Source organism: Streptomyces sp. NPDC003943, assembly GCF_053605265.1.
In genome coordinates this window covers 1-56167 of the sequence record NZ_JBSGIW010000006.1, presented here as the reverse complement: position 1 = coordinate 56167, position 56167 = coordinate 1, and the positions used below count along the sequence as shown (strand labels likewise).

The window sequence follows — 56167 nt, the reverse complement described above, 5'->3', positions numbered from 1 at the left end:
TGTCCGGAATCGTCGTCGCGGACTTCGGCCGGGTGCTGGCCGGCCCGTACATGACGATGCTGCTCGCGGACCTCGGCGCCGAGGTGGTGAAGATCGAGCGCCCGGGCACGGGCGACGACACCCGCGCGTGGGGACCGCCGTTCGCCGACGGCCAGGCCACGTACTTCCTCGGCGTGAACCGCAACAAGCGGTCCGTGGCACTCGATCTGACCGACCCGGCCGACCTGGAGACGGCCAGGGCGATCGTGGACCGCGCCGACGTACTCGTGGAGAACTTCCGTCCCGGCACCATGGACAAGCTCGGCCTCGGATACGAGCAGCTGCGGGCGTCCAACCCCGGTCTCGTCTACTGCTCCGTGACCGGTTTCGGCTCGGCCGAGGGCGCCCACCTGCCCGGCTACGACCTGCTGGTGCAGGCCATGGGCGGGCTGATGAGCGTCACGGGGGAGCCCGGCGGGACCGGCACGAAGGCGGGTGTGGCGCTCGTGGACGTGATCACCGGACTGCACGCCGGGATGGGTGTCCTCGCCGCACTCCGCCACCGCGAACGCACCGGTGAGGGCCAGCGGCTGGAGGTCTCACTGCTGGGCTCGCTGCTCTCCGCGCTCACCAACCAGGCCGCCGCGCATCTCGCCGCCGGGGTCGTGCCGCGTGCCCTGGGCAACCGGCACCCCAGCATCACGCCGTACGAGGTGTTCGAGGCGAGCGACCGTCCGCTCGTCCTGGCCGTGGGCAACGACCGCCAGTTCCGGACGCTGTGCGCCCGGATCGGCAGCCCGGGACTGGCCGACGACCCCCGGTTCGCCACCAACACGGCCCGGGTCGCGCACCGCGAGGAGCTGGCGGCGGCGCTGTCCGAGCGGCTCGCCGAGCGCACCGCCGACGCCTGGTTCGAGGAGCTGACGGCGGCCGGAGTGCCCTGCGGCCCCATCAACGACCTGGCCGGCGCCTTCGCGCTCGCCGACCGGCTCGGCCTCGGGCCGCGGGTACCCGACGCGGCGGCCGGACCGGGCCAGGTCGCGCACCCGGTCTCCTTCGGCACCACCCCCGCCGCCTACCGCTCCGCTCCCCCTCGCCTGGGCGAGCACACCGCCGAGATCCTCGCGGAGCTGGGCGGGCGCACCGGCGCCTGACGCCCCGGAGACGGTTGTCCACAGGCCCGGCGAGGAGTCGGCGGCAGGTTGTCCACAGGCCGCGACGGTCTGTCGGCAGGCCGTAGCAAGATGTACGCCACGCAGTCGAGGGAAGGGGCACGACCGATGAGCAGCATGGTGGAGAGGAGGCGGCCGCCGACCGCCCAGCAGTTCGTCCTGGAGGAGCTGCGCCGGGCCATCACCAGCGGCGAGTTGCGGCCCGGCGACCCGATAAGGCAGGACACGCTCGCGGCGCGGCTGGACGTGAGCCGGGTGCCGCTGCGCGAGGCACTGAAGACGCTGGAGGCCGAGGGCCTGGTGGTGCATCACGTCCACCGCGGTTACTTCGTCGCCGAGTTGTCGCTCGCGGACCTGGAGGAGATCTACCGGATCCGCGCGCTCCTGGAGACCGAGGCGGTCACCGCCGCCTTCGCGCGCATGCCGGAAGACGTTCTGGAAGCCCTGGAGCGCATCCAGCTGAGGGTGGAGCGGGCGGCGGACGCGGGTGACGTGTCGGCGATGGCCGAGGCGAACCGGCGCTTCCATTTCACCCTCATAGAGGCTTCGGGCATGCCGCGCCTGGTCCGCCTGATCACCACCTTGTGGGACGCGACCGACGCGTACCGCTCGCTGTACTACGCCGACGACTCGCACCGCGTGCTCGCCGTCCACGAGCACCGGGCGGTCATCTCGGCCGTGCTGGAGCACGACCGGGCCGCGGCACTCCACTGGCTCGACGAGCACCGCCGCCACGCCGTCGCCGCGCTGCGCGAGGTCCTCGGCCGCGAGTGACCGGTGCGCGGCCGGGCTCGTGACCGGGTGCGTGGCCGGAGAGCGCGGCCGACCATGGAGGAGGAGGGGTCGTCCGTCGACCGGGAGGCACCGACGATGCGCAACGACCACGACACGCTCCGTGGCACGCTCCGTGGCACGACCGGTCCGGTCCTGGACGTCCTCGTCGTCGGCGCGGGCCCTGTCGGGCTCACCGCGGCGGCCGAGCTGCGCCGGCACGGCACCGCGGTGCGGATCGTCGACCGGTTGCCGGCGCGCCTGCCCTACGCCAAGGCGGTGGGCATCCAGCCGCGCACGCTGGAGATCTGGGACCGGATGGGCTGTGTGCGGGCGGCGCTGGAGGCCGCCGTGCCGCTGCGCGGGCAGCTCGCCTACGTGGACGGTGTCGAACAGCGCCGGCTGGAACTGACGCTGCCGGACGACGTGCCGTACCGCTTCGCGGCGCTGCCGCAGTACGAGACGGAGCGGATCCTGGAGGAGTTCCTGGCGCGGTTCGGCACGCGGATCGAGCGTGACACGGAGCTGGTGGGGTTCGAGCAGGACGAGGACGGGGTGACGGCCCGGCTCGTCAGGACGGCGGAGGGCGCTGCGGCGGACGGCGGGCGGCCGGCCGAGGAGGAGGTGCGCTGCCGGTATCTGGTGGGCTGCGACGGCGCGCACAGCGCGGTGCGCAAGGGACTCGGACTGTCCTTCGAAGGCGGGGCGTTCCCCGAGGAGTTCATGCTGGGCGACGTGGAGGTGGACTGGGAGCTGCCGCCGGGATACGGCGTGCGTTCCACGCACCGCGGCGCGGCCGGCCGCCCCGACGAGGTCCTGGTGGGCATTCCGCTGCCGGGCCGCCGCCGGTACCGGATGTCGATGACGGTGCCGCCCGAACTCTCCGCGGCCCGGCGGGCCGAGCTCACCACGGCCGGAGGGACCGGGGCCATGGCGGACGCCGTGGCCGACGAGGTGACGCACGGCCTGGACGGCGGCGGCCGGTCGCCGTCGCTCGCGGACATCCAGGCGGTGCTCGACCGCCTCTCGCCGCGCCGGGTCACCGCCTCCGCGCTGCGCTGGTCGTCGGTCTTCCGGATCAGTCACCGGCTGGTCGACCGGTACGGCGTGGGGCGGGTGTTCGTCGCCGGGGACGCCGCGCACATCCATCCGCCGACCGGCGCGCAGGGCATGAACACCGGTATACAAGACGCCTACAACCTGGCCTGGAAGCTGTCCCTGGCGGTCGCGGGCTCGGCGGGGCCGGGCCTGCTGGCGAGTTACGACGCCGAGCGCCGCCCGGTCGGCGCGGAGGTCGTCGGCCGCACCGTGCGGCACTCGAAGGAAGGCGTGCAGGCCGACCCGGAGGCCCCGGCCACGCTGCTGCTGCGCGAGGCACAGCTGCTCGTCGGCTACCGGGGCAGCCCGATCGTCGCCGCCCCCGAACCGGGCGGGGACCCGGACCGGGAACCGGGCCCGGACCCGGCTCAGGCCGGCGACGGCGACGCGGGACCGCGGCCCGGCGACCGGGTACCGGACTGCACAGGTCTCGCCGAGCCGCTCGCCTCCTATCCCCTGCGCCTGTACGACCTGTTGCGGGACCGTGGTCATGTGCTGCTGCTCTACGATGTCGGCGACCCCGACTGGGCCGACCGGCTCGCCGAACTCGTCAAGCGGGCATCCGAGTTGTCCGGCGGGGCGGTGCGGGCGTGCGCGGTGGTGCCCGGTGACGCGGCGACGGACGACGGGTTCGGCGTGCCGGCGGTACCCGTGTACCGGGACGCGCGGGGCGAGTTCGCGCGCCAGTACGCCGTACACGCGCCAACCGCCTTTCTCGTACGGCCCGACGGGTATCTCGGCGCCCGGCTGCGGCCGCCCGACACGGCCTCCCTGGAGGCGTACCTCGCCCGCGTCTTCCGCGTCTGAGCGGCCACGGGCTCGCCGTGCGGCGCCACGACGGCGGGCCTAGCCTGGGAGAGGTGTATTGCCCTCGGCCGGCAGGAGGCTGCCGTGAGGAACTCACAGGCGCGTTGGCGCAGGCTCTGCATCGGGGTGGCCCTGACGGGGACGTTGTCGGTACCGGCGCTCGCGGGAGCGGCGTACGGCGCAGTGGCATCCGGCCCGTTCGGCCCACCCGGCAGCGCCGCCACGGCGAGCCAGGAGAGCCCGGCGGGCACGACCCCGGCCCCCTCCCCCTCCGACGACGAGTTCGCACAGCTCTCCCCCGCCGTCGACGCTCACCTCGACGAGGCGATACGGCAGGTGATGCAGGAGGCGAACGTCCCGGGCGTCATGGTGGCACTGTCCGCCCCGGGCAAGGGCCAGTACATCCGCTCCTTCGGCGTCGCCGACAAGGTGACCGAGCAGCAGATGACCCCGAACCTCTACATGCGGATCGGCAGCGAGACCAAGACCTTCACCGTGACCGCGCTGCTCGAACTGGTCGACCAGGGCAAGCTGGGCCTGGACGACCCGATCGGGAAGTACGTGAGCGACGTGCCCAACGGGGACCGCATCACCCTGCGCGAGCTGGCCGGGATGCGCAGCGGTCTCTTCAACTACTCGGCGGACCCGGACTTCTACAAGGCGTTCACCTCGAACCCCGACCGCCCCTTCACGCCGCAGGAGTTGCTGGACTACTCGTTCAGGCACCCGGTGAACTTCCAGCCGAACGCGCAGTTCGAGTACTGCAACACCAATCTGATCCTGCTCGGTCTGGTCGTGGAGAAGGTCGGCGGCATGCCGCTGCACGACTTCATCACCAGGAACGTGTCGCGACCGGCCGGCCTGCGGCACACGATCTTCCCGACGGACGCGGCCTTCCCCGAGCCGCACGCCCACGGCTACACCAACCAGACGGCCACGGGTCAGATCGAGGACTCCACCGACTGGAACCCCTCCTGGGGCTGGGCGGCCGGCGCGATGATCTCCGACCTCCAGGACCTGCGGACCTGGGCCAAGGTGGTCGCCACCGGCACCCTGCTCACCGCCGACACCCAGGCGCAGCGTCTGAAGACCGGGCCGTCCGGCATCCCGGGCACCGGCTACGGCCTCGGCATCTTCAACGTCCAGGGCTGGATCGGCCACAACGGCTCGCTGCCCGGCTACGAGTCCCTGACCATCTATCTGCCGGAGCACCAGGCGACCCTGGTCGTGCTGCTGAACACCGACATCCTGCACAACGGCGTCGAGCCGAGCACGCTGTTCGGACAGGCGATCACGCAGATCGTCAGCCCGCAGCACGTGTTCAACCTGCCGCAGTCGACCGAGCCGCACGCCTCGTCCTCGTCATCGGCCCCGTCCTCGTCCTCCGCGTCCTCCCCGGGTTCCTGAGGGAGTTCGCGGGCCCCGTCCCCCTGGCTCACGCCTGTGAGGGATCATGGACAAAGGAGTCGAGAAGGGACGGGACGAACGATGAGGCACCGCAGTGTCGCCGACCTCATGACACCGGCCGCGGTCACGGTGCAGCCGGGCACTCCGTTCAAGGAGATCGCCCGGCTGCTCGACGAGTACGGCATCACGGCCGTGCCGGTGGTCGACGAGGCGAACCGGCCGGTGGGCGTGGTCTCCGAGGCGGATCTGCTGCGACGGCACACCGCCAAGGACGGTCCGAGCACCGCCGAGGCGATGATGTCCAGCCCCGTGGTCGTCGCCCGGCCGTCCTGGACGGCGGTGGAGGCGGCCCGGGTCATGGAGCGGCACCGGGTGAAGCGGCTGCCGGTGGTGGACGCGGACGGGCAGCTGATCGGCGTGCTGAGCCGCAGTGATCTGCTCCAGCTGTTCCTGCGGCGGGACCGGGCCATCCAGGAGGAGATCGTGGAGGACGTGGTCACCCGCATCCTGGGCCTCTCCGCCGCCTCCCTCCACATCGACGTCGCCGAGGGCCGGGTCACGCTGACCGGCACGCTGCCGCGCCGGAGCCTCGCGCCGATCTTCGTACGGCTCTGCGAGGACGTGGACGGCGTGGTGGAGGTCGTGGACCGGCTGGCGTACGAGGACGAGGCGGACGAGGCAGCGGACGAAGCGGACGACTGAGCCCGGTACGCGCGGGCCGGACGCGCGGGCCGGCGCCGCACGGGCCGGACGCGCGGGCTTCCGGACCCGCCGGCTGGCACCACACGGGCCGGACGCGCGGGCCTGACGCACGGGCCGGCGCCGTACGGGCCCCGCACACGCGTCACGCCGGGAGACGGACCCGGCGTGACGCGTCCCGGGCGCGCCGCCATGGGCGGGCCCGGGACGCGGGGCGGTCGGTTACTGGACCGCCTCCGGCCAGCCGTATCCGGGTCCGGTGCGCTGGGGCACGGTGTCCGCGCCCACGGCCTCCATCTCCCGGTTGGCCTCCCTCATCAGCTTGCCGGCCAGATCCGTCATGGCCCGGCTCGCGGCGAGGTCGTCGCCGATCGCCGGTACGTCCACGTCCGTCGGGTTGCACCGAGCGGAGCCGTGGCCGGTGAGTTTCGACGTGCCGGTGTCCAGACGGGCCTCCGCCTTGGTCCTGCCGTTGTCCTCGACCAGATCCAGGCCGACCTTCCACTCCAGGTGTCGTGTCATGGCCTGCCTCCTCGTGCTCTGCGACCACGCGAGACCGCCGCGCGGCCGTCTCCTTCCAGGATCCCGCCACCGCCCCGTATCCCGCCACCGGCCGCAGCGCATCCGCCCCCACTGCGCCACCGCCACGCCGCCAAACGGGCTGCCGGCGCCGCGCCGGTGGCGCGGGCGAGGGCGGTCGCGGCCGCCCTGGGGACGGTGTCGCTCCGTCGCGCATGACGGGCCTCCCGGTGGGACGGCCCTCGCCGGGCCCGCACGGACTCAGCGCGGTGTGACGGCATCGCCCCCGCAGGGTGGATCGGGAATCCGACGGGGTTTCATACGGTGGATTCCGTCTCGCCGGATTCCCCGGCGCGGGTCACGGGAACGGTGCGGGAGCGCGTCTCCTGAGGCTGCCGGAAGGGGACGCTGACGGTGAGGATGCCGTCGGCGTACTCTGCCTTCACGTCCTCGGGGTCAATCGTCTCCGGCAGGCGCACCGCGCGCTCGAAGGAGCCGTAGCGGAACTCGGAGTGGTCCTTCGTCTCGCTGCTCTCCTCGTGCTCGGCGCTGACCGTCAGCACGTCGCCGTCCACCGTGATGGTGATGTCCTTGTCCGGGTCCACACCGGGCAGCTCCGCCCTGAGCACATACCGTCCCTCCCCACTCATCACCTCGATCGGGATGGCGTGGCGGCCGAAAGCCGTACGCCACATCGGCCGGCGAAAGTCTCCGAACAAGTCCCTGACGTCGGGGAAATCGGAGAGGAAGCTGCGACGCCGTTCCATGTCGCTTGCCATGGCCGTTCGCTCCTCGCGTCGTGGATCGACCTGTCAGCCCCAGCCTCCCCGCCTGGCGGCGTGGTCTCCGAGTGCCGGACGGGCCTCGGAAGGGGCCGAACGGGCACGGCTCGCGGGGACCGACCGGCCCCTCCGGAGCACGGCTGCGACGGTTCCCGCTCGCGCGTCATGAGAGGTGGGCGAGGTCGGGCCCGCACCGCTCCCGAGCCGGGCCACGTCGCCGCCCGCATGCGCGGCCGGACGATCTGGGGTACTCCTCGAATGAAAGGAAGGGGGCGTGCTTCGGCCCTCGGTCGCCGGCACCCGCGCACCCCTGCTTCCGGCGTCGTTCGAGAGGGAGGCAGTCGCCATGGAGCCCGTCGTCACGGTCGGCCTCGACGGCTCGCCCGAGAGCATGGCAGCCGCTCACTGGGCCGCCTACGAGGCCGAGCGGCGCAAGGTCACGCTGCGCCTGATGCATGCCTGGCCCATGCTCGCGCCCGAGCCGGTCCGCGCCGCACCGGAGATCGATCAGAACTACTGGGCGAAGCAGCTCGTGCACAAGGCGCAGGCGGAACTCCAGGCCCGCCACCCGGGCCTCCTGGTCGTCGGCAACCTGGTCGCCGACGACGCGCAGAACGCTCTGGTGAAGGCGGCATCGGAGTCCGAGCTGACCGTGCTGGGTTCGCGCGGCCTGACGTCCGCCGAGAGCTACTTCCTCGGCTCCGTCAGCATGGCCGTCGTGGCACGGGCCACGCGGCCCGTGGTCCTGGTCCGCACAAAGGCCCACGAACCGGGCCCGTCGCCCGCCCCTCGTGGCGTCGTGGTCGCGCTGAAGCTGCACGGTCCCTGCGACGGCCTGCTCGCCTTCGCGTTCGAGGCTGCCGCGGCCCGCGGCGTGCCCCTCCAGGTCGTCCACGGCCGAAGTCTGCCGCTCCACGCACACACGCCTTGGGGAGTGGACCACGAGGTCACCCAGGAGATCACGGAGGATGCGCGGAAGCAGCTGGGTGAGGTTCTTCGTCCCTGGCGCCAGAAGTTCCCCGACGTGGAGCCGGTCGACGCCGTCCGACTCGAAAGCCCGGCCGAGGCTGTCGTGCGCGCCGCCGAAGGCGCCGAACTGCTGGTCGTCGGCCGGCGCGAGCACCGTCCCGCCCTCGCACCACGCCTCGGCCCCGTAGCCCACGCCGCCCTGCACCACGCCCGCTGCCCTGTCGCCGTCGTCCCCCATGACTGAGCCGACCCCATTGAACGAACTGACCGCGAAGGTGCGCCAGGAGCACACTGCCGCGCTCCGGCCGGGCGCCGCCCTTGACACCGGCGCGCTCCCGCGGGCGGAGGTGCGCGAGACCCATACCGCGGTCGTGCTCTTCGTCGGCGAGCGCGCCTACAAGCTCAAGAAGCCCGTCGACCTGAAGTTCCTGGACTACACCACCACGGAGGCACGGCGGGCCGCATGCGAGCGGGAGGTCACGCTCAACCGGCGCTTCGCCCCGGACGTCTACCTGGGTGTGGGCGAGATCCGGGTCCCTGACACGCAGGCGCCCGAGCCCCTCGTGGCGATGCGCCGCATGCCGGCGGACCGCTGCCTGTCCCGGCTCGTACGGGAAGGAGCCGTCGTCGACGACGCCCTGCGAGCCGTCGCACGGCTCCTCGCCACCTGTCACGCGAGCGCACCCCGCACACCGGAGGTGGACGCGCAGGGCAGCCGGGACGCCCTGTCGTCGCGCTGGGAGACGAGCTTCATTCAGGTTCGTGAGATGTGCGGAGAAGGCCCTCTGCCCGAGGGAGTGGAGGACGTGGAGCGGCTGGCCCGCCGCTATCTCGCCGGGCGTGAGCTGTTGTTCGACACCCGCGTCGAGCAGGGCCGGATCGTCGACGGCCACGGCGACCTGCTCGCCGATGACATCTTCTGCCTCGACGACGGCCCCCGCGTCCTGGACTGTCTGGAGTTCGACGACCACCTGCGCTACGTCGACGGCCTGGACGACGCGGCCTTCCTCGCCATGGACCTGGAACAGCTCCACGCCCCGGATCTGGCGGAGTTCTTCCTGGCCCGGTACAGCGAGTACTCCGGCGACCCCGCGCCACCCTCGCTGCGTCACCACTACGTCGCCTACCGCGCCTTCGTCCGCGCCAAGGTCTCCCTGATCCAGGCCCGTCAAGGCGCGCCGGACGCCGGCCCCGCCGCACGGCGACTGATCACGACGACCCTGCGTCACCTGCGTACCTCCGCCGTCCGCCTGATCCTCGTGGGAGGGCTTCCCGGGAGCGGAAAGTCCACCCTCTCCGGCGCGCTGGCCGACCGTCTGGGCGTCACCCTGCTCAGCACCGACCGCCTGCGCAAGGAACTCGCGGGCATCCCCGCGGAACAGCCCGCTTCCGCCCCGTACGGCGAGGGCCTGTACACGCCCGAGCGGACCGCCACGACCTACGCGGCCCTGCTGGAACACGCAGCCGGCCTGCTGTCCCGCGGCGAGTCCGTCGTCCTCGACGCGACCTGGTCGAACGCCGCGCAGCGCGAAGCCGCACACCGCACGGCCGAGCGCGCCGGCGCCGACCTCGTGGCTCTGCACTGCCGGATCCCGGACGAGATGACGGCGGCCCGTCTGAAGGGCCGCGCCACCGGACCGTCCGACGCCGACCTCGACGTGGCGCTCGCCATGGCAGCGCGGGAGCCGCCGTGGGCGGAAGCCGTCCCGATCGACACCAGCGGCTCCCTGGAAGCCGCGGTCTCCCAGGCGCTGACAGCCGTACGCCCGCACGACACCGGCCCCCTGCTCTTCCGCCGTCCCGCCATGGAGCCGGACTGACAGCGAACGCCGATGCGACCGCCCCCCGACAACCCCACGGCACGACTCGCCCCGACATCCGGGAGCGTCCCGCTCCCTTCTCCTCCGGCAGAAAGGCGACCCGTGATGACCGAGAACATCGCCCCGAACGGCCACGAGAGGCTGCGCATCCTGGAGAACCAGGTGCCGGTCCTGGCCCAGGCCGTCACAGCACCGGCCGAAGGGCTGGAGGAGATCCAGGGACTGTAGGAACCAGGACTGATGAAGGTCTACGACGCGATGAGCCGTCCGGCGGTGACCGTGCCCGCAGGGACACCGGTGCGACAAGTCGCCCAACAGATGGCCGAGTACGGGGTCGGTTCCGTGATCGTCACCGAGGGAGGGGCCCTGCGCGGCATCGTCACCGACCGCGACCTCGCGCTGGCCGCACTCGCACGGGGCCTCGACGCGAACGAGGTGATCGATTCGGTCATGACCTCGCCCGTGATCACGGTAGACGTCACCGACGACATCCACGTGGCCTACCGGACCTTCCGCACGGCCGAGGTCCGTCGCCTGCCCGTCCTGGAGGATCACCGAGTCGTGGGCGTCCTCACCGTGGACGACATGCTCATCGACGTCTTCCAGCGGTTGGCCGACCTCCTGGGCCCGATCGCCTGGAGCGTGCTCGAGGAACCACCCGGGCCGCCCTCCACGGGCACGCGTTCACGCGGAACCTGACCATGCGCCCCTGATGAATCATCCTTTGACGATCCCGAGCGGCACTGGGACCTGTCCAAGCGATCACGTCCGCGGTCGGACGACCAGAGCTGTCGCCGGCCGGGTAGCCGTCGCCGTCCACTGCCGACGCATCTTCGACTCGGGACACTAGAGTCCTGGTCATGGACATGGGGGCGGTACTGATCGCGGTGGTCGGCGTTGCAGGAACTCTCGGGGCCGCGCTGCTGACTCAGCGTGGCGCTGACCGAACCAAGCAGCGCGAGCTGGCGTTGAGCCGGTCCATTCAGGAGGCGCGCGAGGATCGCGAGCTGCGCCGCAAGAGCTACACCGATCTGCACCGAGACGCCCGGCAGTTCGCCACGGCTCTCAGTCGGCACCTCTACGTCATGCGGGATCGTGAGGTCGGGGACGAGGACGTGCGGGTGCTGGAGGAAGCCAAGGACGCTCAGCGCAATCGCTGGTCGGAGGCGATCATGATCGCCCCTGGTGCGGTGCTCGTGGCGGCCCAGGAGGTCAACGACGAACTGACCCGCGTGTACGGGCAGGTGAAGCGTCAGGAGCAGGGCAACCCACGCCCCGGCGAGACGCTCCAAACGGCGGCGGAGGCGCAGCAGGCACTCTGGCCACGAATCCAGGCCATGGGGGATGCCATGCGTCGTGACCTCGGAGTCGTCGACGGGATCAGCGCGCCGCCACGGCCGGCGGGAACCGGCCACGTAGGGGTGCGGGCCGACATGCCCAGTCCCGCCAGAAGAGACATCGGCCCCGAATCCCGGGCATGACCGGTCTCCCCTCGATCCGGTTGTTCACCCCCGCGCCGCACTCGTACAGCGCGGGGCTGACCACCGGACAGCTCCTGGGACTTGTCCGGCCGATCATGCAAATGTCTCGTTCCCGGCTCGTCGTCCTGGGCCTTCCCCGGGCAGCTTGCACCGGAACCACGCCAGATGTCCGGTCGGTCTCACATCGCCATGTGCTCACACGCTTGACCTCAACCACGCTTGAGGTGTGACGGTGATCCACATGACCACGGAATCCACATCCCACGCGGCGGACATCGAAGCGATCGACCAGCTCGTCGCGACCGTCGAGCACTCCCAGCAGAACAAGGACCCCGAAGAGTTCCTCAGCCTCTTCCACCCGGACGCGATCTGGACGACGGCCCACGGCAAGGTCCTCATCGGCCTCGACGCGATCGCGGAGTTCACCCGCAAGGTCCTCCCCGCGGCAAGCTGGGACGGCAAGGTCACCTACGAGGTGGTCCACGTGCTCTTCATCCGCCCCGACGTCGCGGCGGTCAAGGTCCGTCCGCTACCTGGCCCCGGGCGAGGAGAGCGAGGGCGCCCCGCTGTACGTGATCTCGAAGCAAGCCGACGGCCGCTGGCTGCTGACCGCCTGTCAGAACACGGGGGTCGTCGCCGACTAGCCTGCCTGTCGATCACGTTCGGAGCCAGATCGCGAGGGCTGCCACGGTGGCGGTGCCGAGGTAGACGTAACGGCGCTTGTCGTAGCGGGTGTCCACCGCCCTGTGCTGCTTCAACCGATTGACAGCCCGTTCGACGGTGTTGGGTGTCTTGTACCGCTCCTCGTCGATGCAGGGCGGCCGCCGCCCGCCGCGGAGCCTTTGCGCAGGCGGGCGGTCAGGCTGTCGGTCTTCTCCGGGATCGCGTACCGGATGCCCCGGCGCCGCAGGTACTCGCGACACGGACCGTTACTTTTGCGGTGTGGTGCGCGACTGAGGCCGGGGCGTGCGGCCTGGCGGCGAAGCTGGAAACGCAGGATCACCAGGGCCGCGATCACCCGGTCAATGAAGACCAGTTGATGGCTGGGCACGCCGCCCCTCGCCATCCACGGAACGGCCAACTCGGCTACGCGCGCCCCGACCCGACGCCTTGATGCGCCCGTGCAGACACGGTGCGAGAGAGCCGTACGGGCCGAGGAAGACGTACGATCTCCCCAACCCGTACGGCTCTCCTCACGTTCCCCATCAGCCGAAGCCGCTGCTGTCCTGTGCCATTGATCCCCTGAAGGGACGTCGGACCCGGTCAGCCGCGTTGCCGCCATCGCTGTACACGGCGACGCAGCCCCATGCTTCCTCTGCGGGGCCCGGATACGGAAGGTCCACGGCTCCGCCCACCCGGCCTCGTTTCGTGCCGGCTGTTCGGCCAGTAGCGGTCAGGCGACAACACCGGGGCCTGACGCTCCGCCTGCGCCTTGATCTCCCAGTGGGACTCGTGAGCAGTCACACGCCACGCTTCCTCCCACGAGGCCAACGCCGCGCCGACTGCCGCGCCCGCTGTGCCCCGGCGCCGAACGTGGCGCGCCAGCCACACGAGGGCAGCGAGCACCGTGGCCAAACCACCGAAGATCGCGAGTAGCGGAAGAACGTCACCCATGGCGTCGAGGGTACGTGCACCCCGGCCGCGTCACTCAAGGAGTCGAGGGCATCAGCTCAACCTCGAAGGGGTTGGCCGAACGCAGACTGCCACCTGTCGGAGTTCCCGGTCCACCGCCCGCCGGCCGAGCTGCGACGGGTCCACCCTCGCCAGGGTCCCTCGGCGACACCGTCCCGCGCGGTCCGGGGCCCGGTGGGCGACGTCCATCAGGCCCCGACTCCGGGGGAACCCGTGCGTCGGGGGAGGCGCTGGAACGGAGGGTGATGGACACCGCGGCCTTCGCGCCGGCCGAGGAGCAGGGCCTCGTCACCCTGTCCCTGCGGTCGGGAAGCCCGGCAATACGCTCCGAAGTGCCGGCTCACTGCGGGCTTCCGCCAACCGCTGTTCACTGGCCATGAACGGTGACCGGTCGAGGCACGCGCTGTCGGGGCCCGACCGAGCGGTGGTGCGTGCCCATGGCCGACCGGGCTCGCTACGGAGGCACCACGGCCGCCGGCCGTCCCGGCCGGCCGGCGCGCGGCGGCAGGCGTGTACGCGCCTGCGTGTACACGCCTGCCCCTCGGACCGACCCGCACCTCATACCGTGGCGGCCGCCTCGGAGCACTCGCCTGCGACTCGGCTCTGCTCAGCCCACGGGCGTGGTCAGCCGCCCGCGCACACCCTCGTGCCGGAGGAGACGGCCATGACGCCCAAAGAAGGACGTCCCCCGATCGTGGTCGGCCTCTGAACGGCCCGACGCTCCCGAGGTCGCACGCGCGCGCTTTCCCCACCTTTCCCACGCGGTCATCCACCACAGTCACGCGCCGCTCACGGTCGTGCCCCCGGCGTGAACCGGCCACACCACGCATCGGCCCCGGCGCGGGCCCGCTACCTCCGGATGCAGCCGCAGCGTGCGCGCCGGACGGATGCGCGACGGAAGGAAGGGCCCATCCGCTTCTCGCGGATCCTGATTGCGCGGTGCGCGGCTTGACGCCGTTGCTCCGCGTCCTCACGCGGGGTCCTTCCTCACTCTCAGCGAACCATGCCGGCACGGCCGGCACCAGGGCTGGCCGGGCAACGACCGGACCCCGTTCGGCCCTTGCGGGGCCGAGTCCGGACGACGCAGATTCGTGGTGACGCGCGGCCGGGGCAGGCGAGGCCGTGAGGACGTGACCGTCGGAGGCTGTCATGAAGCACCTGCGTACCGTCGACGACGTGATGACCCACGCCGTGGTGTCCGTGAAGCTCGACACCCCGGTGAGGGAGCTCGTCCGCACTCTGCGGCGCTGGGGCGTGAGCGCGGTTCCGGTGCTGTCGCCCGAGGGCCGGGTCGTCGGCGTGGTGTCGGAGGCGGATGTACTCGCCAAGGTCCCGGGCGACGAAGCGGACGGCGGCGCCGGCGAACCGACGGCGGCCCGCCTCATGTCGGCTCCGGCCGTCACGGTCCCCCGCGGCGCCACGATCGCGGGCGCGGCCCGCCTGATGGGGCGCGGACGTCTCAAGCGGCTCCCCGTGGTGGACGGCGACGGCTGCCCGGTCGGCGTCGTCAGCCGCGGCGACCTGCTCAAGGTCTATCTCCGCTCCGACGCCGAACTCGCCGAGGACGTACGCCACGAGATCCTCACCCACCTGATACCCGAGGGCGATGCCACGCTCACCGTCCGGGTCGTGGACGGCGCGGTGACACTCACCGGACGGCTGCCGGCGTCCGTACCCGCGGACCTGGCGGTGCGTCTGGCCCGCGCGGTGCCCGGAGTGGTGGACGCCTCGGCGGAGTTCACGGCCGCGGCGTAGCCGCCTTCGCGGCTGAGTGCGTGAAGTGCCGGACACGCGCGCGTCAGGGCCCCGGGGAAGACCGGAGTGACCCGGTCCTTGTCCGACCGGCGGACGTCGTAGGACGGGTCGCCCTGCGGGCCGGCCGGCCGGAGCCGCATAGGGGCCAACGGTCCCGGAAGGGGACCGTTCGGCACTCCTGCCGGGAAGGTCCGCGCATGAGGCTGGGGTCCACGGGGCTCGCCCGTCCGGTGAAGGAGGAGCGTCATGCAGCACCGCACCGTCTTCGAAGTGATGACGCACAACGTGGTCACCGCCGCTCCCACCACCCCGTTCAAGGAGATCGCCCGTCTCTTCGCCGACCACGACATCTCGGCGGTCCCGGTCGTCGACGAGGAGCGACGCCTGCTCGGCGTGGTGTCGGAGGCCGATCTGCTGCGGGCCACCGCCGAACTCCCCGACCCGGAGGGCCGGGGGCCCGGAGTCCGGCTGCTTGCCCAGGAGCGCGATCTGCCGGACGCGGAGACGGCGGCCGGCCTGATGACCACGCCGGCCGTCGCGGCGCAGGCGGCCTGGAACCTCGTCGAGACCGCCCGCACCATGCATCGCAAGGGCGTGAAACGGCTCCCCGTGACGGACGAGACCGGTCGGCTCGTCGGCATCGTCAGCCGCAGCGATCTGCTGCGGCCCTTCCTGCGCAGCGACTCCGCCATCCAGGACGAGATCGAGCACGACGTGCTGGCCGACACCTTGCGGCTCGCGCCCGACGCGGTTCGCGTGACGGTCGCGGACGGGGTGGTGACCCTGACCGGGCGCGTCGACGAGCGAGCCGACGTCCCGGTGATCGTACGTCTGTGCCGTTCGGTCGACGGGGTGGTCGCCCTGCACGAGTCGATCGAGTACGCCTACGACAATCTCGCCCTCGACGTGGAGCCACCGCGATGAACATGCTGTGGGTGGCCCCGGTGATGGCCGACTACGAGAGCGCCCGAGCCACGTTCTCCTGGCGGCGCGAGCGCGCACGGCTCGCCGGGCTGCCGGACGGCGGCGTCAACATCGGGTACGAGGCGGTCGACCGTCATCTCGTGGAGGGCAACGGCGAACGGGTCGCGCTGCGCTGTGTCGCCCGCGACGGATCCGTGCGGCCGGTCAGCTATGCCCGGCTGGCCGGCGACAGCTCCCGGTTCGCCCACGTCCTCCAGACGCTCGGCGTGGGCCGCGGCGAGGTCGTGTTCACCCTGCTCGGCCGCCGTTACGAGCTGTACGCCGCCGTCCTCGGCACCCTGCGTGCCGGCCGTGTCGTGTGCCCGCTCTTCACCGCCTTCGGCCCCGAACCCGTCGCGCTGCGCATGGAGCTGGGCGACGCGCGGGTTCTCGTCACGACGCGGGAGCTGTACGAGCGCAAGGTGGCACCGGTGCGCTCCCGGCTTCGGCTGCTGCGGCACGTCCTGCTCCTCGATCCCGGTGACGATCCTCCCCCGGGCACCCTCTCCCTCCCCGCTCTGACGGCCGCCGCGCCGGACGCGTACACGGTGGCACCGACCGGCCCCGAGGACCTGGCACTGCTGCATTTCACCAGCGGCACCACGGGCACTCCCAAGGGCGCCATGCATGTGCACGGCGCGGTCCTCGCCCATCACGTCACCGCCGCCTACGCCCTCGACCTGCACGAAGGAGACGTCTTCTGGTGCACCGCGGATCCCGGCTGGGTGACCGGAATGTCGTACGGCGTGATCGCTCCGCTCACCCACGGCGTGACGACCGTCGTCGACGAGGGCGACTTCGCCCCCGGCCGCTGGTACGGCATCCTCGCCGACGAGCACGTGACCGTCTGGTACACCGCGCCCACCGCGCTCCACATGCTCATGCGGGCCGCTCCCCGCGCCGGCGGCCCGCCGACCGCGGGTCACGACCTCTCGTCGCTCCGGTTCGTCGCGAGCGTCGGCGAGCCGCTCAATCCCGAGGCGGTGCACTGGGGCCGCGAGGCGCTCGGCGTGGCGGTCCACGACACCTGGTGGCAGACCGAGACCGGCGCCATCATGATCGCCAACTTCGCGGCCGACCCCGTACGGCCGGGCTCGATGGGTCGTCCGGTGCCCGGCGTCGAGGCCGCGGTGCTCGCGTGCGGCGAGAACGGCCGGGCCGCGGTGGACGGCGGGCACGTCCAGATCCTGCGGGACCCGGGCGTGCAGGGCGAGCTGGCTCTGCGGGCGGGCTGGCCCTCGATGTTCCGCGGCTACCTGCACGAGCCGCAGCGATACGAGGCGTGCTTCGCCGACGGCTGGTACCTGACGGGCGACCTGGTCAGCCGTGACGCCGAGGGCTGGTTCTGGTTCGTCGGCCGCGCGGACGACGTCATCAAGTCCGCCGGGCATCTCATCGGACCGTTCGAGGTGGAGAGCGCCCTCATGGAGCATCCGGCGGTGGCGGAGGCCGGCGTCATCGGGCGCCCGGACCCGCTGGCGGGCGCGATCGTCAAGGCGTTCGTCCTGCTGCGCACCGAGTACCAGGCCGGCGCCGAGCTGCGGCGTGACCTCGTCGCGTTCGCCCGCCGGCGCCTCGGCCCGGCCGTCGCGCCACGGGAGATCGAGTTCGTCGACGACCTGCCGCACACCCGCAGCGGAAAGGTGATGCGCCGACTGCTGCGGGCCCGTGAACTGGGCCTGCCCGAGGGCGATGTGTCGACGCTGGAGACCCCGGAGCCGGCCGGCCCGGCCGGCGCATCCCGGGACTCGGGGAAGGAGCGGTGATGGCCGGCACTCACGGCGGAACGCCCGCCAGGACCCCGGACGCCAAGCGCCCCCGGCGCACCCGCGCCCGGGCGCCCGCGGCGGCCCCCGTTTCCGCCCCCTCCCCCACCACCGACGCGGCCCATGACCTGGAACTGCTGCGGAGGATGCTGCTCATCCGCCGCTTCGAGGAACGGTGCGTCGAGCTCTACAGCGCGGCGGCGATCCGGGGCTTCGTCCACCTGTACATCGGCGAGGAGGCCGTGGCCGTCGGCGTCCACCAGGCGCTCGACGAGCGGGACTCGGTGGTCTCCACGTACCGCGAACACGGTCACGCCCTGGCCCGCGGAGTGACGACCGAAGCCGTCATGGCGGAGATGTACGGGAAGACCACGGGCTGTAGCCACGGCCGCGGCGGGTCCATGCACCTGTTCGACGCCGAGCGCCGCTTCTTCGGCGGCAACGCGATCGTCGGCGGCGGACTGCCGCTCGCGGCAGGACTGGCCCTCGCCGACCGGATGCGCGGGGAATCCCGTGTCACGTGCTGCTTCTTCGGCGACGGCGCCTTCGCCGAGGGCGAGTTCCACGAGACCGCCAACCTGGCCGCGCTCTGGGGACTGCCCGTGCTCTTCGTGTGTGAGAACAACCTGTACGCGATGGGGACGGCCCTCGCGCGTGAACACGCCCAGACCGACCTGGCGATGCGCGCCGCGTCGTACGGCATGGCCGCCTGGGCCGTCGACGGCATGGACGTGCACGCCATGGAGAAGGCGGCACGCGGAGCCGTCGAGTCCATCCGCGCCGGCAACGGCCCGCACTTCCTGGAGGCACGGACCTACCGGTTCCGCGCGCACTCCATGTACGACCCGGACCGCTACCGGCCCAAGGAGGAGATCGAGGAGTGGAAGCGCCACGACCCCGTCGCCGGCCTCACAGAGGGTCTCCGGAAGGCCGGCCTGGTCGACGCGGCCGCCCTGGACGTCCTGGAACGTGAGGTCGCCGAGGAGATCGACCGCGCGGTCCGGGCCGCCGAGGAGGCTCCCGAGGAACCGGCCGAGACCCTGCTGCTCCATGTCACCGGCGAAGGCGAGGAGGTACCGTCATGAGCGCTCGTACCCGACCGGGCGCCCACCCGGACGGCGGTGGCACGACCTACCGGGAAGCCTTGCGGGAAGGGCTGCGGGAGGCACTCGCCTCGGACGACCGGGTCTTCCTCATGGGTGAGGACGTCGGCCGCTACGGCGGCTGCTTCGGCGTGAGCCTCGGTCTGCTCGAGGAGTTCGGCCCGGACCGGGTCCGGGACACCCCGCTGTCGGAGTCCGCGTTCGTCGGTGCGGGAATCGGCGCCGCCCTCGCCGGGATGCGGCCGATCGTCGAGATCATGACCGTCAACTTCAGCCTGCTCGCGCTCGACCAGATCCTCAACAACGCCGCCACCCTGCGGCACATGTCCGGCGGACAGCTCGGCGTGCCGCTGGTGATCCGGATGACGACGGGCGCGGGACGGCAGCTGGCCGCCCAGCACTCCCACAGCCTCGAAGGCTGGTACGCCCACATCCCGGGCCTGCACGTGCTGGCACCGGCCACGCTCGACGACGCCCGCCACGTGCTGGCGGCCGCGCTGGCCGATCCGGACCCGGTGCTCGTATTCGAGCACGGCACTCTGTACAACGCTTCGGGGACCCTCGATCCGGCGGTCCGGCGTGTCGACCTGCGCAGCGCCGCGATCCGCCGCGCGGGAACCGACGTCACGGTCGTCGCCTACGGCGGCTGTGTGCCCAAGGCACTCGAAGCGGCGGAACGCCTCGCCGGCGAGGGGATCAGCGCCGAGGTCGTCGACCTGCGCAGCCTGCGGCCCCTCGACGACGCCACGATCGTCGCCTCGGTCCGGCGCACCCACCGCGCCGTCGTCGTCGACGAGGGATGGCGCAGCGGAAGCCTGTCCGCCGAGATCGAATCACGCATCTGCGAGCAGGCGTTCTTCGACCTGGACGCTCCCGTCGAGCGGGTCTGCAGTGCGGAGGTTCCCATCCCGTACGCGCGCGGGCTGGAGGAGGCGGCCCTCCCTCAGCCGGCCGGCGTCGTGGCGGCGGCCCACCGGGCGGTGGACTGAGATGGCCGAGTTCACGATGCCGTCCCTCGGGGCCGACATGGACGAGGGCACGCTGTCCCAGTGGCTGGTGCACCCGGGCGACCAGGTCACCCGGGGCGACGTCGTCGCGGTCGTCGAGACGTCCAAGTCCGCGATCGAGGTCGAGTGCTTCGAGAGCGGTACGGTCGAGGCGCTCCTCGTCGACGAGGGCACCACCGTGCCCGTGGGCACTGCCCTGGCCCTGATCGCCGCGTCCACCGGCGAGCGCCCCCTCACGACCCCCCTGGTCCGCCGCATCGCCGAGGACCGGCACATCGATCTCACGGCCGTCCACGGCTCGGGCCCGGGCGGGAGGATCACCCGGGCCGACGTGGAGGGCGCGGAAGTTCAGCCTGCGCCCGCGCCTGCCGGGGCGCGCCCGGCCTTGTCGGGGCCTGTCGGTGACACGCCCGTACAGCCGCCGGAGACCACCGGGAGCCGGAAGCGGGTCTCCGCACGCGGACGGCGGCCGGAGGCCACCGCGACCGCTCGCGAGGCGAAGGCCGAACCCGGCCCGGACGGCGCCGAGGAACGCCGGCTCCGGGACGGTCTCCCGCTCCCCCGGCGCACGGCACCGGTCCGGACGGCCGCGGAGCCGGCACAGCGGCCGGAGGCCGCTGCGCCTGCGCGCCGTACGCGTGCGCCGGCCCGTGTGAAGGCGTCACCGCTCGCGAGGAGGCTCGCTGCCGAACTGGAGGTCGATCTCGGCCAGGTGACCGGCACGGGCCGGGGCGGCACCGTCCGCGCGGAGGACGTCAGGACCGCCTCCAAGGCGGCGCGGCCTCCCGTGCTGCAGCACGCGGCGCGGACGGCGACCGCCCGCCTGATGTCCCGCTCGAAGCGCGAGATCCCCCACTTCTACCTCTCCACGACCGTGGACATGGCGGCGGCCCTGGACTGGATGCACGCCCGCAACCGCGAACTGCCTCTGTCCGCCCACCTGGTGCCTGCCGCACTCATGCTCAAGGCGGTCGCACTGGCGGCACGCCGGGTACCCGAACTCAACGGCCACTGGATCGACGACGGCTTCGTCCCCGCCGACGAGGTCCGCCTCGGGGTCGCCGTCTCCCTGCGGGGCGGCGGCCTCGTCGTCCCGGCCCTCGCCCACGCCGACACGCTCTCCGTGCCGGAGGTCATGGCCGCGCTCAAGGACCTGGTGGCACGGGCACGTCATGGCCGTCTCCGGTCGTCCGAGACCGCCGACCCCAGCATCACCGTCACCAACCTCGGCGACCAGGGCGTCGAAGCCGTGTTCGGGGTCGTCTACCCGCCGCAGGTCGCGCTCGTCGGCCTCGGCCGGATCACCGAACGGCCGGTCGCCGTCGACGGCCTCCTGGGAGTACGCCCCACGGTGACGGCGACGCTTTCCGCCGATCACCGCGCGGCGGACGGTGCCACCGGCGCCCGGCTACTGACCGCCCTGGACCGGCTCCTGCACCAACCGGAGGAACTGTGAACCACGACGAGGCAAGGACGTTCGTCCAGCAGGCCGTACAGCGCGTCGTCCCCGACGCCGACTTCACCGGGCTCGACCCCGACGCGTCCCTCCGTGACACGTTCGAGATGGACTCACTGGACTTCCTCGAGTTCGTCGAGGCGCTCGCCGAACTCAGCGGAAGAGAACTCACCGAGGACGACTACCAGGTCCTCGTCACCTGGAACGGCTGCGCCGATCGCCTGGTGAACGGGGCGGGTGTGTCCGCGCACGGGAGGAGCGGGTGATGCGTCACCGCAGGGTCGACGCGCTGATGACCCGTGAGGTGGTGGGTGTCCGCGGCGACGCGCCGTTCGAGAGGATCGTGCGCGCCCTGGCGCAGCACCGGATCGCCGCGGTGCACAGGGCTTTCCCCGGGTCAGGCGCGTGACGCACCCGGCGTCGCCGTCCCGCCCGCCGCGGAGGCCCATCGTCTGCGGACGGATTCCTCGTGCTCGGCCTGCTCCAGGCCGAGTTCGGCGGCGGCCAGTTCTCCGCTCAGCCGGGGGATCCAGTGGTGGCGCAGGGCGCGGACGCGCTGCCGTGTCCTGCGGACCTCGGCCGCCACGACGCGGGACGCCTCGTGCGCGGCGGCGTACTCGGCGGCCGTCCTGACCACCTCTCGGTAGGCCGCCTCGGCCCGCACCAGGGCGCTGTTGCGCGGCGACGGGTCGTCCGGTGAGCGGGCGGCGGGTGTCCAGGTCACGCCTGCGGGGTGACGTACGCCCATGGAGGTCGTGTACGCGAACACGACCCTCGCCCGGTCCGCCACGGCCCCTTGGACCAGAGCCTCTTCCCCGCTCAGCAGCATGCCCCGCAACAGCCACGTCTCGGCCTCGCGAAGCCGGGCCGACCACAATCCGGCCGCCGCCTCCTCGGCCTCCCGCAGCGCTCGCTGCCGCTCCAGCAGGAACAGCAGCTTGCGCTCCAGTACGTCGGCTCCCCGCAGCGCCGTGTCGAGCCGCAGGCGCAGGCGCAGGCGGCCCTCCCGGCCCGGCGGGAGCCGTCGCCCGCTCATTCGTCCTCCTCCGTGTCGGGCGGCTTCTTCCGGGCGCCGAGCAGGGCCTCCGGAAGCATCCCGAGCTCGCTCTCGGGCAGGTTCAGGAGCACGTGCCACGCCGTGTCGAGCGACTCGTGCAGGGAGCGTGGTTCGCCGCGCCGCTGGGCGAGGAAGCGGCGCAGGAAGGCCCGTTCCAGGTCCAGGTAGCGCCGGTCGACGGGGCTCAGGGCCTGTTCTCCGATCAGATCGGCGAGTTCCCGTGCCTGCCGTGCCCGGGCGAGGGCGGCGATGAGCTGCGCGGCGACCGGCAGGTGGTCGTCGCGGGTACGGCCGGCGCCCGCGCCCTTGCGCATCAGTCTGGAGAGCGAGGCGAGGGCGTCGACCGGGGGGTAGACCCCCTGGGCGTGGATCTCGTTCGACAGCACGATCTGGCCCTCGGTGATGTATCCGGTGAGGTCGGGGACGGGATGGGTGATGTCCCCGGCCGGCATGGTGAGCACCGGGAGGACGGTGACCGATCCCGGCCGGCCGCGGATCCTTCCGCAGCGTTCGTAGAGCGAGGCCAGGTCGCTGTACAGATAGCCCGGGTAGGCACGCCGTGCGGGGATCTCCCCCCGGGCCGCGGAGACCTCGCGCAGCGCCTCCGCGTAGGCCGTCATGTCGCCCATGACGACGAGGACGTGCCGGCCGCCGCGGAACGCCAGGTCCTCGGCGACGGTGAGGGCCAGCCGTGGCGTCAGGAGTCGCTCGATCACCGGGTCGTCCGCGGTGTTGAGCAGCAGCACCAGTTCGCCGTCCGCGGAGCGGTCCGCGAGCCCGTCACGGACGAGTACGGCGTCGGCGTGGGTCAGGCCCATCCCTGCGAAGACGACGCTGAAGGGTTCGTCTCCGCAGGAGGACTGGGCGGCGATCTGGATCGCGAGTTCGAGGTGGGGCAGGCCGGCGACGGAGAAGACGGGCAGTTTCTGGCCGCGTACCAGGGTGGTGAGGACGTCGACGGCGGCCACGCCGGTCAGCACCGGCTCCGTCGGCGGCTCCCTGCGCGCCGGGTTGATCGGCGTGCCGCCGATCGCCGCCCGGACCCGGCCCAGGACCGGCGGACCGCCGTCGACGGGATCGCCCCGCCCGTTGCACACCCTGCCCAGCCAGCCGTCGCCGACCGGCACGTGCAGCGGGGTTCCCGCGAACGCGACCCTCGTGGTGTCCGGGCTCATCCCGGTCGTGTCCTCGAAGACCTGGACCACGGCCAGATCCCCGTCGACCTCCAGGACCAGCCCGTGGCGGCGCTCGCCGGAGTCGAGTGTGATCCGGACGTACTCGTCCCACCCCACGCCCGTGACTCCCCCGACCACGACGAGCGGGCCGTGCAGCTCCCGTACGGCGGTGTACTCGATCTCGTAGCCACCGCTCATGCGGGCTCCGCCAGCCGTGCCAGGACCGTGTCGCGGGCCGCGATGACGGCGGCCGTGTCCTCGGGCCCGGCCGCGTCGCGGGCGCGCAGGACCGGGGTGAAGTCGACGGCCTCGACGGTCTCCACGTCCGTCCCGGCGTCGACGAGGGCGGCACAGCGGTCGATCACGGCCAGGACGGCGTCCGCGAGAGCGGCCGTCTTCCGCGGTGCGCAGTAGGCGTCCCGGGGCGAGAGCGCGCTCTGCTGGAGAACGCCCTCGCGGATCAGCCTGCCGCCGAGCACGCCGACGCGTTCGCCCGGCGGCAGGGCGGTCAGCCCGAGGAGTTCGACGAGTCCGGCGAGCCGGTCGGCCTCGGCCAGGCGCGCCGCGACCCGCCCGCGCCGCTCGGCCGTCGCTCCGGATCCGCCCTCCGCCGGCGCGGCGGCGTCCCTGGAGAACGAGTCGGGCCAGGACACGGCCGGGTAGTGACGGGCGTACGCGAGGTCGCGGTCCAGGGACCACAGGCACCGCACGAAGCGCTCCGTGTGCGCGGTGACGGGTTCGGTCAGGTCCCCGCCGGGTGGCGAGACGGCGCCGATGACGGTGACGGAGCCCGTGGTACCGCCCAGGGTCCGCACGGCGGCGGCGCGTTCGTAGAAGGCTGCCAGTTCGGAGGCGAGGTCGGCGGGGTAGCCCTCCTCGGCGGGCAGCCGGCCCATGCGGGCGGCGAACTCGCGCAGCGCCTCCGCCCAGCGGGACGTGGAGTCGGCGATCACCACGGCGTCGAGTCCCATGTCCCGGAAGTACTCGGCGACCGTGGCGCCGGTGTGGACGCTCGCCTCGCGCGCCATCATCGGCATGTTCGAGGTGTTGGCGACGGTCACGGTGCGGTCGGAGAGCCGGCCGCCGGTGCGCGGGTCCGCCAGCTGTGACAGCTCGTCGATCACGTCGGCCATCTCGTTGCCGCGTTCTCCGCAGCCCACGTAGACGATGACGTCGGCATCGCACCACTTGGCGATCTGCTGGAGCAGCATGGTCTTCCCGGTCCCGAACCCGCCGGGGACTGCGACGGTGCTTCCCCGGGTCACGGGAAAGAGCAGATCGATCACCCTCTGACCGGTGACGAGCGGTTCGCGGGCGACGAGGCGTTCCCGTACCGGGCGCGGTACGCGTACGGGCCAGTCGGACGCGATGCGCACTTCCGTACCCGCGATCACCGCCAGCACCTCGTCCTCCCCGTACCGGCCCTCCGGCGCGACGCGGTCGACGGTTCCCGTGCAGCCGGGCGGTACCAGCAGGCGGAGCGGCACCGCGGGCCCGGCTCCGTCGAGGGCGCCGAGCACGGCGCCCTCCGCCAGGTGCTGTCCGGCGGCCGCCGCCGGGCGGAAGGTCCAGGTGCGCTCTCCCGGCCGTGCCGCGGACTCCCCCGGTGCCAGGCGTTCGCCGGCCGTGTCGAGGGGCCTGAGCAGACCGTCGAACACACCACCGAGGAGGCCGGGGCTCAGCCGCACCGAGAGGGGCCTGCGCAGCCGGCGGACCGGGTGGCCGGGGGCCAGACCGCCGGTGTACTCGTACGCCTGAAGGGTGGCCACCGTGCCCCTGATCGCCACCACTTCGGCGGTGAGCCCGGCGTCGCCCAGCAGGACCAGCTCCCCCATGGCCATGCCGCCGGTGTAGTCCACCTCCACCAGGGGGCCCGTCACCCGGCGCACTCGCGGCGGGGTCACGGCATCCACAGGGCCTCCGCTTCCGCTCCGAACCGTTCCAGTGCCCGGTCGGTCAGGGTGTCGGGGGTGAGGTCGACCCGGCGGCCCAGGGCCGCCACCGTCAGTCCGCCGTCCGGCCCGGCGGCCACCGCTGCCCGGGGTCCGAGCAGCTCGTGGGCACGCCGCCGTAGCCGGGCCTGGGCGGTCCGGTCGGCGGCCGCCTGGCGGACTGACTCGCGCACCCGGGCGCGCAGCATCGCGTACGCCTCGGACTCCGCCTCCAGCTCGAGTCGTCTGGCCGTCAGGCGGGCGGCGGTACGACGGGCGTTCGCAGCCGTCAGCCCGTCCGCTCGTCCCTGCTGCCGGGCCCGCTCCAGGATCGCGGCGGCCTCGTCACGAGCCGCTGCCAGGAGCTCCTCGGCCTGGCGGACGGCATCCGCCAGGACGGCCTCGGCGTCGGCGCGCGCCGCGCGGAGCAGCGCCTCACGCACCGGGTCGAGTTCCCCGTCCGCTCCCTCCGGCCGCGCCTGCCGGGCCCGCCGCCTCCTCACGGTGGCATCACCACCGTGAGGAGGCCGCCTTCCGCCAGCTCCGGCCCCAGCACTCCGGCCGCCGCGGAGGTGACGATCACGAGGGACGCGTCGTCCGGCAGTGACCGCCAGGCCTCCCGCACGTCCTCCGCGCGCTCCGCCTCGAACACGAGGACACCGGCCAGGGCGAAACCGCGCACTCTCATGTGCTCACCGACGGCCGCGACGGTCCCCATCGCTCATGCCTTTCCGATCAGGAGAATCGCGACCACCAGGCCGTAGACGGCGATGCCCTCGGCGAGTCCCACGATGACCATCGCCCGGCCGAAGAGTTCCGGCCGTTCGCTCAGGGCGGCCAGCGCGGCCGCGCCCGTGTAGGCGACGGCCACGGCCGCGCCGATCGACGCCCCGGCCACCGCGATGGCCGCCGCGATGAGGGCGGACCCGTTCGGCCCGGTCGCCGCGGCCTGGGCGGGCGCGCCGAGCGCGACTCCGGAGAGGCCCATGACGAGGAGGGCCAGGGCTCCCGCGAACATCATCAGGTTCGACACCACGAGCCATCGGACGGACCGTCTCCCGTCACGCCTGGCGAGTTTGCGGAAGACCCAGAAGCCGGCGGCCAGGAAGGGCAGGGCGAGCAACCAGGCGATCATGCGGTCACCTCCGGATCGGCCATCGGCACGTGCCAGGGACGGAACGGACGTCCTTGCTCCTCGAAGACCCGTGAGAACAGCTCGTAGTACTCCAGCCTGAGTGACTGGACTCCGGCGACCAGCGCCTCCAGGGCGAACGAGACGGCCGTGGCGACGCCGAAGAGCACGACGGCCGCCACGAGCGGCCCGGGTCCCTGCCGGGCGAGCCCGGTGGTTCCCCTCCAGATGACGTCCGCCAGCGCCGCGTGGGTGAGGCCGAAGGCCGCCAGCCGGGCGAAGGAGACGGTGTTCGTGCCGGCCCGAACGAGCACCTCGAAGAGGCGAACGCCGGTCTCGGCCGCGCCCGCCGCGCCGCCCGGAGTGGCGGCGAAGAACCCCGCGCCCGCGAGGAGCAGGCCGAGCGGGAAGAGAGCGGCACCTGCGACGGCGTACGCCCGCTCGTCCAGGTACAGCCCGGCACCCACGAGGGCGAGGGACGCGTACACGGCGAGACCGGCGCAGCCGGTCGGGGCGTACACGGCCCGCGCGGGACCCCCTTCACGCCACCGGTTGACCGCGCCCGCCACGTAGGCGAGTGCCAGGAGCACTCCGCCGAACAGGATCGAGGCGGTCAGCAGCCGCTCCGGCGAGTCGAGGGGATCGAGCCACAGGACGGGCAGGATCCCGGTCGGCCCGAAGAACTCCCCGTAGGCGAGGCCGGCCAGGACGGTGGCGGTCCCGGCCCCGGCCAGGAAGGTCCGCAGCCGGCGGTATCGCGCCAGGAAGGACGGCACCCCGCGTCGCAGCGCGAGGGCCAGGAGGAGGAGCAGCAGGCCGTAGCCGACGTCACCGAACATGACGCCGAACATCACGACGAAGACGATCCCCGACGGCCACGAGGGGTCGAGATCCCGGTAGGACATCGCGCCGTAGGTGGTCACCAGCGGCGCGAACGAGCCCGTCGGCCTGCGCGACCCGCGCAGCAGCGTCGGTGGCTCGACGCCTCGTGGCGCCGGGAGCACGACCGCCGCCGCGCCGACGGCCGCGAGCCGTCCCGCGAGCCGCGGCACGTCCGGGGCGGGGCACCAGCCGGTCAGCGCCGCGACTTCTCCGCGCCGGACCGCGGCCCGGTCGAAGGCCGCCAGTTGCGCCTCCCCTGCCAGCAGGTCCTCTCGACGCTCCCGACGCAGCGCCCCGAGGTCGGGTGCGGTCGGTGTGAGCAACGCCTCGGCACGCGCGACGGACGGAAGTCCCCGGGCTGCAGCGACCGCCGCGGCGGATTCGCCGTTCTCCGCCCCGTCCAGTTCGACACATCCCTCGTCGGCGACGCGCACGAGGGCGTCCCGCATCGCCGACGAAGGGGCGACGAGGGCCACCCGTCGCATCCGTACCGGCAGAAGCCTCTCAACCGACCAGGTCATCGAACACCTCCATCGGCCCTCCGCCGTGCGCCGCGAGCTCCAGCGCGGCCCGCACGCGCCATGCGTCCACGGAGAGCGCGGCCACCGCACCCACCACCGTTTCGGGTCCGTACTTCGAGCCGCGCAGCATGTCCTCCGCGTCCCGGTCCAGGGCCGCCCACCAGCGGGCCTCCGCACGCCACAGGTCCGCCAGGTCGTCGACGCCCTCCACGAACCAGCGGGCTCCGGTGGGGAGCCGGTCCCGGAATTCGCGGAAGCCGGACGCCTCCAGGGCGCGCGCTCCCAGGACGGCCGCCGCACGGAGCCGAACCGGCGTCGGCAGGACCCGGCCGTGGACGAACACCTCGCGGGCCACGAGAAGGGCGGCTCGGCCCTCGGCCCACGTGCGTGCGGGCCCCACGGTCGCGGTCCGGGCCGCGGCGGCCATGCGCATGCCGATCCCCACGGCCCAGGGGCTTTCGACGCCGGGATCGCCCCAGGGCGAGGTGGCGAGCACCCGGCGCACGGCGCCTGCGGAAGTGGCGCGTTCGAGACGTCGCCATGACGTGCCGAGCGTGCCGAGCCGATAGGGCGGCGGGGGTGGCGCCGCGCCGGAGAAGGACCGCAGGAGCGCTTCGACGTTGGCGATCTCGAAGCCCGAGGCGAGCGGCCGCAGCAGGCGCGCGCCGCCGTGCGGCAGCCACCCCGCGAGGACCCGCAGATTCCAGAGCAGCGCGGCCGTCACACCGCGCTGCGCGGCGGCGAGCGACGATTCCGCGGCGACCGCTGCCCGGTAGGGAGAGCCGTCCAGGCCGCGCAGGGCATGCGCGAGGGACGCACTCGCGGCCAGCTCCCGGGTGGCGCCGGCCCCCAGTCGCTGGGACGTCAGAGCTCCCGCCCTGCTCACACCGGCGACCCACCCGGCGCCCATGCGCCGCTCCCCACGCCGTCGGGGCGGCCGAGGGCGTACTCGGTCACGCGATCGGCGAGAGCGGGGATCCGCTCGCCGGCCCGCCTGCGCACCTGCTCCGCCGCGCTGCGGCCGGCCGCGAGCAGCACGATCTCCTCGCGACGGGCCGCGGCCGACGCGGACGCCGCTGCTTCCGTGCGCACCCGTTCCGTCCGTTCCCGGGCGTCGGCCACGATGTCGCCGGCCTGCCGGGCCGCCCGCCGTACGACGGCCGCGGCCTCCTCCGCGGCTCCGGCGCGGATCTCCGACGCCTCGTCCTGTACGCCCGTGAGCCGGGTGAGCACCGGAGCCAGCTCGACGGTCGGCTCGCCCGTACGGTCAGCGGGCACCGCGGCGACGGCCGCTCCGGGCGTGGCCACACGCCGGAACCGTGCGAGGAAGGTCCGAAGTCGCATCCGGCGGCCTCCTCTCTCACTTCGTTTACAGTCTCGCCACCCTCGCGCGAGCTGTCGCCTCGAACCGGGCGCCGGCATACCGACGGCCGTCCGGACCGACCGTCGGAGCGGCTCCCGGGTCAGCGCTCGCCCGGCCCCCGCACCACGGCGACCGGGCCGTGCGCACAGTGCGGCACCACCTGGCTGACCGAGCCCGGCAGCAGGCCCGCGCGACCACGGCCGACCCGGCCGGCTCCGACCGGTCCCGCGCACCACACGGGGGCCCGACCGGCTGGGGTCGTGTGCAGTGGTGTCAGGCGCAGACGGCCTCGACGAACTTCCCGACCTTCTGGTCGTCCAGGTGCCTGGCGAGGTCCCCTTCACTGATCATGCCGACGAGCCGGTGGTCGTCGATCACGGGGACACGGCGGATGCGGTGCTCCTGCATCGTGCGCAGCACCTGCTCGCTGTCGCTCTCCGCGTCGACGGTGATCGGCTTGCCCTGGGCAAGGTGGCCGGCCGTCATGTGGCGAGGGTCCTTGCCCTTGGCGAGGCACTTCACCACGATGTCGCGGTCGGTGATCATTCCGTGGAGCCGGTTGTCCGGCCCGCAGATGGGCAGGGCGCCGATGCCGAGTTCGCTCATCCGCTGCGCCGCGTCGACAAGGGTCTCGTCCTCCTGCACACAGACGGCACCGGTGTGCATGATCTCGCGTGCGGTCGTCATGGCCACCTCCTCCTTCCGCCCCCGTCATGTTTGGTTGCCTGCCCCTTCTGGGGCGGTGCCGGGTCGTCAGAGGAACCGAGCGCTCACACGAACGGTGTGCACGGGGCGCCTGGGACGTGCCCTGATCGCCCTCGCCGGGAGATACGCCGCCAGGCTCTGCGCGGGAAGCACGTCACTCGGGATCTCCCGTCGGTCGGGCCGGGCGTTGACCCTGATCTCCCGAGCGCGGGAACGCTGTGCCCGGTTGGTCACGGTCGTCCCTCTTCCTGCGCCTTGCGCGGCCGCGCAGCGTCGCCGTAGAGCTGCTCGGGCGATACGAGAAGGACCTCCCCGTCCGCCTCGGCGTCCCGCAGTCCGGGTCCGAAGCCGGAGGCTCCGTAGCAGGCGAGGCGGGTCTCGCCGACTTCCTCGCCGCGAGCGGCGAGGTGCGCCAGATGGTCGCGCAAACGTTCGAGGTGGGGTGTGTCCATGGGGTGCGTCCAGGAGACCGAGCCGATTGACAGCAACGGACCGGGACGGCGGGCTCGTCTGCCCCGCACCACGACGTCGATGATCGCCCGCTCGCCCTCGGTATGCGACAGGGAGCCCGACAGAGCGGACTCCGGCACGTCTCCGAAGAGCTCCGCCGCGGCGAACCGGACCGCCCACTCACGGCAGATCTGAGCGAAGTGCGGACCCGCCACGTCTCTTTCGAACACGGACCGGGCCTGTCGCCATATCTCGTCGATCGTCGTGTCGTCGGCGTCCACGAGGTCGGAGCGATGGGGGCGGATCACGGCGTGGTCGAAGGCCAGCAGCGGCTCGGTGATGCGGTAGTGGAGGAGACCGGGCTGGAAGGCGTCGGGCTCGCCGCGTACCAGACCTCGTGCCTCGAGGTGGGACAGGATGTGCGGCACGTCCGTCGCCGGCCGGTCGAGGAAGTCGGCGATCTCCCCGGGCGTGGAGCGGCCGACGGCGAGCGCGGCCACGGTGGAGTGACATGCGGCGGCGTCCCAGCTGTCCTGTACCCGGTCCAGGATGTGTCCGGCCTTCCAGAACAGCGGCAGCCGCGGGCTGAGCACACGTTCACGTATCCACCCGTCGAAGTCGGTGAAGCCGGTGGGAGGTGGGTCGCCCGCGGGGTCGAAGCGGAAGGCCGCGCTGCCTCCGACGACCGCGTGTACGCGCAGCGCGAGCACGAGATCGTCGATCGCCCACAGCTCTCTTGCCTGCCGGTAGTCCAGGGGGGCCATCTCCACGACCTGGTCCACCCATCGGGCGGAGGCACTGATCAGGCGGCTCATCACCGGTGTCGTACTGCCACAGAGCAGCAGGCGGAGCCTGGAGGGGCTTCCGGGGCCGTCACCCAGCTGATGACACACCTCGTTGATCGTGGCCGGGAGCCCTGGGCTCTGCCGCACGACCTCCGGAAATCCATCAAGGACGACCAGCGCGGTCGGGCCGCGCCCCGAAACCGCCAACGTGAGCAGTGCGTCTCTCCACCCCGGCCATCGAGGTGCCCGTGCGAGATCCGCATGGCGCGCGTACCGCTCGGCGAGCGCGCGCAGCGTCTCGGCCTGAGCGGCTTCCTGACCGCTGAAATAGAACCCGCCCGTCGCGCGGGCCAGGGCCTTGAGAAGGAACGACTTGCCGTGCCCTTGTGGACCGGTGACGACACCGATCGCGGGCCCAGGACGGGGATCGTCGACGAATGCGACCAGCCGGTTCCACTCGGTCTCGCGGTCGTAGAGGCCCGGAGGCCGGGCGACAGGGGTGATCAGAGCTCCCACTGTTCTCTCCCCTTCCCACGACACCTCTCATGTCTGTGCACCCCCGAATGCCGGGGGCGACGCAGGGGTGGGGGCCTCGCCCCTGCCCTCTCACGATACGAGGCCGGGGCACCCGCCGTGAGGACCCGATCAGTCCCTCGAAGAAGCCCGATCGGCCCCTCCCGAGCGCCGCCCATACGTGCTGCGCACATACCAGCCGCTCAAGAGACGCTCACGTACGGAAGTCGCCGAGCGTCAGCACCGAGCCTGGTAGGCACAAAGTCGACACCGACATTGCCGCGCACCTGCCGTGCTCGGAACTCTGACGCCGTCCACCGTCATTTCATGGACCCACGCCGCACACGTGAGCGACGGCCGCCAGCCCGGCACCATTCGGTCTCGGCCCGAGACCCGTTCGGCCCTGTTCCTGTGACGGCGACCACGAGGAGGGTGAGGGTCGCGGGTTCTCCGGTTCTCCCGCGATCCGACCATCGGAGAGGAAAGACCACGATGGCGCTACACCGTCCCGGTGCGGCCCGGGTCACCTCGCTCGTCGAGGACTCGGCGACCGCCAGGGCGATGACGCCGGATCCGCGCTCGACGGTGGCATACGTGTCACCACGTCTGGCGGCCCTGACGGACGAGGTGAGGCGGCGCATCGCCACCACGACCGGGAGTGACATGTCATGAGGCACCGCAGCGTCGCCGATCTGATGACCCCCACCTCAGTGAGCGTCCGCCCGGACGCGTCCCTGCGGGATGTCGCCCTGCTGCTCGACGAGTTCGACGTCAGCGCCGTGTGCGTCGTCGACGAGGCGAACCATCCGCTCGGCGTGGTCTCCGAACGCGATCTCGTCCGCCGTCAGGCGAACGACGGCGGGGGAAACACCGCCGGAGAACTCATGACGAGCCCCGCGGTGGTGGCACGGTCCGAGTGGAGCGTGGTGCGCGCGGTCCGGGTCATGGACCGGCACGGCGTCAAGCGGCTGCCCGTCGTCGACGAGGAGGGAGCGGTCCTGGGCGTACTGAGCCGCAGCGACCTGGTCCAACTGTTCCTGCGTCGCGACCGCGCCATCCAGGAGGAGATCGTCGAGGACGTCCTCACCCGCACCCTGCGCCTGTCTCCCTCCGCCGTGAACGTCGAGGTCGCCGACGGCGTGGTGACCCTCAGTGGCGTTCTGCCTCGCCGCGGTCTGATGCCGGTGGTCATGCGGCTGTGCGGCAGCGTGGACGGCGTCGTGGGTGTCGTCGACCGGCTGCGGTACGACGACTGAGGTCGGCGGTGACGGCTGCTTCCCGGCCGGCCCGCCGGCGGGCGGGCCCTTGCTGTGGCGGTGACCGTCGTGGATGACCACGTGCCCGGGGTCGCCTGCTGAGCGAACTCGGCGCCAGAGACGGGTGCGGTGCACCCGACGTCACTGAGCCTGGCACCCGCCGACCGGGACTCTGCGGGTGCCGGTCACCGGGGATCCCCGTACGACGTGGTCGCGACGGCTTCGTCGAGCGCCGCTTCGGCCTCTGCCACGGTCCGTTTCACGGTCGGGAAGCTGTCGGGCGCGACCGAGATCGAGTCCAATCGGGCGCGGACCAGGATCGCGGTGAACGCCGGGTCGTCGCTGGGCCGCTGGCCGCACAGGCCGACCGGGCGGTCGGCCGCGTGGGCGCGGGCGGCGAGGATGCCGATGCTTCGGACGACGGCGGGGTCCCGCTCGTCGAAGACGTGAGCCAGGGCCTCGGAGTCGCGGTCCACGCCGAGGGTGAGCTGGGTGAGGTCGTTGCTGCCGATCGAGAAGCCGTCGAAGCGCACCGCGAACTCCTCGGCGAGGATGACATTGGCCGGGATCTCCGCCATGACGTAGACGTGGAGCCCGTTCTCGCCGCGTACCAGCCCCTCCTCCGCCATCACGCCGAGCACCCGGTCGGCCTCGCCGAGCGTGCGGCAGAACGGGATCATGACGACGACGTTGGTCAGGCCCATCTCGTCGCGGACCCGGCGCAGCGCCCGGCATTCGAGGGCGAAGCCCTCGCGGTAACCCGGGCTGTAGTACCGGCTCGCGCCGCGCCAGCCGATCATCGGGTTGGCCTCGTCGGGTTCGAAGGGCCGCCCGCCGAGGAGTTTGGCGTACTCGTTGGTCTTGAAGTCGCTGGTCCGTACGACGACCGGGGCGGGCCAACGGGAGGCGGCGATCCGGGCGATGCCGCGGGCGAGGCGGTCGACGAAGTACTGGCCACGCTCGATGTAGCCCTCGGTGAGGCGTTCGATGACGTGCCGGTCGTCGGCGTCGAGGCGTTCGGGGTGCAGCAGCGCCATGGGGTGCACCTTCACCTGGTGGGCGACGATGAACTCCAGCCGGGCGAGGCCCACGCCGTCGGCGGGCAGCCGCCACCAGCGGAACGCGGCCGACGGGTCGGCCAGGTTGAGCATGACGCGCGTACGGGTGGCGGGCAGGTCCGCGAGGTCCGTAAAGGTCTCCTCGTACGGGAGCAGGCCCTCGTAGACCCTGCCCCGGTCCCCTTCGGCGCACGAGACGGTGACGGGCGTGCCGTCGCGCAGGATCCGGGTGCCGTCGCCGGTGCCGACGACGGCGGGGACGCCGAGTTCGCGGCTGACGATGGCGGCGTGCGACGTGCGGCCGCCGTGATCGGTGACGATCGCGGAGGCGCGCTTCATCACCGGTTCCCAGTCAGGGTCGGTGACAGCGGTGACGAGGACGCCGCCGGCCGGGAAGCGGTCGAGATCGATCGGCGCGTCGAGGGCGACCACCGGGCCCTGGCCGATCGCCTCGCCGACGGCGATGCCCTCGACGAGCGGGCCGGGCACGGGGGCGGCGGTCAGGCGACAGCGGCGCAGGGTCGTGGCGCGGCGGCGGGACTGCACGGTCTCGGGGCGGGCCTGGACGATCCAGAGCTCCTCGGTGAGGCCGTCCTTGGCCCATTCGAGGTCCATGGGGCAGTCGTAGTGCTGCTCGACGGCGGCGGCCCACTCGGCCAGGACGCGTACCTCGGCATCGTCGAGGACGCGCGCGCCGCGTTCCGCATCGGGGGTGTCCACGGTCCGGGTCAGACCGCCCTCGGCGTAGACGGCCTTGCGGCGCTTGGCCCCGATCCGCAGGTCGATGAGCGGATCGAGCGCGGGGTCCTTGAGGCTCGGCTTGAAGAGCGTGTACTCGTCGGGGTCGACCTGGCCGCTGACGACGGTCTCTCCCAGGCCCCAGGCCGCACTCACCACGATGACGTCCGGGAAACCGCTCTCCGGGTCGAGGGTGAAGGCGACGCCGGCACCGGCGAGATCGGAGCGGACCATGAGCTGGACTCCGACCGAGAGGGCGACGGTGAGGTGGTCGTATCCCATGCGCTCGCGGTAGTCGATGGCCCGGTCGGTGAAGAGGGACGCGTAGCAGCGGCGGCAGGCGTCCACGAGCCGGTCGACCCCCCGCACGTTGAGGTACGTCTCTTGCTGCCCGGCGAAGCTCGCCTCGGGCAGGTCCTCGGCGGTGGCGCTGGAGCGCACCGCCACGTCGGGATCCGTCCGGCCGCACTCTTCGGCCAGTCGCCGGTAGGCGACGGTGATCTCGTCCCGCAGAATCTCGGGCAGCGGCTCGGACAGGAAGCGGGCGCGGATGGCGGCACCGACCTCGTCGAGCGGCGCTCCGTCGTGGAGGCGTCCGATCTGCTCCTCGATCGCCTCGCGCAGCCCGTGGCCGGCGAGCAGTTCCCGGTACACCTCCGCGGTGGTGGCGAAACCAGGCGGGACACGGACTCCCGCAGCACCGAGCCGGGTGGTCAACTCTCCCAGCGAGGCGTTCTTGCCACCGACCCGGCCGACATCCTTGCGGCCGAGCTCGGTGAACGGCAGGACCCTGGATTCCGGTTCCCTGATGACGCTCACGATCTCCTCCACGGCTCGGGCCGGGGCCTCAGTAAGGGAGCGGGCGGCCGGACGGCGTCCGCAGGTCGAGGGGGCGGGGCCGACGGGGCGGCTGGGGCCGACGGCTGATCCGGATGTGCTGCATCGTCCTCACCTCTCCGGGGCCCGTGCTTCGGCCCGAGGGGCTGTCGTCCTCCCACCCTCCCCCTCGCGGAGGGGCCGCCCCAGTGCCGAGGGAATCAACCGGCAGGGGCCGGACGGTCCGTGCCCGGCCGGGACCGGTCGACCCCGTGCACGGTGCCGACGGTCCCTGTCGCCCGGGACGGCGGGGCGGTGATGACGGGGCAGGCCGCCTCGTGGAGGACCCCGTGGACCGTGGAGCCCCGCGTCGGAGTCACTGCCGCGGCCCCTTCGGCCGACGACGAGCGCGCCGTCGATGCTCACCCGGGCCGGCTCCGCCGTCGTGCCCCCACCCTCCCAAGCCGACGACCTCGCCAGGACGCTCGAAGGCGAAGCGCCTCGTCGCGCGGGGCTGGCCGGACCGGACGGCAGCCCGCTCCTCGTCCGTCAGGTCCGTCGGGTACCGGCGCTCGCGCGCCGGACTGTCGGCGGCATTCCCGAACCGGTGAGCCAGGCAGCAACACCCACGGTGGCCCAGTTGGACTCCACGACCCCGGCAGCGTGCAACCGCGACAACAGGGCCTCCTGGAAAGCTCGTCGGCGTATACACCCTTCGAGCTACCACGAGGCCCTGTTGCCATGCCGGGCACCGGCGACGATCAACCGATCGGGATTCCCGTTCGACCGGCACCGCCCAGGATCGAAGCGGCGAGAACCTCTGGCTGCGGACCGCCGCTCGCCCTGTCGGTGCCCTACTTCTTCGGGGTGAAGACGAGCAGCCGGTCCAGGAGCAGTGCGGAGAGGGCGGGGCGGGTGAAGGTTTCGGGTTGCATGTAGGCGCGGGCCACGACGCGGATCGTGCCCATGTCGACGGGCCGGTCGGTGCCGTACTGCGCGCAGAAGTCCGTGCCGGCGGACGGGAGCGTGGTCACGTGCGGTCCGGAGGGGCCGCTGTCGCCCGCACGGCTGAACGACCAGGCGTAGAGCTTGTCCGCGTCCGGCTGGTCGGGGATGAAGTCCCTTGCGCTGCCCTCCAGGTCGCGGTTGTTCTTTGCGCTCAGGGACACGGCTGCGCGTGCGTCGGCGTTGAGCGTGACGCTGGAGTAGCTCGCCTGCCCGGTCGCCACGTGGTTCGTGCCGTAGGCGACCACGAAGGAGCCGTCCGGCAGGGAGAAGTTGTGGGAGATCGGGTCGTCGGCGTCGTTGGACAGCGCGCCCACCCCTGTGGTGGGCGGATCGATCGCCAGGTTGTCCTGCAGCCCCGGATACGACTCCTCGAAGCCACGCTCGACCACGTCGTCGTGCGCCTCATAGCCCGGGTGGGCGTCGATGATCCGCCGGCGCAGCAGTTGCAGCGCGGGGTTGAGGTCGAGTTCCGTGGCCCCGGTCCCAGAGACGCGCAGCTCGGGGACGGGCAGCGGATCGGGTGCGTATACCGGCTTCGTCTCGTCCCCGGTGCTGCTCCGCGGTCGCACCCGGAGGACCTGGAGAGGGGGTGTGGCGCGGTAGTCGTCGAGTGCCTTCTCGAAGCCGGGCTCGGGCACGGCGGTGCGCATGCCGAGCAGGAACTGGTCGGCAGCCTGGTCGAGGCCGAGCCGGTACAGGGCCGGCGGGATCGTCATGTGGTTGGTCTCGCCACCCAGCCCCGAGGCGTGCAGCATCCTGTCCACCTCGGCCCGGGTACGGCCGTTACCGGTGATCACCAGAGCGAACGGCCGGTTGTACGGGTCCCGGCCGGCCGTGCGCACGGTCTTCTTGTTGATCGGGTCGCCTACGGAGGTCCACACGACCGGGCCGGTGTGCAGGGAGCCCTTGATGTTGGTGAGGTCGAAGGAGAAGTACTCCTCCGGCGGTGGCGTCGAGCCGATCAGGACGACGGCCTCGTCCTGCCGGAGGCGCCACGACACGGGTGGGTTGGTGTTGGGCGCCTGCCCCGGGACCTCGGGCATGTTGGTGACGATGTAGGGCGACTGGGGATTGGGCCACATCCCGCTGAAGAGGACGCCTTCGCAGTACCTGCGGTTCAGGTCGAAGACGGCCTCGGTTCCCGACTGCGAGACGTAGCCGGACCTGGCGAGTTGGTGCTTGAACCGCTTCACGTTCCGACTGGTGTCGGCAGGTGGACCGGGGTGGTGCCCGCGGACCGGGGTTTCCGATGAGGAGAAGGCCTCCCGAGAGGGAGCCGGCCGCGCGGCTGCCACCGCGGTCGGCGCGGTCAGGAGCGCGGCGGTCGCCAGAGCGAGGAGAACGCGACCTCGGCGCAACGGAGATGTCGTCATGTCAGACCCATATCCGGCCTGCCCCTCGAAGCCGCGCCACCGCGCCGCTGTGGTCCCTGGCCTCACTCATCCGGAACACCTGGTAAGCCGTCGCGCCCTGGTCGTGGGCGCCCTGCCGAGGTGAGGATGACCGGGGACCCAGGACGCGCGGGGTGCGGCAGGAGGCGCGGGGGTGTGGGGGCGTGGTGGGAGGAAGTGCCTGCGGCGGTCGTGGTCCGTCCGTCCACGGGTGGTGCCGCTGCCGCCCGGACCGGTGCCACGTCGGACGCCGGGCCGGTGGGCGGGGCGACGGCCCCGTTCATTCCGGGAGGCCGCGCGGACGCGGCGCTCTCCGCCGAGGAACCGATCGGCGCCGGCGGCTTCGGACGAACCGTGAAGGTACGGATGCATGCCCGCTCCGCTCCGGTCATTCGCGGGCGGGTCTCCGGTGGCGAGGAGGGTGCCGCCTTGGACCGCGACGAGCCAGAAGCCGAGCCAGAAGCCGAAGCCCTGCCGCCCCCGGGGTACGCCGAGTCCGCATCGTAGCCGCCACCCCGGACGCCGCCCGGATGGTGGCCGAAGTCCTCCGCCACGTCGTCGACGGCGGCGAGCAGCGCGGCCATCCCGCCCTGGGCGGGGGCGCCCGTCTCCACCTCACCACCGACATCGCGGCCCCCGAGCGGCACCGGGCCGCGCTCCCGGAACCCGACAGGCAGCGGAGCCGACGGGCGCGCGTGGCGGCGCCGGCCTCCACGGAGCATCCTGGAAGCCGCACCGCGATGCCGCGGATCCGGTCCGTCGGCACCGGACCAGGGCGTCGCCGCGCCGCCCGCCTGGAGGCCCCCGGATGACCGTCGGACGGTACGAGGACAGGGATCCCGACCGCTCGGAGAGCTTCGGGGAGATGCTGCTGGGCGCACTCCTGGACCACGCCCACGCGCTGCCGCCCGACCGGGTCGGACCGGCCCTCGCCGACGTGATCGCCCGGATAGGCGGCCGGAAGGCGCAGATCCTGCTCCAGGACTACGGGCAGCAGAATCTGGTCCCCCTCGCCGGGGACGGGCTGGAGGACGGCGATCCCCTGCCGATCGACGGGTCGGCGGCCGGCGGCTGCTTCCTCACCGCACGCCCGGTCGAGGTACCACTGCCCGACGGGGTACGGGTCCACGTCCCGCTACTGGACGGCGGCGACCAGGCCGGCGTCCTGGCCGTCACCCTCGATACGGTCGACGACGACGACCGCCGCATCCTGCGCAGGATCGCGGGCCTGGTCGCCGCCGCGCTGCAGACCAAGAACGGCTACACCGATCTCTTCTTCCGTACCCGCCGCGACGAAGCGATGAGCGTCGCCGCCGAGATCCAGTGGTCGCTCCTACCGCCGCTCGCCATGTCGATGCCCCGAGTCGCGGTCGCCGGCGTCCTGGAACCCGCCTACGACGTGGCCGGCGACAGCTTCGACTACGCCCTGAACGGCGACGTCCTCCACCTCGCCATGATCGACGCCATGGGCCACGGCCTGGACGCGGCGACGATGGCGACCGTCGCCATCGGCGCCTACCGGCACGCCCGCCGCACCAGCGTCGAACTCTCCGAGATCTACCTCTTCATGGACCGGGCCATCGCCGAGCAGTTCGCCCCCGACCACTTCGTCACCGCGCAGATGCTGCGGCTCGACACCGGCACCGGCCGCCTCCAGTGGGTCAACGCCGGACACCCCGCCCCCATGCTGATCCGCGATCACCGGGTCGTACGCCGCCTGAACAGCCCCACCACCCTCCCCGTCGGCTTCGGCGGAGACCAGCCGCAGGTCAGCGAGGTGACGCTCGCGGCCGGGGACCGGATCCTCTGCTTCACCGACGGCTTGATCGAGGAACACAAGAGCGGGCAGGAGGAGTTCGGCGAGGACCAGCTGATCGACTGGGTCCACCGGCTGGACCGGGCCGACCGGGGAATACGGGCCGTGGCACGCGACCTGTCCCACACGCTCAGACGGGCCCGCGACGAGACCACCACCGACGACGCCACCCTCGTCCTCGTCGAGTGGCGCGGACCAGGGTGACGGGGACTCGGCGCGTCCGGGTCCGGCGCGGAGTACGTTGGAGGTACCGGGAGCACCTCGTACACCCGCCCTCACGCGGACGTCGTTTCCGGCGATCGCTAGGCCGGGGCGCCCACAGGCGCCCCGGGGACAGGTCCCGCTCTCATGACCAGCACCGCTGCTCCCACCAGCCAGGCGCGCCTGGCACTGACGCCGAACACTTCCCTGGCTGGTCTGCTGGACGGCGCCTGGTGGCCGTACTCACGCGATCTCGCCACCGAGCTGCCGCCCTTGGTGGACGCTCTGCGGGACCGCTGGGGACGCGTCACGCGCATCGCCGCGAACCCGGCACCCTGGCCCGTCACCCCGTCCAAGGTCCCCCTCGGCGAATACGCCGTGCACGTCGGTTGGTTCACCGGCCAGGACCCCGACACGATGGTCCTGCTCTCGTACAGCCTCGGCCGCTGTGACCTGCTGGTGATTCCCCCCGAGACCCAACCCGCCTCCGCCGCACGGCTGATGGCCGCCGCCTCCGCTCCGGGCAACCTGCACTCCACAGACACCCTGATGTCCGACGAGAGCGCCGCCGGGCGCCGCCTGCGGGAGGCCCGAGCCGGCGAGGACGTCTGGGAGACGGACGGCGGGGCCTCCTCGCGGCCCCGGCCCCGTCCCCGCCCCGTCGTCGGGGCGCGCATGATCTACCTGCCACAGAACATGCGGAGGTTCAGCGGTTGACACGGGTGCCGCCGTGCCGTGCCTCAGGTCGGCAACCCGGGGGTTCAGTCGTCTTCCAGACCTCTGCACGCCGCGAACGAGTATCTGTGCCGGCGGGATGAGAATGCGAGGGGTGGCGCAGTCAGGCTTCTTGGCGTCCAGAAATAGTGGCGCCAATGAACCGGGAAAGACCGAGTCCGCGTGCTAGTGTCGATTTCAGTTGCAGTTGTGGTTCCCGAAACTTCAAGTGCCCCCCAGTCCGGCCCATCGGCCACTGGGTGTGCCTTTTCGTATCCGGTCTCTCCGGCGGGGTAATCATCACGGCGACACGGCATCCGCACAGTGCGGATGCTGATGAGCCCCCGGAAAGAGATATGACATGAGCAGTGGCACCGTGAAGTGGTTCAACGCAGAAAAGGGCTTCGGCTTCATCGCGCAGGACGAGGGTGGCCCCGACGTGTTCGCCCACTACTCGAACATCGCCGCGCAGGGCTTCCGCGAGCTGCAGGAAGGCCAGAAGGTCACCTTCGACATCGCGCAGGGCCAGAAGGGCCCGACGGCCGAGAACATCGTTCTTGCCTGACGCTGGCGCGCATGACGTGGCTGGGGCCCGCATCCCTCGGGGTGCGGGCCCCAGCCGCATTTTCTCTCCGCCGGCTCGGGTTTCATACCCATTCGAAGCCGCCTCGGAATTCTCCACGCCATCCGATCGCCGGGGAATTCAGGTGTTCACGGCGTCGATGAGGTCCCGCATGAACAGTACGGGCACGGCGTGCCGTTTACCGGACATTCGTGACGGCAATGACGGGCGTGGGCCGGGTGGATTCGCGCCGGCTCCGTCGATCACCCCCACGCTCCCCACCGTGACGACTTCTGCCGATGTCGACACGCCGAGACGTTTGCTCGCCGCACTCGGCGCCGAAGGCGCTCGGCGCGGCACTTCCGACCCCGTCATGCACTCGGATCCAGTCTCGGCGGCCAGAACCTCGTCCCCGGGGCCCCACTCCTCTCTCCCGCCCAGGAGCCGCATGTGACATCGATTCAGGCACAGCTCGACCCCGCGCACACCGACGCCGGCAGCCCGCCCGCGCTCCCGGCCCACGAGGCAGAGCCGCACGTCTGGTCCGACATGACCGTCGAGGTGGCTCTGGCGGTCATGAGCGGCGCACGCACCGGACGCCTCATCGTCCGGGACGACGACGGCCGACCCACCGGCCTCGTCACCCGGGCCCAGCTCAACGGCTTCCGCGCCACCTCCGCCTACACCGACCGGGTACAGCTGCGTGACCTGCGCCCCGCGCGCTCTTCGTCCCGTCCTTGACGACGCGGGCCGTTCGCCGAGCAACACCCACCCGCCCCACCGCCGTACCGACCGATCCCGTCCCCGCTTCTTCTGTGAGGTCCTATGCGCTGCGTCATCGCCCGCTTCCCGTTCGAGCTGACGAAGTACGGTGTCCTGGAGACGATGAAAGACGTCAGGCCCGAACCCGTCACCGGCGAATCCGTGATCATCGGGCGCCGTGAGTACCCCGCCATGCAGGTCGGCGCCGTCATCACCCGCCAGGACCGCCGCGACTTCAGCGCCCGCGAGGTCGTCCGTGCCATGACCCGGCTCGGCTTCACCTGCCGTACCCGCTCCGCGGCCACGGACGGCCCGGTCCAGCAGGCGTCCGCCCTGCTCGGCACGTCCACAGCGGTCTGACCCCGCGGCGGGCGCACATCCCGTACGAGGGACCGGTACGCCGGGAACCGGCTGCGTTCATGCCGGCTTCCGGCTGTCGTTCGGCCGGTCCTCGCGAGCGGGAGACGCTCGCCCGACGGAGTCGTGCGGCGGAGGACCGGCGGACGTCGGCCGTGATGCGGGCACGCGCGGGATCATGGCACGGCCCCCTGGTACCGGTGGTGCGGATGGGAGCATTACCCTCGGTGAAGGCGTCGGGCCCCCGGCGCACACCGGAAGGCTGGGCGGAGAGCATCCGTGCCCGAGCGCACACGGCACCGCGAGCACCGCGAGGAGTGTGCCGGCGGTGGCTCCGCGTGCGGACCACCACCGGATCACGGTCCTCCTCGGGCCTCTGGTGTCGGAAGACGCCAGAGCACAGGGCTCCTCGGCCGCGCCCCCAGAGAGGTGAGAATGACAGCAGACGATGCCCTCGGCCGTCTCGACGATGACGACTACCCCGCGTACACCATGGGCCGGGCCGCCGACATGATCGGCACGACCCCCGGGTTCCTCCGCGCTCTCGGGGAAGCCCGCCTGATCACGCCGCTGCGTTCCGAGGGCGGCCACCGGCGCTACTCCCGCTACCAGCTGCGCATCGCCGCGCGCGCCCGGGAACTCGTCGACCAGGGCACGCCCATCGAGGCCGCCTGCCGCATCATCATCCTCGAGGACCAGCTCGAAGAAGCCCAGCGCATCAACGCCGAATACCGCCGCGCGGCGGCCGAGGGAGAGCCTCCGGCCGAGGGCTGAGCGACGCAGGCGCCCGCAGCGACTCTGCTTCTACCCACTGAACCAGGCAGCACCGTAGCCGGACGCACTGTCCGCCGCCATCGACCACGTGGTACCCATCGCTGCCGGCGGGCCCCACGGTTCATCCACCCCGCCGTGGCCGCCCATTCCTCGGAGATGGAGGCCCCGCCCGTGCCCTTCGGAGCGGTGAACGGCGGTGAACACAGGTGCGAGCGGAACCCTTCGACCGGCTCGCCGGAGAGGCTTGCCAAGGCCCAGGTCAGATACCTGGGCCTTTGTCGTTGCAGCCGACCGCCCGGCCTCTGCGCGGCGCCTTCGTCGCCGGCAGCACGACGGAGGCGAGGCCGGCCGGGATTGCTTCTCCCCCTCGCTTCCCTGCGTGTCACCACCCGAGCGCGCATATGTCAGATCTGCGTGAACTTCCCTGCCGCAAGGTCGATACTGCCGAAGAGGTCCCCAGCCGAGGCCCCCGTCGGGCCCAGTTCATCACCTGACACCCAGTCAACGAAGTCAGCGTCAGCGCCGACAGACATCGCCGACAGTCACCAGGAACGCCAAGGTCATGAATCACGCGCACCACCCATGACCTGCGAAAACCCAGTTCATTGGCCCATCTGCCAGCTTCCCGAGGAGACACCCGTGAAGATGTTGATCAATGGCCCGGAGACAGTGGTCGCGGACGCGCTGCGCGGGATGGCCGCCGCGCACCCCGAGCTTTCCGTGGACGTCGAGAGCCGGGTCGTGCTGCGGCGTGACGCGCCGGTGCCGGGGCAGGTGGCCCTGGTGTCGGGAGGCGGTTCGGGGCACGAGCCGCTGCACGCGGGGTTCGTGGGGCCCGGGATGCTCACGGCCGCGTGCGCCGGCGAGATCTTCACGAGTCCCGTGCCAGATCAGATGGTGCGGGCCGCGACCGCGGTGGACAGCGGCGCCGGGGTGCTGTTCGTGGTGAAGAACTACACCGGTGACGTGCTCAACTTCGAGATGGCCGCCGAGTTGGCGGAGGACGAGGGCGTCCGGATCGCCAAGGTGCTCGTCGACGACGACGTGGCGGTGACCGACAGCCTGTACACGGCCGGGCGGCGCGGCACCGGCGCCACGCTCTTCGTCGAGAAGATCGCGGGTGCGGCGGCCGAGGAGGGCGCCCCGCTCGACCGGGTCGAGGCGGTGGCCCGGCGGGTGAACGAGCGCTCGCGCAGCTTCGGTGTGGCGCTGAGTGCCGTGACGACGCCCGCGAAGGGCTCGCCCACCTTCGATCTGCCCGACGGCGAGCTGGAGTTGGGCATCGGCATCCACGGCGAGCCGGGCCGGGAGCGGCGGCCGATGATGAGCGCGCGGGAGATCGCGGACGTCGCCGTCGGCGCCGTCGTCGACGATCTGCGCCCGCGCGGACCGGTGCTCGCGCTGGTCAACGGGATGGGCGCGACCCCGCTGCTCGAGTTGTACGGGTTCAACGCCGAGGTGCAGCGGGCGCTCGGCGAGCGCGGGGTTCCGGTCGCCCGCACGCTGGTCGGCAATTACGTGACCTCGCTCGACATGGCGGGCTGCTCCGTGACGCTGTGCGAGGCGGACGAGGAACTGCTGCGGCTGTGGGACGCGCCGGTCGAGACGCCCGCGCTGCGCTGGGGACGGTGAGGGACGATGAGCGAGCACGGCCACGACCAGGGCCAGGGGCAGGGGCAGCAGGCGGGCCGGGAGGAGGCTTTCGGCGCCGGGTTCTTCCGTGACTGGATGACGGCGGCGGCCGTCGCCGTGGACCGGGAGGCGGACCGGCTGACCGAGCTGGACTCGGCGATCGGTGACGCCGACCACGGGGCCAATCTCAAGCGGGGCTTCGCCGCCGTGTCGGCCGCCCTGGAGAAGGAGCCGCCGGCCACGCCGGGAGCGGTCCTCGTCGCCGCCGGGCGGCAGCTCATCTCCACGGTGGGCGGCGCGTCCGGGCCGCTGTACGGGACGCTCCTTCGCCGCACCGGCAAGGCGCTGGGCGACGCGGAGCAGGTCACCCGGGCCGCGCTCGCCGAGGCGCTGGCGGCCGGGGTCGCCGCCGTGGCACAGCTCGGCGGCGCCAAGACCGGCGACAAGACGATGCTGGACGCCCTGACACCCGCCGCCGGGGCACTCGGCACCTCGTTCGCGGCGGCCCGCGAGGCGGCGGAGGCGGGCGCGCTCGCGACCGTACCCCTGCTGGCGCGCAAGGGCAGGGCCAGCTATCTGGGCGAGCGGTCCGTCGGGCACCAGGATCCCGGGGCGACCTCGTCGGCGCTGCTGTTCGCGGCGCTCGCGGAGACAGCGGAAGCGGAGACAGGGGAAACGGAGACGGCGGGTCCGGAGGTGGCCGCATGACCGCGGACCGTACGGGCGGAGGCCCGCCGCGTCGCGTCGGGATCGTGCTCGTCTCGCACAGCGCGGCCGTGGCCACGGCGGTCGCCGAACTCGCCCGCGGCCTCGCGGGCGGCGGCGACACGGCGCCGATCCTCCCGGCGGGCGGCACCCCGGACGGCGGTCTGGGCACCAGCGCCGACCTGATCACGGGGGCCGCGAAGGCGGCCGACCAGGGCGCCGGGGTGGCGCTCCTGGTCGATCTGGGCAGCGCGGTCCTGACGGTGAAGGCCCTGCTTGCGGAGGGCGACGAGCTGCCCGAGGGGGCGCGCCTGGTGGACGCCCCGTTCGTGGAGGGCGCCGTGGCGGCGCTGGTGACGGCGAGCGCCGGGGGCGACCTGGACGCGGTGGTGGCGGCGGCCTCGGAGGCGTACGGCTACCGCAAGGAGTGATGCTCCCGGCCCGTGGGAGGGGACGGCAGCGGCCGGCTCCTCCCGCGGGTCAGTCGCCGGCCCGGTCCGTGGGCGCGGGCCGCCGCACGACCGCCCGGCCGGCGTCCAGGTCGAGGCCCGTCGCGGGTGGTGCGCCGTCCTCCGCGTCCTGGCGGAGGACCATGTCGGTCCGCTGCTGCTCCAGGCGCACGTGCTTGGTCGGGGTGAGGAGCGCGAAGAGTTCGTCGACGGCCATGGCGGCCGGATTGCCCCCGGTGGTGCGGGCCGCGAGCCGGCGGGCCAGAGCCCGTGGGCGGCCGGTGCGGTGGACGAACCGCCGGAGTAACGCCAGCGCGAAGAGCACCAGCAGCAGCGCTCCCATCAGGAGCAGACCGCTGTCATCACCATGGACTGGTCAACGGGCCGTCTTCCGTGATCGTTCCCGTGCACGCGGGGTCTCACGGGCGTCCGCCGCACGGGGCATGGCGCACATCACCCGCCCACCTTTATGCAACTTGTTGCAGAAGTCTTGGCGCGTCGTCTACAACAGTGCGTGACGACCCCGCGCGAGGAGGCGCCCCGATGGCCCCGAACACCCCGTACCCGCACCTGCTGAGCCCGCTGGACCTCGGGTTCACCACCCTGCCCAACCGGGTGCTCATGGGTTCCATGCACGTCGGCCTGGAGGAGACCGAGCACGGCTTCGAGCGCATGGCCGCGTTCTACGCCGAGCGCGCCCGCGGCGGCGTCGGGCTCATCGTCACCGGCGGCATCGCGCCCAACGAGGCCGGGCGGCCGTGGGACGGCGGGGCCAAGCTGACCAACGCCGAGGAGGTCGCCGAGCACCGGCTGATCACCGAGGCGGTGCACGCCGAGGGCGGCCGGATCGCGATGCAGATCCTGCACTTCGGCCGGTACGCGTACCACCCCGGCCTGGTCGCCCCGAGCCCGATCCAGGCCCCGATCAGCCCCTTCGTGCCGAACGAGCTCTCGGACGCCGAGGTCGAGCAGACGGTCGAGGACTACGCCCGCTGCGCCGAGCTGGCCAAGGAGGCCGGTTACGACGGCGTCGAGGTGATGGGCTCCGAGGGCTACCTCATCAACGAGTTCATCGCCGCCGCCACCAACCAGCGCACCGACCGCTGGGGCGGCTCGTACGAGAACCGGACGCGCTTCCCGCTGGAGATCGTGCGCCGGATCCGCGAGCGGGTCGGCGAGGACTTCATCCTCGTCTACCGGCTCTCCATGCTCGACCTGGTCCCGGGCGGCTCCACCCTCGACGAGGTCGTCGCTCTCGCCAAGGAGATCGAGGCGGCCGGCGCCACCATCATCAACACCGGCATCGGCTGGCACGAGGCCCGCATCCCCACCATCGCCACCTCCGTGCCGCGCGGCGCCTACACCTGGGTGACGAAGAAGCTGATGGGCGCGGTCTCCGTACCCCTGGTCACCAGCAACCGCATCAACACGCCCGAGGTCGCCGAGCAGATCCTCGCCGAGGGCCGTGCCGACATCGTGTCGATGGCGCGTCCGTTCCTCGCCGACCCGCAGTTCGTGGCGAAGGCCGCGGCCGGCCGCCCCGAGACGATCAACACCTGCATCGGCTGCAACCAGGCGTGCCTGGACCACACCTTCAGCCTGAAGATCACCTCCTGCCTGGTGAACCCGCGGGCCTGCCACGAGACCGAGCTGGTCCTCTCCCCCACCCGCCTCGCCAAGCGGATCGCCGTCGTCGGCGCCGGCCCGGCCGGTCTCGCCTGCGCCGTCTCCGCGGCCGAACGCGGTCACACGGTCACGCTGTTCGACGCCGGCGACCGGATCGGCGGCCAGCTGAACGTGGCGAACCAGGTGCCGGGCAAGGAGGAGTTCAACGAGACCCTGCGCTACTTCGGCGTCCAGCTCGCCGAGCACGGTGTCGACGTCCGTCTGAACACGTACGTGTCGGCGGCCGACCTGGCGGACTTCGACGAGGTCGTCGTCGCCACCGGCGTCACCCCGCGCGTCCCCGAGATCGAGGGCGTCGACCACCCGAGCGTCGTCGGCTACCTGGACGTGCTGCGCGACCGGGTGCCGGTCGGCGAGCGGGTCGCGATCCTCGGCGCGGGCGGCATCGGCTTCGACGTGGCCGAGTTCCTGACGGACGGCGGCGAGGGAGCGAGCCAGGACCCCGAGACGTACTTCCGGCAGTGGGGCGTCGACACCTCCTACGAGACCCGGGGCGGCCTGCGCACCCCCGAGCGGCCCCGGCCGCCGCGCCAGGTCCACCTGCTCCAGCGCAAGACCAGCAAGGTCGGCGCGGGCCTCGGCAAGACCACCGGCTGGATCCACCGCACCGAGCTGAAGCACCGGGGCGTCACGATGGTGGCGGGAGCCTCGTACGAGCGGATCGACGACGAGGGCCTGCACCTCACCATCGACGGCGAGGCGCAGCTCCTCCCGGTCGACACGGTGGTGCTGTGCACCGGCCAGGAGCCGCGCCGCGACCTGTACGAGGAGCTGGTCGCCGGCGGCCGCGCGGTGCACCTGATCGGTGGCGCGGACGTCGCCGCCGAGCTGGACGCCAAGCGGGCCATCGACCAGGGCACGCGGCTCGCCGCGACCCTGTAGGCCGCCGGCCGCCGGGGCCCGCCGAGCCCCGCCGAGCCCCGTCGGGTCCCGTCCAGTCCCGCCGAGTCCACGAGCCGTCCGACCGGTCGAACCTAGGATGCGTCCATGTCCCTCCCGCACGCGATCCTCACGGCGCTGCTCGAGAAGCCGTCCTCCGGCCTCGAACTGACCCGCCGCTTCGACCGGTCGATCGGCTACTTCTGGTCCTCCACGCACCAGCAGATCTATCGCGAGCTCGGCAAGCTGGAGCAGGCGGGGCACATCCGTGCCCTGCCCGCCGCCGTCCCCGCGCGGGGCCAGAAGAAGGAGTACGAGGTGCTGCCCGCCGGCCGCGCCGAGCTCGCGTCCTGGGTCGGGACGGCGGAGGACCCGAAGCCGATGCGCTCGGCGCTGCTGCTGCGCATGCGCGCGGCCGCGGTGGTGGGCGGCCGCGGCCTGCGGGAGGAGCTGGAGCGCCATCTCGGCCTGCACCGGGCCCAGTTGGACGAGTACCTGGCGATCGAAGTGCGCGACTTCCCGCCCGCGCGGCGGACGGCGGAGCCGGACCGGCTGCGCCATCTGGTGCTGCGGGGCGGGATCGAGCTGGAGCGCTTCTGGGTGCAGTGGCTGACCCAGGCGATCAGCGAGCTGGGTGAGTCGCCGGACCCCGCCTAGGCCCTCGACCTCCGCCGCCTTCCGCCGTCCACCACATCGGTCAACTGCGCCTCGGCACCCGCGACGTGCCGCGCACCGCCGTGGATACTGGTCAGTCACAGACCTGACGGATCCACGGGGGTGGATCCACCCACGCGAAAGGGCGAGGATGGCCGACGAGTTGGGATCCCGCAGGGCACGCAAGTCACGTCACGCCGTGGTCATCGGGGGGAGCCTCGCGGGGCTGCTGGCCGCGCGGGTGCTGAGCGAGCACGCCGAGCGGGTCACGGTGGTGGAGCGCGACCGCTATCCCGAGGGGCCGGACGCGCGGCCCGGCGTTCCGCAGGGGCGGCACCTGCACGTGCTGATCGAGGGCGGGCAGCGGGCCCTCGACGAGCTGCTGCCGGGCTTCGTCGCCGAGCTGCACGCGCTCGGCGCGCCGAAGGTGGGCATGCCCGAGGACATGGTGCAGTGGCAGGCCGGGCAGTGGTTCGCCCGTACGGAGGCCACCGCGCACTTCTACTCCGGTCCGCGCAACCAGCTCGAATGGCTGGTGCGGAAGCGGGTGTTCGCCGATCCCCGGATCGAGCGGATCGAGGGCACCGAGGTCACCGGCCTCGTCGGCGACTCCGCACGGGTACGGGGCGTGGTGCTGCGCGAGCGCGGCGCGGGGGCCGGGGCCGGGGCCGGCAAGGAGACCCGCGAGCTGGCCGCCGACCTGGTCGTGGACGCCTCCGGTCGCTCGACCCGCGCGGCGGACTGGCTGGCCGCCATCGGCGCCGAGGCTCCCCACGAGGAGCTGCTCGACACCGGTCTCGCGTACTCCAGCCGGGTCTACGAGGCCCCCGCCGACCCGGCGACCGACGCCCTCGGCATCTACGTCGTGCCGGGTCCCGCGCAGACGTACGGCGGCGTGATCGTGCCGCTCGGCGGTGGCCGGCACATCGTCACGCTCTCGGGGCTGCGCGGTGACGAACCGCCCACGGACGAGGCCCTGTTCGAGGAGTACGCGCGCAGGCTGCCGCACCCGCTGGTGGGAGACTGGATCGCGAAGGCCGAGCCGGTCGGGCCCGTCTACGGCTTCCGCAAGACGGCCAACATCCGGCGCCGGTACGACCGTCCGGGCCGCCGCCCGGCCGGTTTCCTCGCCACCGGTGACGCGCTGTGCTCCTTCAATCCGATCTACGGGCAGGGCATGGCGGTCGCCGCGCTCAGCGCGGTCGCCCTGCGCAAGGCCCTGTCGGACCCGAAGCGCACACCGTCGACACGGCGGGTGCAGAAGGCGCTGCTCGACGCCTCGCAGCAGGCCTGGGACATCTCGGCCGGCGCCGACAAGAAGATGCCGGGCGCGGTCGGCGACGCGACGAGGACCGGTGCGCTCGACAAGGTGACGGGCTGGTACCTGGCCCGGGTCCAGCAGCGCGCCTCCGGCGACCCGGTGGTCGGCGCGCCGTTCCGCGCCGCGCTGACCCTGACGGCGCCGCTGACGGGGCTGTTCGCGCCGGCGGTGGCCCGTGCGGTGCTGTTCGGGCCGGTGCCGGAGACTCCGGCGGAGCCGCCGATGCGCCGCGCGAACGGCTGAGGCGGACGAGTCCACCGCGAGGGCGCGGCGGCGGGGACACCGCCGCCGCGCCCTCGCTCCGGTGGGCCGGAACCCGGCCCTTACGTCCCGATCTCGAACGTGGGCGGCTTGAGGCCCTTGAGACAGCTGGTGTCCGGCGCGGTCGGGCTGTCGAAGAACGAGACGGTCATCGTCTGCGCGCACTGCGAGTCGGCGAAGACCACGTGCGCGACGTAGGGCACCGTGACGACGGTGGACCGGCTCAGCGTGCTTCCCGCGTACGCGCCGCTGCTCGGCGCGGTCTGGGCGTCGAAGCCGCCGGACAGAACGAGGGTCGGGATGTCGCTGTACGTCCTGTCCCGGATCGAGGGGTCCGCCGGGGGGACGTCCCAGGCGTCGCAGTCCGGGTGGAGCCAGGTGAGGAACGGAGCGTTGACCAGCACCGAGCGGGGGAAGGACGGGAACAGGCGCCGGCCTGCCCGGACCACGTCGGCCTCGCTCTCGTACGGCGTCCACTCCCTGCAGAAGATGCCGTAGGCGAGCCCGTGGGACGTCCTTCCGATGGCCTGCGGGCTGAGCTTGCCGCCCGCCCACTGCTCGGCGATCCGCCGCGGGTCGCCGTGGGCCAGGTCGTCGATGGAGCGGGGCACTCCGGCCGCCACATGGGTGGCGGAGGCCAGCCAGTTCACCAGGACGCCGCCGTCCAGCACGACCTTCACCGGCTTCGGCTGACCCGGGACCGTGACGGTCGTGGTGACCGGATGGGCCTCGACCTCGCCGACGAGGCGCTCGAACGTGGCCTTGAGGTGCGGATAGCGGGTGTTGCAGGCGGGCTGCTGCTCACAGGCCCGGAACAGGCCGTCGTAGCCCTCTCGGGCGGCCTTCCAGGTCACCGCCCCGCCGGCCAGGGCCGGCGGCAGGACTCCGTCGATGCCGACCGACCGGATGCCCTCCGGGTGCAGACGCATGTAGTGGAGGGCCAGGTTGGTGCCGTACGAGATGCCGAACACGTTCCACTTCTCGATGCCCAGCGCCTTGCGCAGGTCGTCGTAGTCGGCGGCGCTCTCGGGGCCGTAGTAGGCGCTGGGATCGGCCGCGCGGCTCACCACCCGGTCGCGGCACTTCCGCGTCTCCGCGACGTGCAGACGCCCGGTGGACGGCGCGCCGAAGACGAGACCGAGGGAGTCCGCGGCGAACTGGTCGACATTCGGGCAGGTGAGCTGCGGGTCGGCCGAGTAGGTGCCCCGCTGGGACATGAAGATCAGGTCCCGGTCGCGGTTCAGGTGTCCGTTCAGCGCCATCGGGATCTCGGAGACCGCGTCGTCGCCGGGTCCGCCGGCGAGCCACACGATCGGGTCGCCCGCGTGCTTCTTCGTGGCCGCCGGGATGATCGCCACCGCGAGGGTGATCCTGCGTCCCCCGCCCTTGTGCGCGTCAGAGCCCTCGTGGCCGTACCCGCCGGCGCCCTCGTGGCCGTACCCGTCCGGGCCTTCGTGCCGGTGGCGCGTCTCGGGGACGGTCAGCGTGCCGCAGTGGGCGGTCTTCAGGGCGGGGATCGGGTCCGCCGTCCTCGGACAGGGTCCCGGTACGAAACGGGCGTGGCCCGCCGTCCCGGCGATCGTGCCCAGCGGCGCCGCGGGGCGGCCGGACTCGGCGTGGGCGGGAACGGCGACCAGGCCGGCGGCGAGGACGCCGGCGGTGGCACCGGCGAGCGCGGCCGGGAGGCGCCCCCCGATGCGTCGGTGATGAGGTGGTCGAAGGGACATCATTCGGTCTCCGGTGTCAGGTGATGGTGAACGGTGAGGGCTTGAGCCCTGCCACGCAGCCGGTGTCGGGCGCGGTCGGATGCTTGAGGAAGGAGGCGAGGACGCTCGCCGCGCACGGCGACTGGGGCACCACCCAGTGGCCGATGCCGGGGATCCGTACGGAGGTGGAGCCGGGCAGGCCGCGGGCCGCGACCCGGGCCCAGCTCGCGCCGGTCTTCGCGTCGAAGGTGCCGGAGAGGAGGAGCGCCGGAACCTTGCTGAAGGTGGCCACGCGCTGGATCGCGGTGCGGTCCGGGACGTTCCAGACGTCGCACACGTGGTGCTCGAACGGCAGCTGCGGGGGTTGGGCCAGAACGGTGTCCGGCCAGCCGGGGAAGTTCCGGCGGCCCGCCTTCAGGATGTCGTTCTCCCCGAAGCCCGGCGCCCATTCCGCGCAGGCCACCGACTGCGTCAGGCCGTGGGCGAACGCGCCGATGCGGGTCGACACGTCGACGGCTCGGGCGCGCGCGAAGCGGGTCGGGTTCCCGTGGGCGAGTTCGTCGAGTGCGGCGGGGACGTCGACGGCCCTGACGGTGTTGGCGACGAGGATGTTGATCAGCGCGCCGCCGTCGAGGTCGACCTTGACCGGCTTTCCGCCGCCCGGCGGCTCCGCCGCGAGGGTCAGGGGGTGCGCCTCAAGCCGGCGGACCTGCTCGTCGAGCGTGCGCCTCAGGTGCGGGTAGCGGCTCTTGCAGGCGGGCTGGGCCTCGCACGCCGCGAAGATCTCGCTGATCCCCTCCCCGGCGCTGTCCCAGGTCCACGGCAGGTTCACGACCTGGGGCGGTGCGATCGAGTCGATCGCCACCGAGCGGATCCCCTCGGGGTGGCGGCGCAGATAGGTGAGGGCCAGGTTGGTGCCGTACGAGTACCCGTAGACGTTCCACCGGTCGATGCCGAGGGCCGTGCGCAGGGCGGCGAAGTCCGCGGCGTTCTCGGTGGTGTTGTAGGCGCTGAGGTCGACTCCGGCGGCCGTCAGCCGCTGTCGGCACTTCTTGGCCGCGCGGACCAGGAGCCGCCCGGTCGAGGGGGCGTCGTAGCGCAGTCCCACGGCCTTCACACTGAAGTGGTCGAGCTCCGGGCAGGCGAGGTTCGGCTGCGAGTAGAGCCCGCCGCGCTGCGCCATGACGATCAGGTCGTTGTTCCGGTTCACCCCGGAGGCGATGAGGAAGGGGATGCTGTCGAAGGCGTCGCCGCCGGGGCCGCCCTCCATGAACACCACCGGCTCCTCGGCCGGCTTCGATGCCGTGGCCGGGATGATCGCGACCGCCAGCCGGATGGTGCGGCCGCCGCCGCGGTCGTGGTGGTGGGAGCGGTTCTCGGGTACCTCCAGGAATCCGCAGTGCCCGGGGACCGGATCGGGCGTCTTCGGGCACGGGGCCGGCACGAACCGCGCCGGACCACCCGGCCGGGGCCCTCGGACGGGTGGTGACGCCGTGTCACCCGGTCCCGGTGGGGCTCCCACCGCCGGGGGGCTTGCCGCGGTCGGGCCGGCCGCGCCCAGCAGGGTGAGTCCGGCCGCGACGAGAGCGAGTCCGGTGCGCGCGGCGCGCGAGGGGCGTCTGCGACCGTACGGGCGCCGGGCACGCGCGCGTACGGAACCTTCTTCCGTCATGTAAGGATCTCTCTGTGGACCACGGCGGCCCCCACGGGGACCACACCGCGTGGCTGAGCCCGCGACGGCGTGGCCGGGCGAGCGCTGTGCTCGTCAGCCTGCGGTCATGAGGAGACGTCCACCACTCATGGGCGCCACTCGGAGCAGTCCGTGCTCCCGGCGGTTCAGACGCCCGGGGCCGCCACGACCACGCCGGCGGCGATGCCGGCGCTCAGCGCCGCGTAGTCGTCGGCGTTCTGGCCCGCGTAGCGCAGGGCGAAGTCGGCGACGGCGCGGTCGAAGACGTCGGAGGTGCCGAGGTAGGCGGCGATCGCGATGCGGTCGCCGGAGCGGGCGTGGGCGCGGGCGAGGGCGCGGCCGCAGAGGCGGGCGTAGTCGCGGAGGGTGGCCGGTGACATGGTCTCGACCTCGGCGGAGCCCTTCATGTCGCGCAACTGGCGCCAGTAGAAGTGGCGTTGTTCGGGTCCGGTCATCCAGCCGAGGAAGATGTCGCTGGCGGCCTGGATGAGCCGCTGGCCGCTGACCACCCGGTGGCCCTGGTGGGTGAAGGCGCTCGGCTGGAGGTACTGCTCCAGGACCGACTGGCCGGCCTCCTTGATCTGGAGGAAGAGCGGGTCGGCGTCGTCGCGGCCCTCCAGGAGCAGGATGAAGCAGCGGGTGCCGACGCTTCCGACGCCGACGACCTTGCGGGCGGCGTCGACGAAGCGGTAGCGGTCGAGGAGCACCCGGCGCTCCTCGGCGAGGGAGCTGCGGTAGTCGCTGAAGATCTTTCCGATGGTGATCCGGTCGACGTCGGTGACCCGTTCGAGGAGCGGCGGGTCGTCCACGATGTGCCGGCCGGACGCGTCCTTCTCGGTGAGCCTGCCGAGGGCCTGGAGGCTGGTGCGGCGGCGGGCGCGCGCGAGCCGGCTCTCGACGCGGGCCCGCTTGGCGCCGTGGACCAGGGAGGACAGGTCGTCGGCGGCGATCCGCTCGTACCAGACCTCGAGTTCGCCGAGTCCGGCGAGGCGCCGCATGGTCGTGCGGTACGACTCGGTGGCGACGAGGGCGGCGCGGTGGGCCTTGGGCTTGGCGGAGCCGTTCTGGAGGGCGGCGACGACGACGGAGGCGGCGAGTCGTTTGACGTCCCACTCGAAGGGCCCGGGCAGCGTCTCGTCGAAGTCGTTCACGTCGAAGAGGAGCGTCCGTTCGGGTGAGGCGTAGACGCCGAAGTTGAGCAGATGGGCGTCGCCGCAGAGTTGCACGGTGAGTCCGGTGCTGCGGGTGGCGCCGAGGTCGGCGGCCATGACGGCGGCGGCGCCGCGCAGGAAGGCGAAGGGTGAGGCGGCCATCCGGCCGTAGCGGATGGGGGCGAGATCGGGCAGCCGGTCGACGGCCTCCCGCTCCAGGAGGGCTATCGGGTCGGGACGCTGCGACGAGGGTATCCAGCGCCCGTGCGAGGACCGGGGAACACGCTTACGGGCGGCCTTGCCCCGTTCGGCCCGTTCGGACGGTGTCGTCATCCGGCCTCACCGCCTCCTCACACCGCCACGGCCGCTGCGCCGAACGCCGCTGTCGCCGCTGTTGCTGGTGCGATCCATTACAAGGCGCGCCGCTCGTTTCGGCCACTCTCGCCGACGGGACTTCCGGAATGGTTTAGACCAATGATAGGAATTGATCACCCACACGGCTCGATTGGTCACACCGAGCAATGGTTGAACCGAGCACGGTTGAACCCAGCACGACAGAGAGGGTCCGAGACATGGCCGAGCCCGTTCCCGAGCAGGGGCCGAGGGCGGAGCTTCCGCTCTACCTCCGGGTCGCCGCCGCACTCCGCGACGACCTGACCCACCGCCGCATTCCCCCCGGCAGCCGGCTGCCGGCCGAGCGCCATCTCGCGCTCCGCTTCCACGTCAACCGGCAGACCGTCCGCAGCGCGCTCCAACTCCTGCGCGAGGAAAGGCTCGTGGTGACCGACCGGCGCGGCACCTTCGCCGCCGCCGCGGCCGCGGGCCCGGCGGACGAGCCGCGCGGCCTGCCCGGTCCACGACGAACCGCGTGACACCACCC

The 56167-nt window shown here is 72.5% G+C and carries 53 protein-coding genes and 2 pseudogenes (1 of these 55 cut by a window edge); 35 read left to right on the top strand and 20 right to left on the bottom strand.

Features of this window, described 5'->3' with window-relative positions; all coding sequences use genetic code 11:
- The 5 genes from ACWEV0_RS04215 to ACWEV0_RS04195 all read left to right on the top strand — a co-directional run.
- On the top strand, positions 1 to 1133 hold the 3' portion of the coding sequence (locus ACWEV0_RS04215) for a CaiB/BaiF CoA transferase family protein (RefSeq protein WP_453146291.1). Its footprint begins 40 nt before the window's first position; 1133 of the gene's 1173 nt are visible here — the last part of the coding sequence; its start codon lies off the left edge, out of view; it ends in the stop codon at positions 1131 to 1133.
- 126 nt (positions 1134 to 1259) lie between these two features.
- Entirely contained in the window at positions 1260 to 1925 is a 666-nt protein-coding gene (locus ACWEV0_RS04210; protein WP_453146289.1) for a GntR family transcriptional regulator, read from the top strand.
- 96 nt (positions 1926 to 2021) lie between these two features.
- Positions 2022 to 3827, top strand: coding sequence for an FAD-dependent monooxygenase (locus tag ACWEV0_RS04205; protein ID WP_453146397.1), 1806 nt, complete (start codon positions 2022 to 2024; stop codon positions 3825 to 3827).
- Between the two features lie 84 nt (positions 3828 to 3911).
- A complete protein-coding gene (locus ACWEV0_RS04200; RefSeq protein ID WP_453146287.1) occupies positions 3912 to 5234 on the top strand; it encodes a serine hydrolase domain-containing protein in 1323 nt (440 codons plus the stop codon).
- Positions 5235 to 5315: 81 nt separating this feature from the next.
- Positions 5316 to 5936: a CBS domain-containing protein gene (locus ACWEV0_RS04195; RefSeq protein WP_453146285.1), complete on the top strand. Its 621-nt coding sequence runs from the start codon at positions 5316 to 5318 to the stop codon at positions 5934 to 5936.
- Positions 5937 to 6155: 219 nt separating this feature from the next.
- Here ACWEV0_RS04195 and ACWEV0_RS04190 read toward each other — a convergent pair whose 3' ends face one another.
- Together ACWEV0_RS04190 and ACWEV0_RS04185 are read right to left on the bottom strand one after the other, a co-directional pair.
- Positions 6156 to 6455, bottom strand: coding sequence for a DUF1876 domain-containing protein (locus tag ACWEV0_RS04190; protein ID WP_453146283.1), 300 nt, complete (start codon positions 6453 to 6455; stop codon positions 6156 to 6158).
- Positions 6456 to 6769: 314 nt separating this feature from the next.
- Entirely contained in the window at positions 6770 to 7231 is a 462-nt protein-coding gene (locus tag ACWEV0_RS04185; protein WP_453146282.1) for an Hsp20/alpha crystallin family protein, read from the bottom strand.
- A gap of 349 nt (positions 7232 to 7580) precedes the next feature.
- Between ACWEV0_RS04185 and ACWEV0_RS04180 the strand changes: the two genes are divergently transcribed.
- The 14 genes and pseudogenes from ACWEV0_RS04180 to ACWEV0_RS04115 all read left to right on the top strand — a co-directional run bounded on the left by ACWEV0_RS04180 (position 7581) and on the right by ACWEV0_RS04115 (position 21595).
- Positions 7581 to 8447 carry a universal stress protein gene (locus ACWEV0_RS04180; RefSeq protein WP_453146281.1) on the top strand — a complete coding sequence of 289 codons (867 nt, stop codon included), beginning with the start codon at positions 7581 to 7583 and terminating at the stop codon, positions 8445 to 8447.
- A 103-nt stretch (positions 8448 to 8550) separates the two neighbouring features.
- Entirely contained in the window at positions 8551 to 10023 is a 1473-nt protein-coding gene (locus ACWEV0_RS04175; RefSeq protein WP_453146395.1) for a bifunctional aminoglycoside phosphotransferase/ATP-binding protein, read from the top strand.
- Between the two features lie 105 nt (positions 10024 to 10128).
- Positions 10129 to 10251 carry a hypothetical protein gene (locus ACWEV0_RS04170; RefSeq protein WP_453146279.1) on the top strand — a complete coding sequence of 41 codons (123 nt, stop codon included), beginning with the start codon at positions 10129 to 10131 and terminating at the stop codon, positions 10249 to 10251.
- A 12-nt stretch (positions 10252 to 10263) separates the two neighbouring features.
- Entirely contained in the window at positions 10264 to 10722 is a 459-nt protein-coding gene (locus tag ACWEV0_RS04165) for a CBS domain-containing protein (protein ID WP_453146277.1), read from the top strand.
- A gap of 161 nt (positions 10723 to 10883) precedes the next feature.
- Positions 10884 to 11504: a hypothetical protein gene (locus tag ACWEV0_RS04160; protein WP_453146275.1), complete on the top strand. Its 621-nt coding sequence runs from the start codon at positions 10884 to 10886 to the stop codon at positions 11502 to 11504.
- A gap of 241 nt (positions 11505 to 11745) precedes the next feature.
- Positions 11746 to 12148 (top strand): annotated as a pseudogene (locus ACWEV0_RS04155) (SgcJ/EcaC family oxidoreductase).
- A gap of 2137 nt (positions 12149 to 14285) precedes the next feature.
- Entirely contained in the window at positions 14286 to 14891 is a 606-nt protein-coding gene (locus ACWEV0_RS04150) for a CBS domain-containing protein (protein WP_453146273.1), read from the top strand.
- A 246-nt stretch (positions 14892 to 15137) separates the two neighbouring features.
- Positions 15138 to 15815 carry a CBS domain-containing protein gene (locus ACWEV0_RS04145; protein WP_453146271.1) on the top strand — a complete coding sequence of 226 codons (678 nt, stop codon included), beginning with the start codon at positions 15138 to 15140 and terminating at the stop codon, positions 15813 to 15815.
- Positions 15812 to 17620 (top strand): acetate--CoA ligase, encoded by a 1809-nt coding sequence (gene acsA / locus ACWEV0_RS04140; RefSeq protein ID WP_453146269.1) that lies wholly within the window; start codon positions 15812 to 15814, stop codon positions 17618 to 17620. The genes ACWEV0_RS04145 and acsA overlap by 4 nt, the downstream gene beginning before the upstream one ends.
- A complete protein-coding gene (gene pdhA, locus ACWEV0_RS04135) occupies positions 17620 to 18705 on the top strand; it encodes a pyruvate dehydrogenase (acetyl-transferring) E1 component subunit alpha (RefSeq protein WP_453146267.1) in 1086 nt (361 codons plus the stop codon). The genes acsA and pdhA overlap by 1 nt, the downstream gene beginning before the upstream one ends.
- Positions 18702 to 19712: an alpha-ketoacid dehydrogenase subunit beta gene (locus tag ACWEV0_RS04130; RefSeq protein ID WP_453146265.1), complete on the top strand. Its 1011-nt coding sequence runs from the start codon at positions 18702 to 18704 to the stop codon at positions 19710 to 19712. Before pdhA ends, ACWEV0_RS04130 begins: the two co-directional genes overlap by 4 nt.
- Before the next feature lies 1 nt (position 19713).
- On the top strand, positions 19714 to 21186 hold the full coding sequence (locus ACWEV0_RS04125) for a 2-oxo acid dehydrogenase subunit E2 (RefSeq protein WP_453146264.1): 1473 nt from the start codon (positions 19714 to 19716) through the stop codon (positions 21184 to 21186).
- Positions 21183 to 21452, top strand: a complete 270-nt coding sequence (locus ACWEV0_RS04120; RefSeq protein WP_453146262.1) for an acyl carrier protein — start codon at positions 21183 to 21185, stop codon at positions 21450 to 21452. The genes ACWEV0_RS04125 and ACWEV0_RS04120 overlap by 4 nt, the downstream gene beginning before the upstream one ends.
- Positions 21452 to 21595 carry a hypothetical protein gene (locus tag ACWEV0_RS04115; RefSeq protein ID WP_453146260.1) on the top strand — a complete coding sequence of 48 codons (144 nt, stop codon included), beginning with the start codon at positions 21452 to 21454 and terminating at the stop codon, positions 21593 to 21595. The genes ACWEV0_RS04120 and ACWEV0_RS04115 overlap by 1 nt, the downstream gene beginning before the upstream one ends.
- Here ACWEV0_RS04115 and ACWEV0_RS04110 read toward each other — a convergent pair.
- The 12 genes and pseudogenes from ACWEV0_RS04110 to ACWEV0_RS04055 form a co-directional block, all read right to left on the bottom strand.
- Positions 21584 to 22222, bottom strand: a complete 639-nt coding sequence (locus ACWEV0_RS04110) for a V-type ATP synthase subunit D (protein ID WP_453146259.1) — start codon at positions 22220 to 22222, stop codon at positions 21584 to 21586. The genes ACWEV0_RS04115 and ACWEV0_RS04110 overlap by 12 nt on opposite strands.
- On the bottom strand, positions 22219 to 23616 hold the full coding sequence (locus tag ACWEV0_RS04105) for a V-type ATP synthase subunit B (protein WP_453146257.1): 1398 nt from the start codon (positions 23614 to 23616) through the stop codon (positions 22219 to 22221). Before ACWEV0_RS04105 ends, ACWEV0_RS04110 begins: the two co-directional genes overlap by 4 nt.
- Positions 23613 to 25322, bottom strand: coding sequence for a V-type ATP synthase subunit A (locus ACWEV0_RS04100; RefSeq protein WP_453146256.1), 1710 nt, complete (start codon positions 25320 to 25322; stop codon positions 23613 to 23615). Before ACWEV0_RS04100 ends, ACWEV0_RS04105 begins: the two co-directional genes overlap by 4 nt.
- On the bottom strand, positions 25319 to 25852 hold the full coding sequence (locus tag ACWEV0_RS04095) for a hypothetical protein (protein WP_453146255.1): 534 nt from the start codon (positions 25850 to 25852) through the stop codon (positions 25319 to 25321). Before ACWEV0_RS04095 ends, ACWEV0_RS04100 begins: the two co-directional genes overlap by 4 nt.
- Positions 25849 to 26067, bottom strand: coding sequence for a V-type ATP synthase subunit F (locus ACWEV0_RS04090; RefSeq protein WP_453146253.1), 219 nt, complete (start codon positions 26065 to 26067; stop codon positions 25849 to 25851). Before ACWEV0_RS04090 ends, ACWEV0_RS04095 begins: the two co-directional genes overlap by 4 nt.
- 3 nt (positions 26068 to 26070) lie before the next feature.
- A complete protein-coding gene (locus tag ACWEV0_RS04085; RefSeq protein ID WP_453146252.1) occupies positions 26071 to 26484 on the bottom strand; it encodes an ATP synthase subunit C in 414 nt (137 codons plus the stop codon).
- On the bottom strand, positions 26481 to 27884 hold the full coding sequence (locus ACWEV0_RS04080) for a V-type ATPase 116kDa subunit family protein (protein WP_453146250.1): 1404 nt from the start codon (positions 27882 to 27884) through the stop codon (positions 26481 to 26483). Before ACWEV0_RS04080 ends, ACWEV0_RS04085 begins: the two co-directional genes overlap by 4 nt.
- The gene (locus ACWEV0_RS04075; RefSeq protein WP_453146249.1) at positions 27868 to 28794 is read right to left on the bottom strand and encodes a hypothetical protein; all 927 of its coding nucleotides are present in this window, start codon (positions 28792 to 28794) and stop codon (positions 27868 to 27870) included. Before ACWEV0_RS04075 ends, ACWEV0_RS04080 begins: the two co-directional genes overlap by 17 nt.
- Positions 28767 to 29228, bottom strand: coding sequence for a hypothetical protein (locus ACWEV0_RS04070; RefSeq protein WP_453146247.1), 462 nt, complete (start codon positions 29226 to 29228; stop codon positions 28767 to 28769). Before ACWEV0_RS04070 ends, ACWEV0_RS04075 begins: the two co-directional genes overlap by 28 nt.
- 292 nt (positions 29229 to 29520) lie before the next feature.
- Positions 29521 to 29934, bottom strand: a complete 414-nt coding sequence (locus tag ACWEV0_RS04065; protein WP_453146245.1) for a CBS domain-containing protein — start codon at positions 29932 to 29934, stop codon at positions 29521 to 29523.
- Positions 29935 to 30182: 248 nt separating this feature from the next.
- Positions 30183 to 31217, bottom strand: coding sequence for a hypothetical protein (locus tag ACWEV0_RS04060; protein WP_453146406.1), 1035 nt, complete (start codon positions 31215 to 31217; stop codon positions 30183 to 30185).
- 153 nt (positions 31218 to 31370) lie between these two features.
- A pseudogene (locus ACWEV0_RS04055) lies at positions 31371 to 31703 on the bottom strand (AAA family ATPase); the annotation flags it as partial.
- Between the two features lie 489 nt (positions 31704 to 32192).
- Here ACWEV0_RS04055 and ACWEV0_RS04050 point away from each other — a divergent pair.
- Positions 32193 to 32372, top strand: coding sequence for a hypothetical protein (locus tag ACWEV0_RS04050; RefSeq protein WP_453146243.1), 180 nt, complete (start codon positions 32193 to 32195; stop codon positions 32370 to 32372).
- Complete coding sequence (locus ACWEV0_RS04045) at positions 32369 to 32956, top strand: CBS domain-containing protein (protein WP_453146241.1); 588 nt, start codon at positions 32369 to 32371, stop codon at positions 32954 to 32956. The genes ACWEV0_RS04050 and ACWEV0_RS04045 overlap by 4 nt, the downstream gene beginning before the upstream one ends.
- Positions 32957 to 33141: 185 nt before the next feature.
- Here the strand turns inward: ACWEV0_RS04045 and ppsA are convergent, their stop codons facing one another.
- Positions 33142 to 35571: a phosphoenolpyruvate synthase gene (gene ppsA, locus ACWEV0_RS04040; RefSeq protein ID WP_453146239.1), complete on the bottom strand. Its 2430-nt coding sequence runs from the start codon at positions 35569 to 35571 to the stop codon at positions 33142 to 33144.
- An 851-nt stretch (positions 35572 to 36422) separates the two neighbouring features.
- Entirely contained in the window at positions 36423 to 37769 is a 1347-nt protein-coding gene (locus tag ACWEV0_RS04035) for a hypothetical protein (protein WP_453146237.1), read from the bottom strand.
- Between the two features lie 728 nt (positions 37770 to 38497).
- Here ACWEV0_RS04035 and ACWEV0_RS04030 point away from each other — a divergent pair.
- The 10 genes from ACWEV0_RS04030 to ACWEV0_RS03985 all read left to right on the top strand — a co-directional run bounded on the left by ACWEV0_RS04030 (position 38498) and on the right by ACWEV0_RS03985 (position 45921).
- Positions 38498 to 38779 carry a hypothetical protein gene (locus ACWEV0_RS04030; RefSeq protein WP_453146235.1) on the top strand — a complete coding sequence of 94 codons (282 nt, stop codon included), beginning with the start codon at positions 38498 to 38500 and terminating at the stop codon, positions 38777 to 38779.
- Entirely contained in the window at positions 38776 to 39987 is a 1212-nt protein-coding gene (locus ACWEV0_RS04025; RefSeq protein WP_453146233.1) for a PP2C family protein-serine/threonine phosphatase, read from the top strand. Before ACWEV0_RS04030 ends, ACWEV0_RS04025 begins: the two co-directional genes overlap by 4 nt.
- Positions 39988 to 40131: 144 nt before the next feature.
- Positions 40132 to 40701, top strand: a complete 570-nt coding sequence (locus tag ACWEV0_RS04020; protein WP_453146232.1) for a DUF5994 family protein — start codon at positions 40132 to 40134, stop codon at positions 40699 to 40701.
- Between the two features lie 358 nt (positions 40702 to 41059).
- The gene (locus ACWEV0_RS04015) at positions 41060 to 41263 is read left to right on the top strand and encodes a cold-shock protein (protein WP_453146230.1); all 204 of its coding nucleotides are present in this window, start codon (positions 41060 to 41062) and stop codon (positions 41261 to 41263) included.
- Between the two features lie 447 nt (positions 41264 to 41710).
- Positions 41711 to 42001, top strand: coding sequence for a CBS domain-containing protein (locus tag ACWEV0_RS04010; protein ID WP_453146228.1), 291 nt, complete (start codon positions 41711 to 41713; stop codon positions 41999 to 42001).
- 84 nt (positions 42002 to 42085) lie between these two features.
- A complete protein-coding gene (locus ACWEV0_RS04005; protein WP_453146227.1) occupies positions 42086 to 42382 on the top strand; it encodes an SCO5918 family protein in 297 nt (98 codons plus the stop codon).
- Positions 42383 to 42814: 432 nt separating this feature from the next.
- On the top strand, positions 42815 to 43153 hold the full coding sequence (locus ACWEV0_RS04000; protein WP_219664784.1) for a helix-turn-helix domain-containing protein: 339 nt from the start codon (positions 42815 to 42817) through the stop codon (positions 43151 to 43153).
- A gap of 645 nt (positions 43154 to 43798) precedes the next feature.
- Positions 43799 to 44785 carry a dihydroxyacetone kinase subunit DhaK gene (gene dhaK, locus ACWEV0_RS03995; protein WP_453146393.1) on the top strand — a complete coding sequence of 329 codons (987 nt, stop codon included), beginning with the start codon at positions 43799 to 43801 and terminating at the stop codon, positions 44783 to 44785.
- A 96-nt stretch (positions 44786 to 44881) separates the two neighbouring features.
- Positions 44882 to 45493, top strand: coding sequence for a dihydroxyacetone kinase subunit DhaL (gene dhaL, locus ACWEV0_RS03990; RefSeq protein WP_453146391.1), 612 nt, complete (start codon positions 44882 to 44884; stop codon positions 45491 to 45493).
- The gene (locus ACWEV0_RS03985) at positions 45490 to 45921 is read left to right on the top strand and encodes a PTS-dependent dihydroxyacetone kinase phosphotransferase subunit DhaM (RefSeq protein ID WP_453146225.1); all 432 of its coding nucleotides are present in this window, start codon (positions 45490 to 45492) and stop codon (positions 45919 to 45921) included. Before dhaL ends, ACWEV0_RS03985 begins: the two co-directional genes overlap by 4 nt.
- Positions 45922 to 45970: 49 nt before the next feature.
- On the opposite strand, the gene ACWEV0_RS03980 is transcribed toward ACWEV0_RS03985, so the two are convergent.
- Positions 45971 to 46282, bottom strand: coding sequence for a DUF6191 domain-containing protein (locus tag ACWEV0_RS03980; RefSeq protein WP_453146223.1), 312 nt, complete (start codon positions 46280 to 46282; stop codon positions 45971 to 45973).
- Between the two features lie 200 nt (positions 46283 to 46482).
- Between ACWEV0_RS03980 and ACWEV0_RS03975 the strand changes: the two genes are divergently transcribed.
- From ACWEV0_RS03975 to ACWEV0_RS03965, 3 genes are all read left to right on the top strand, one after another.
- Positions 46483 to 48507: an FAD-dependent oxidoreductase gene (locus ACWEV0_RS03975; RefSeq protein ID WP_453146222.1), complete on the top strand. Its 2025-nt coding sequence runs from the start codon at positions 46483 to 46485 to the stop codon at positions 48505 to 48507.
- Between the two features lie 105 nt (positions 48508 to 48612).
- Complete coding sequence (locus tag ACWEV0_RS03970) at positions 48613 to 49161, top strand: PadR family transcriptional regulator (RefSeq protein WP_453146221.1); 549 nt, start codon at positions 48613 to 48615, stop codon at positions 49159 to 49161.
- 148 nt (positions 49162 to 49309) lie between these two features.
- On the top strand, positions 49310 to 50722 hold the full coding sequence (locus tag ACWEV0_RS03965; protein ID WP_453146220.1) for an FAD-dependent oxidoreductase: 1413 nt from the start codon (positions 49310 to 49312) through the stop codon (positions 50720 to 50722).
- A gap of 80 nt (positions 50723 to 50802) precedes the next feature.
- On the opposite strand, the gene ACWEV0_RS03960 is transcribed toward ACWEV0_RS03965, so the two are convergent.
- From ACWEV0_RS03960 to ACWEV0_RS03950, 3 genes are all read right to left on the bottom strand, one after another.
- On the bottom strand, positions 50803 to 52467 hold the full coding sequence (locus tag ACWEV0_RS03960) for an alpha/beta fold hydrolase (protein ID WP_453146218.1): 1665 nt from the start codon (positions 52465 to 52467) through the stop codon (positions 50803 to 50805).
- Between the two features lie 16 nt (positions 52468 to 52483).
- Positions 52484 to 53890 carry an alpha/beta fold hydrolase gene (locus ACWEV0_RS03955; protein ID WP_453146216.1) on the bottom strand — a complete coding sequence of 469 codons (1407 nt, stop codon included), beginning with the start codon at positions 53888 to 53890 and terminating at the stop codon, positions 52484 to 52486.
- A gap of 392 nt (positions 53891 to 54282) precedes the next feature.
- A complete protein-coding gene (locus tag ACWEV0_RS03950) occupies positions 54283 to 55620 on the bottom strand; it encodes a DUF2252 domain-containing protein (RefSeq protein ID WP_453146214.1) in 1338 nt (445 codons plus the stop codon).
- 239 nt (positions 55621 to 55859) lie between these two features.
- Here ACWEV0_RS03950 and ACWEV0_RS03945 point away from each other — a divergent pair, with 239 nt between their 5' ends.
- Entirely contained in the window at positions 55860 to 56159 is a 300-nt protein-coding gene (locus ACWEV0_RS03945) for a winged helix-turn-helix domain-containing protein (RefSeq protein ID WP_453146212.1), read from the top strand.
- Positions 56160 to 56167 lie beyond the last annotated feature (8 nt).

Coding starts and splice junctions, on each gene's coding strand:
- ACWEV0_RS04165 (WP_453146277.1), top strand. CDS start 10,264: ATGAAGGTCTACGACGCGATGAGCCGTCCGGCGGTGACCGTGCCCGCA.
- ACWEV0_RS04130 (WP_453146265.1), top strand. CDS start 18,702: ATGAGCGCTCGTACCCGACCGGGCGCCCACCCGGACGGCGGTGGCACG.
- ACWEV0_RS04070 (WP_453146247.1), bottom strand. CDS start 29,228: ATGCGACTTCGGACCTTCCTCGCACGGTTCCGGCGTGTGGCCACGCCC.
- ACWEV0_RS03980 (WP_453146223.1), bottom strand. CDS start 46,282: ATGGGAGCGCTGCTGCTGGTGCTCTTCGCGCTGGCGTTACTCCGGCGG.
- ACWEV0_RS04005 (WP_453146227.1), top strand. CDS start 42,086: ATGCGCTGCGTCATCGCCCGCTTCCCGTTCGAGCTGACGAAGTACGGT.
- ACWEV0_RS03970 (WP_453146221.1), top strand. CDS start 48,613: ATGTCCCTCCCGCACGCGATCCTCACGGCGCTGCTCGAGAAGCCGTCC.
- ACWEV0_RS04110 (WP_453146259.1), bottom strand. CDS start 22,222: ATGAGCGGGCGACGGCTCCCGCCGGGCCGGGAGGGCCGCCTGCGCCTG.
- ACWEV0_RS04195 (WP_453146285.1), top strand. CDS start 5,316: ATGAGGCACCGCAGTGTCGCCGACCTCATGACACCGGCCGCGGTCACG.
- ACWEV0_RS04160 (WP_453146275.1), top strand. CDS start 10,884: ATGGACATGGGGGCGGTACTGATCGCGGTGGTCGGCGTTGCAGGAACT.
- ACWEV0_RS04210 (WP_453146289.1), top strand. CDS start 1,260: ATGAGCAGCATGGTGGAGAGGAGGCGGCCGCCGACCGCCCAGCAGTTC.
- ACWEV0_RS04185 (WP_453146282.1), bottom strand. CDS start 7,231: ATGGCAAGCGACATGGAACGGCGTCGCAGCTTCCTCTCCGATTTCCCC.
- ACWEV0_RS04075 (WP_453146249.1), bottom strand. CDS start 28,794: ATGGGCGCCGGGTGGGTCGCCGGTGTGAGCAGGGCGGGAGCTCTGACG.
- ACWEV0_RS04045 (WP_453146241.1), top strand. CDS start 32,369: ATGAGGCACCGCAGCGTCGCCGATCTGATGACCCCCACCTCAGTGAGC.
- ACWEV0_RS04205 (WP_453146397.1), top strand. CDS start 2,022: ATGCGCAACGACCACGACACGCTCCGTGGCACGCTCCGTGGCACGACC.
- pdhA (WP_453146267.1), top strand. CDS start 17,620: ATGGCCGGCACTCACGGCGGAACGCCCGCCAGGACCCCGGACGCCAAG.
- ACWEV0_RS04080 (WP_453146250.1), bottom strand. CDS start 27,884: ATGACCTGGTCGGTTGAGAGGCTTCTGCCGGTACGGATGCGACGGGTG.
- ACWEV0_RS04025 (WP_453146233.1), top strand. CDS start 38,776: ATGACCGTCGGACGGTACGAGGACAGGGATCCCGACCGCTCGGAGAGC.
- ACWEV0_RS04180 (WP_453146281.1), top strand. CDS start 7,581: ATGGAGCCCGTCGTCACGGTCGGCCTCGACGGCTCGCCCGAGAGCATG.
- ACWEV0_RS03945 (WP_453146212.1), top strand. CDS start 55,860: ATGGCCGAGCCCGTTCCCGAGCAGGGGCCGAGGGCGGAGCTTCCGCTC.
- ACWEV0_RS04150 (WP_453146273.1), top strand. CDS start 14,286: ATGAAGCACCTGCGTACCGTCGACGACGTGATGACCCACGCCGTGGTG.
- ACWEV0_RS03960 (WP_453146218.1), bottom strand. CDS start 52,467: ATGTCCCTTCGACCACCTCATCACCGACGCATCGGGGGGCGCCTCCCG.
- ACWEV0_RS04065 (WP_453146245.1), bottom strand. CDS start 29,934: ATGACGACCGCACGCGAGATCATGCACACCGGTGCCGTCTGTGTGCAG.
- ACWEV0_RS03965 (WP_453146220.1), top strand. CDS start 49,310: ATGGCCGACGAGTTGGGATCCCGCAGGGCACGCAAGTCACGTCACGCC.
- ACWEV0_RS04090 (WP_453146253.1), bottom strand. CDS start 26,067: ATGGGGACCGTCGCGGCCGTCGGTGAGCACATGAGAGTGCGCGGTTTC.
- ACWEV0_RS04190 (WP_453146283.1), bottom strand. CDS start 6,455: ATGACACGACACCTGGAGTGGAAGGTCGGCCTGGATCTGGTCGAGGAC.
- ACWEV0_RS04015 (WP_453146230.1), top strand. CDS start 41,060: ATGAGCAGTGGCACCGTGAAGTGGTTCAACGCAGAAAAGGGCTTCGGC.
- ACWEV0_RS04000 (WP_219664784.1), top strand. CDS start 42,815: ATGACAGCAGACGATGCCCTCGGCCGTCTCGACGATGACGACTACCCC.
- acsA (WP_453146269.1), top strand. CDS start 15,812: ATGAACATGCTGTGGGTGGCCCCGGTGATGGCCGACTACGAGAGCGCC.
- dhaK (WP_453146393.1), top strand. CDS start 43,799: ATGTTGATCAATGGCCCGGAGACAGTGGTCGCGGACGCGCTGCGCGGG.
- ACWEV0_RS04125 (WP_453146264.1), top strand. CDS start 19,714: ATGGCCGAGTTCACGATGCCGTCCCTCGGGGCCGACATGGACGAGGGC.
- ACWEV0_RS03985 (WP_453146225.1), top strand. CDS start 45,490: ATGACCGCGGACCGTACGGGCGGAGGCCCGCCGCGTCGCGTCGGGATC.
- ACWEV0_RS04115 (WP_453146260.1), top strand. CDS start 21,452: ATGCGTCACCGCAGGGTCGACGCGCTGATGACCCGTGAGGTGGTGGGT.
- ACWEV0_RS04170 (WP_453146279.1), top strand. CDS start 10,129: ATGACCGAGAACATCGCCCCGAACGGCCACGAGAGGCTGCGCATCCTG.
- ACWEV0_RS04050 (WP_453146243.1), top strand. CDS start 32,193: ATGGCGCTACACCGTCCCGGTGCGGCCCGGGTCACCTCGCTCGTCGAG.
- ACWEV0_RS04145 (WP_453146271.1), top strand. CDS start 15,138: ATGCAGCACCGCACCGTCTTCGAAGTGATGACGCACAACGTGGTCACC.
- ACWEV0_RS03975 (WP_453146222.1), top strand. CDS start 46,483: ATGGCCCCGAACACCCCGTACCCGCACCTGCTGAGCCCGCTGGACCTC.
- dhaL (WP_453146391.1), top strand. CDS start 44,882: ATGACGGCGGCGGCCGTCGCCGTGGACCGGGAGGCGGACCGGCTGACC.
- ACWEV0_RS04060 (WP_453146406.1), bottom strand. CDS start 31,217: ATGAGCCGCCTGATCAGTGCCTCCGCCCGATGGGTGGACCAGGTCGTG.
- ACWEV0_RS04020 (WP_453146232.1), top strand. CDS start 40,132: ATGACCAGCACCGCTGCTCCCACCAGCCAGGCGCGCCTGGCACTGACG.
- ACWEV0_RS04030 (WP_453146235.1), top strand. CDS start 38,498: ATGGTGGCCGAAGTCCTCCGCCACGTCGTCGACGGCGGCGAGCAGCGC.
- ACWEV0_RS03950 (WP_453146214.1), bottom strand. CDS start 55,620: ATGACGACACCGTCCGAACGGGCCGAACGGGGCAAGGCCGCCCGTAAG.
- ACWEV0_RS04105 (WP_453146257.1), bottom strand. CDS start 23,616: ATGAGCGGTGGCTACGAGATCGAGTACACCGCCGTACGGGAGCTGCAC.
- ACWEV0_RS04085 (WP_453146252.1), bottom strand. CDS start 26,484: ATGATCGCCTGGTTGCTCGCCCTGCCCTTCCTGGCCGCCGGCTTCTGG.